Origin of the sequence: Nocardia niwae NBRC 108934 = DSM 45340 (genome assembly GCF_001613465.1) — a bacterium.
In the GTDB taxonomy this organism is placed as follows: domain Bacteria; phylum Actinomycetota; class Actinomycetes; order Mycobacteriales; family Mycobacteriaceae; genus Nocardia; species Nocardia niwae.
Genome location: NZ_BDCK01000031.1, coordinates 1 through 57,671, shown reverse-complemented (window position 1 = coordinate 57,671; position 57,671 = coordinate 1). Strand labels below are relative to the sequence as shown.

Below are 57,671 nucleotides of genomic sequence, written 5' to 3'. Positions count from 1 at the left end.
TACAGCGCCGTGCTGATAGTCCCACTCGTAGATATTGCCATCACTGTCTTGCCATCGCTGCCTGTATCGCGGTCCAACTTTCTTCACCGGCCGCGCTTTTGGAAATCCTGTCAAACCACCTTTTGGTGGGGGAACATAGCTGTGGTTACCCCCGCCTGCGTTCGTGCTGGCGTTGAACTGGGTGGGATTGGCTTCGAGAAGGGGCTGCAGTTCGGTGGCCACACCGATGACTGCCGCACCCGCCGCGACGGTCACACCGGCAGCAAGGGCCGCGGCTGCGTCGAACGCGATCAATACGGTGACGATGGCGGCACCGGCGGAACTCCCCGCTGCGGCTGTTGTTCCGACGGCTCCCGTTCCCGCAGTGAAAATGCCGACCAGAACCCCGGCGATGATTCCGACACCGAGCGCGCCCGCGAGGATGGCGAGGATCTTCTGGTGCGCGTCCTCGATCTGCTGCGCCCAATCGTCGCATGCGCTACCGAGACTCTCGTATTTCGTAGCGACGGTCTCTACGCTTGTGAACACCACATCCATCTGAGCAAGCGCCTGTGGCAGTTCATCTGAGGCGATTTCCTCCAGGTTCAGCCACGCCTGTCCGGTGCCATCGCTGGCACTGCGTAGCCCTTTGGCTGCGTCTCTCCACGCTTTTCCGAGTCGCCTCAGCTTGTCGGGGTTGCCGTTCGGCCAAGTGTGACCCTGCAGCCAGCTGCTGACCAGTTCCCATCCGAACGGCGGGTCGGTGTCACCGCCGAATGCACCTTTGAATATCGGTGCTGTCGTGGTCTCAAGGACGGCGGGCAACGGGTCCGGCGTCTCAGGAGGCGTCTTGTTGAGCTTCTCGGTATTGACATGATTTACGGCGGTAAAGGCAAGCAGGTCATGGAGCTTGCCGAGTGCGTTGACGATATCTGTTCCGGCGGCCACGGCGTTGAAGGCGGCCGGGTCGTAACTGCTGGCCCAGGTGCGGCCCGCGCTGTCGCTGCCCGCACAGCCCCAGTCTTTGTCCAGTGCCCCGGCGAGCGTTCGCATGACGCCGTCGGCGTTGTTGCGGGCCGCCTCGTACAGGGTCGCTGCGCTGTACAGGATGCTTGGGTCCATGGTGATGGGCGCCATCAGGGCCACATTCCCCGGTTGTGAGCAACGTTGGCCAGGTATCGGTCCCGAGCGGCGCGGGCAGCGTTTTCGAGTCCCGTGAGAGCCGTCTTCATGTCGTTCATCTCGCGGTGCCATGTGTCATGTTTCGACCGGTGCGCGTCCGCCGCCTTGCCTTCCCAGTCGATGTGCAGCGCGGCCACTTCGCGCTCGACATCGGCGATGCGTTGCTCGATCTGCTGGCCGATTCGTCGAGCCTTCTCGACCAGGGCCAGAATTCGGTCGGTGTCGGCAGTGTAGGCGGACATTACGGATTGCCCAGGTTGAACTGAACGTACGTAAGGTCGCCGGCGTTGCTGTTATCGGTCTTCACGTACCTGTCAGCGGCCTGATGTATCAACGCCGCGTCCTCGCTGAGAGCGGCAGCCACCTTCCGTGCCGAATCCACCCACTCGGTCCACAGCGCGGCGTGCGAATCGGCCGCCTCGCCCGTCCAATCGGCGGACATCAGAGCGTCGGCTTCCTTGCGCAACGCCTCGACGTCGTCCCAGAACTCGTTCGCCCTCGCCGATATTCGGTCGGCTGCGGCGTGCATCTGTTCGGGATTGCTATGCACCTTGCGACGCTACCACGGAGTCGAGGAGGAACAGCGAGGGGAATTCTGCGGCAGGAGTCGGACTTCCGCAGCCGATGGAGATCCTCGTGTTCTCGCACTGACAGTCTCATCGAGCTGGGGTTGGCCACCGGCAGCACGCCCGAGCAGGCTCGGCCGGATCTCTTGCGGACAGGCCGGTGAACACACCCGGCTGGGTGCGCAACGTCTGCCCACCAGCGCCCTCTAGCTGTATGAGGCCGTGACGTTGGTGACGCCGGTGTGGAGGCGGCTGGCTGGGGGCCGGTTTCCGGCGGCGGTGTGCGGGCGACGGTGGTTGAAGTGGATGTTCTAGATCTGTAGGGCTTCTCGGCGATGCCGATCGGAGGTCCGGGTTCGGGCGTAAAGAAATTGTTCGGCCAGATACGTTGGTAGCGTGTGACTTTGTGGTTGTGGCGTGGCGTCGTGGGCTCCCCAGATCACACAGGTCATCAGAGATATTCGACTGCTGGCAACGCCGTCGGCAGCCGACCGCTTCGCGACCGATCCAGCCGATGTAGCCGAGATCAAGGCAGACCCGCCGGGGCAGGACCGACGACGCTACACGAGCGTCTGCTTGGTTGTCGTCGGACCCGACGGGCAACTGAAGTACAGCAACCAGGTGCCATTCGGCGATACGGGGATTACCGACAGAGAGCCCCCGGCGCGAGGTGGTCACGACCCGGAGGTGACGCGCGGTGAGCCCAAGAACGGAACCTACTACTAAGGGAAAGTGGCTTCGCAGGGCGCTGTGGGGCGTTCTTCTCGTCGCTGTGCCGGTGTTGGCGGTGGTCGGACTTATGGCATATGTGGGCGGAGGCCCGTTCGAACCGCACTTGGGCCAGGACAAGACGCTGTCCGCACAGTTGAACGATCTGTGGCGGAAGGGCGGCTCCGCGCCGATGCGCGATCTCGCCGGCGGAAGCTGGGACCGTGTCTACGTGTACCAGCAGGAATACCTCGGCCGGAAACAGGTGGAGCGAGAAGTCGGTGCACCAGTGGAGATGGAGGACACCTTCTCCAAAAGGGGCGCGTCAGTGCTGGTCTTCGCGCGAGGGAACGGCGTTCAGCGTGCGACTTGGGTTGATGTGCCGCTGGTTTCAGGGGTCTACACCGCAGACGTCGAGCTTCGGGCGCCTGGCTACCCGCGCTATCTCGAATTCGTGGAGCCTCGGCCGACGGGTCCACACCTTATCGAGGACACCGATCTGGAGGCGAAGAAGGACGAGCTTTTCCGCACGCACGGATCAGCGATGCTCCGCGATCTCACCGGCGGCGATTGGGACCGGGTCTACGTCGTAACCGCCGACACCCGTGCGAGAGTCGAGGCGTTCGTCGGCGCTCCGGTCGAGATGGAACCCATCTTCACTGAGCGTGGCAGCATTCTCGTGTTCACAAAAGACGGTGCGGTCCAACGAGTCGCGTACATCCGTGGGTATCTTCCTCCCGATGGCGTCTACAGCCCTGCCGTACGTCTCGACGCGAACGTTGCCCCTCTGGAGGTACGGCTCGTCGATCCCACTCCGCCTACGACGACCGTGCCGCGGTAACTCGGCCGCAGCGGATTCCGGCAGCCGCCGCTCACCCGGCTCGACGAGATCGGCTGCCGCCACGGATATCGCCATCGGACTCGTCGCGCTCTCGCGCTGACAATCGCGCCCAGCTGGGGACGGCCACCGGCAGCCCGCTCGAACGACTCGGCTGGACATAATTCCAGGCGGGCCGATGCTCCCCGCTGGGAGAACACCGGCTGGACCCGTCGACTTATCTGGCAGCAGAGGAATGTCGTCTCAATGGGCCGCCGCTAGCACCAGATCCCGATAGGGCAGCTTGGTGATCGGATTATCGGCGATGCCGAGTTCCACTTCGACCTGACCAAGGTGAATGGTTGCCACGTCCGTGTCGGCCGCCGTGATTTCCGTTTCGACGAATGTTCCAGCATTGGTGACGGAATCGATGCTGACGATGATGTCGTCACGCTCCGGGTGCTGGTAGATGGTCCTGCGCTTCTCGACACGGACGAGTTCGACCATGCCGATCGCGTCCAGTAGCCGACCGGCCGACTCGGCTTGCTCCGGCCCGCTGAGGGTGACGTTGGTTTCGCGCTTGGCGATCACGTCGGTGTCGCTGTGGGTGGCAGCGTTGGACGGCGGCTTGTAGGTCATCTCGGCGAAGCCATCGCGACGCCGGATACGGAGGCATTCAACAGTCTTCATGTAGTCGACGTCGGGTCGGCTGTAGTAGATGTCGACCTCGGTGAGGTGTCCAACCTCCCGGTATCCGAGTTCGGTGAGGCGCTGCCGAAGGACATGAGGGTCGGGAAGTTCCCGTTTACGCTCGACCTCGATCAAGTGCATGTGCTGGATCATCCTCTCGCATGGATGGCGGTGTGTACGCGGGCCAGGTTCGGTTTGGAGCAGTGTCGACGGATCGTGTCGAGGGCCTGCTGCAGAGCGTCGGAGTCGGTGACAGGAACGTTCTGGAACAAGACCATCTGCTTCGCGTCGATCAAGGGGTTCGCAAGACGCTTGGGGCTGCTGCACGAACAGGTGACAGTGGTTAGGCAGCCTGTCGGGCTGCCGGGGTCATGATCGCTTCGTATTCGATCGGGGTCAACCGGCCGAGCCGGTCCTGGCGCCGACGCCGGTGGTAGGTGCGCTCGATCCAGACCACGATCGCGATCCGGAGCTGTTCGCGGGTGTCCCAGGTGCGCCGGTCCAGAACATTGCGTTGCAGCAGGCTGAAGAAGCTCTCCATCGCCGCGTTGTCACCGGCCGCACCAACCCGGCCCATCGACCCCACCATCCCGAACCTGTTGAGCGCGTGCACGAAGCGCCGAGAGCGAAACTGCGACCCCCGATCGGTGTGAACTACGCAGCCGGTCACATCACCACGGCGAGCGACTGCGTTGCGCACTGCGGTCACCGCCAGCCGCGAGGTCATGCGCGAGTCGATCGAATAGCCGACGATCCGCCCCGAGAACACGTCCTTGACCGCGCAGATGTAAAGCTTTCCCTCACCGGTCCGATGTTCGCTGATATCGCTGAGCCACAACCGATTCGGTCCATCGGCAGTGAAATCGCGGCGGACCCTGTCGTCGTGGACCGGTGGTCCGGGCCGCTTGCCCGACCCGCGGCGGGGTTTGCCGAACGCACTCCACCACCTGTTCGCCGAGCAGATCCGCCACGCGGTCCGCCCGGCCATCGGCTCACCCGCGGCGCCGGCTTCGTCGGCCAGAAACCGATACCCGAACTCCGGATCGTCACGGTGAGCATCGAACAGGGCATTCGCGCGATACGCCTCGGCGAGCTCGGCGGCGGTTACCGGGTCGGCCAGCCATCGGTAATAGGGCTGGCGGGCGAGCTCGAGGACCCGGCACGTCACCACGACAGGGATCCCGTCGCCAGCGAGCTCTTTCACGAGCGGGTAGATCCTTTTCCCGGCAGCTGGGCCTGCGACAGATACGCCGCGGCCCGGCGCAGGACCTCGTTCTCCTGCTCGAGCAGCCGGTTACGGCGCCGCAGCTCCCGCAACTCCGCCGACTCCGTCGTCGTTGCTCCCCGCTTCACGCCCTCGTCGACATCGGCCTGGCGCATCCACTTCGACAACGTCATCGGATGGATTCCGAAGTCCGCGGCGATCTGATCCAGGGTCACCCCTTCGTCGCGATTCCGAGCTACGCGGACGACGTCGTCACGGAACTCACGGGGATAGGGCTTGGGCACGATGACATCCTTCCAGGCTCACCTCTCGGCAAGCCAGATCGATGTCACCTATCCATGCAGCAGCCCCCTTGCGCAGAAATCGGTTGTAGTAGTGGCGCTCTCGGACAAGCACGTCGGTGGCTTGCACAGGAACAAGCACGGACGGACTGGATTCTGCCTCCACGGAGTTGGTGGCGAACGCAGTGAGAAGTTCATCTGCTGTGAGATAGGCGTAGGTTTCTCGGCCCTCCCGCTCGAGCCAAGTACCCCATACCTGGCTGCAGTCACCGTCGCCGCGCTCCGCCGCGGCGAGGAACAGACTGAGCGCTACGTCGGTGACAGTGTCGAAGATGTCGCTGTCGATGACGTGGTGATCGCCGTAGCGTTCGCTGACCGCCTCGATGGCGGCGCGGTCATTCTGCGATAACCATCCGTCACCGGTGAATGAGAAGTGCACACGTTTGTGTCCAGCGCGGAAGTCGATCCAGTCGCCCGACAGCTGGCCGTCGAGAGTCGGCGTGAATCCGAGGACTCCCGACCTCCAAACGTGATCGCGCAGCGTGATGTAGTGACGTTGTAGTTCGCGAAAAAGCCCGATCGGCGCATGGATGACCGCGCAGACCCGAGTGTCCAGTTCTGCTGCCGCCACGATGCGGGAGTTCTGGCGAATGACCAAGTCGTCGTCGTGGCGATGGTAGGGATGCGTGCCTTCCCGTAGATAGTGCGGCACGAACAGACGAAGAAACTGCAGCCACGACTGGGCGTTGTAGGACTGGACGACGCGCTCGTGCAGCGATACGGCATCGACTGCGTAGACGTCACGGTAGACGAAGAATCCATAAGGCTTCAGTACCGTTGGAAAGGTCCGCATCAAAGTGTGCAGGCCACTGTATGCACCACCGTAGGAGTACACCTCGTGCAGCAGTGCCGATGCGCTGATCACATCGACGGGCTCGCTGACCATTGATCCGATGTTCTGGGCCCATCCATGAAGCAGCTCGCAGGTACCGACTGCGTTGAACTGGTCGATAGCCTGCGTCAGCGACTGAGATGCGATTCCGGGCGCCTCTATCAGAGTCAATCGCACGTCGCGGGGCTGGTCACGGAGCTGAGAAGCGAGAAACTCGACCGCAGCACCGCCACCAGGGCCGATCTCGATGATGTGCGGCTCGGTGCCTGCTACGCGCGAGAGAGCGCGGTGCACGAGCATGCCTTTCTCGTGGCCGTGGTCGTTGGCTGCGATATCGAGATAGGTCCGCTCCGCTTTTCGCTCGGAAGCGAAGGGGTTAGTTGTTCCGATCATTGCGCACCAGTGATGGTCGTTACGTGGTTTCGGGCGGTCGACCCGATGTGGCTAAGGCTCGAGGTAGAGGCGTTCATTGGGGAGCCGGGGCAGGTGCCGGGGATCGTCCGAGATCACGTGGCTGGCGTTGTGATGGTTGTGGGCGTGGAAATCCTGGACGAACAGCAGCGCGGCCGTCAGGCAGGCGGCGAAGTCCAGGCGCACGTCGTTCAGATAGATCGACAGATGGACATCCCGTTCCATCGGCCGCGGGGACCCTCCCGGGCCGGTCACGAGGCGCGACTGCAGGACTGGCCGGAAGACGAACGCGGGCCGACGCACGCCCGCACCGAGAAAATCACCACGGCACCCAGCGGGCGGTAGGTATCGCGCGCCGGCTCGATCCACCGGCGGACTCCTGCGGGCATGCCTACGGGAGATGGCAGAGCGATCAGTCCGCCATTACGGATCACCTTGACCTGGTGACGGAACAACATCGCGAACAGCCGCGGATCGTCCGGAAAGTCGGGACGAATCAAGAACGTCCATGTCCAGGACCGCGGGTGAGTGAAGATCGGCCCCAACGCGTGCTGCCTGACCTGCATGTGATGCCGCACGCCAGCGCCTATATGTGCAGGCATCGTCACGGCGCCGACCGATCCGGCCACCAATTCGATCCGATCGAGGGCAGGATCGACGCGAGTCGGTAAGCCGCACACTCGCCGGTAGAAGGCGCAGCGCTGTTCGGCAGACTCCCCGACCCGCACATCGGGCGTTCGTGCTCAGCTACATCTCGGCTCCGTCCCACGCCGCGGACTGACGACGCACCCTCGCCAGCAAATCTTCCTGCACTGTTATGCGAAACCATGCTCTGCCTCCCTGAGATTTCGAATCGCGCCCGACGCCGGGGGCTCACGCCACCGTCCAGCGACATTGCGGGGCCGGTGTGCCGAGAAGAAGATCGGCATCGACCCGGCGTCGGACGCGACTTCAGTCTGTGACGGAGGCAACGGAAGCCGGTATATCTTGGATGCGGACAAGAAACTGTCCCCGTTCGAGGCTGTCCCGGTAGTGGTCGCATCCGACCACGTCACAGAGGATGTAGCGATGGCCCAACAACCGCGTGAACTGGCCGCCATGGAGTCGGCGCGACAGTTCTTCGGCGCCGAGCTGCGGCACTGGCGGCTGCTACGGAAACTGTCTCTGACCCAGCTCGGGGCAATCAGCCACGACAGCGGTTCGCTGATCGGCAAGATCGAGAAAGCTCAACGCCGTCCGACACAAGCGTTCGCCCGCCGAATGGATAGAGCGCTGGACACCGACGGCGTTCTCCAACGCATGTGGCTCGACATGAATTCCGCTGCAGCAGAGATGACTACATCTTCACCCTTGGTGGCCACAGAAACCGCTGCACCCTGGGTCGGTCTGGAAGCGTTCGACCCTGTCCGTGAATGGCTGGAGTCAGCCGTTCCTACGTTCGGCCGCGGCACAGGCCATCGGCGTGTAGGAAGCACCGATGTCGCGGTGATGTGGTCGATGTGCAGCGTATTCGCCAACGCAGATCATCACCTCGGCGGAGGCTACGCTCGCGCAACTCTGGCAAGGCTCATCGACGACGTTGTCACGCCAGCGTTGCGCGGTTCCTACGACGACCAGACAGCCTCGCAGCTGTATGCCGTCTCCGCCCGGTTATCCAACTTGAGCGGCTTCATGTGCTTCGACTCTGCGCAGCAGGGACTTGGACAGCAGTACTTTCAGCAGGCTCTCCAACTCGCCAAAGCGGCCAGAAACACCGCCTTGGGCGCACACATCCTCACCGATATGTCCATGCAGGCCCACTACCTCAGCCGTCCTACCGAGGCCGTGCGATGCGGTACCGCCGCAGTGCAGGCCGCCGAGCAATCAGGCTCCCCCAGTACCGCGGCACGCTGCAACGCGCTTCTGGCGCGCGCACATGCGCTCAATAACGATGCCAGCGCGAGCGCGAGAGCGATGCACGACGCCGAACGGCATCTCGGCCGTGCTCGGCCAGATGACGAACCGGACTGGATTCGGTTCTTCACCCACCGCCAGCTGTCGGCCGAGTTCATGTATGTCGCTCACGATGGGCGACGCCCCACCGACGTACGCGAACAAGCACCCATTGTTCTGGCGGACTCGGTAGGGATGGAGCGAAGGAAGGTCCTGGTCGCCGCAACGCTTGCAGCCTCCTTCGTGCCTGAGGATGGAGAACGCGTGTGCAACTCGGACGCCGACGTCGAGCAGGCGTGCCAGGTACTACTGGACACCCTTCCTGCGGCACGCGGACTGACCAGCTCCCGGGCGATCGAGTCGATCAACCTCGTTCGGCGCCGACTCGCACCATTCGCGAGCATGCCTGCAGTTCAACAGGTCGAACACGAGTTCCAGGCATCCGTTGCGTTAGTGGGATAAGGCTGAAACATGTCATCAACGATCGATACCGTGCTGCGCCGAGGATGCGAAGCTCGTGGGCTGGACCCAACAGACGCGGTCCTCATTCATCATTCGAGCAACGCCGTCTATGTACTGCCACGCCATGACGCAGTCGCACGGGTCAGCCGGACAGAGGCGGATCCAGACCGACAGATCCGCACGTGCGCCGTAACAAAATGGCTGACTACCGAACACGGTTTCGATGCCACAGCTCCCCTTCCTGGGGTGGAACCGATCGAGGTCGCCGGACACACCATCGGATTCTGGACCTACTACCCACAGACATACGACACCCCGGCGCCGACCTCCACAGAACTCGGGCGGCTGCTGCGAACCCTGCATGACCTCCCCACACCGTCGGCCCTGGAGTTGCCGACGTGGACGCCCCTGGAGTCGCTGCACGGGGCACTACTGGAACAGCATGCTCTCGACTCGATCACACACGAGGAACAGTCCTGGCTTCTCGAACGCATCGACGAGATCCGCAAAGAGCTGAGTGAGCTCGACTGGCCCCTCGGACTCGGTCTCATCCACGGCGATGCATGGGCAGGAAACCTACTGTGGGACAACCTAGCCGATCCCAAGACGGCAATCCTCGGCGACTGGGACTGGGTAAGCATCGGCCCGCGCGAAGTCGACCTGATCCCTACCTGGCACGCTTCGGTCCGCTACGGACGCGACCACACCTGGGTCCGCAACTTCATCGACGAATACGGCTACGACCTGTCCGACTGGTCCGGCTACAACTTTCTGCTGGACATGCGAGACCTCGTACAACTAACCGGCCCCCTTCGTCGCGCTACGAGTTCACCCGCATACGCCCAGCGACTACGCCAACGACTAGACGACATCCGCGCAGGCAACCGAGCGACACAGTGGAACCAGTACCGAACACAAGGCAGCTGACCTCGCCGACCCACCGCAACTCCGGTCCGGGCAGCCGCCACCCCGAGAGATCGGTGACGAGCAAACACGGCAGTTGGCACGGCCCGCGACAGATCGCCGCCAGCATGCAGGGAGCGATCAGTCTCGATTTTCCTCCGGTAACGTCCGCAGAAGCGCCGCAACTTCCACCGTGAATTCGTCCGCGGGTCCGTTGATGACGCAGAGATCTTCGTGCAGGGCGCCGAGCAACGTCCTGGCCTCGGCGAACTGCCCAGTGCTCGCAAGCAGTTCACCGAGGTCGAAGCGCAGGGCCAACGCCATCTGGCCGCCGTCGCTGTTGGCCGTGACGACCTCGTCCAGTACCGACCGCAGTGCGGCGATGCCACCGTCGGTGTCGCCCAATGCGATGCGGCAGCGGGCGGCGCCGGCGCGGCTGTCCCACGCGAACTCGCTGAAGCGGCCTTGGACACGGCGGTATGCCTCGGCGAGCGCCTCGAACTCTCGCTTCGCTTTGCCGTGTTCCCCGCCCAGCGACCACGCAGCCGCGACCAGGCTGCGCAATCTGAGTACCGCGAGGTTGTCCGCACCATTGACCTCGGCAGCGCTGTCCAGGACAGCGTTGAGCGCGGCCGCGGCCTGATCGAATCGGCCCTGCTCCAGCAGTTCGTTGTAGCGCCGCTCAGCCGATTCGATCGCGGTGCGCAGGTGCATCGCCGAGAGCGGGACGGTCGGCGGCGCGGCGTTGGGCCGCAGGCGGGTGGGTTCGATCTGCGATGTCTCCAACGGTGCGTTGGGCCGCCGAAAGATTCGCGTGGGATCGGGAAAACCAGGAAGGTACAGCTCGGCGGGAGCGACCGGGGTGCCAGGGACGGGAAGAAACGGCAGCAGGCGTTCGTACACCACGCAGGCGTCGGCGGGGCGATCCTGGGGTGACTTCCGCACCAGGTCCAGTACCAGTCGCTCGAAGTCGGCGGGAACCTCGGGCCGGATCTCACGCAGCGGCTGCGGTTCGGCGTCGACGTGTTGGAGTTGCAGATCGAATTCGGAGTCCGCTTCGAACAGCGGAGAGCCACTGATCATTTCGTGAATCATGCAGCCCAGTGCGTACAGATCGCTGCTCGGGTTCTGAATCCGTGCACCCTGCACTCGCTCGGGAGCCATGTAGCGGAAGGTGCCGATCTGCTGACCGGCCTTGGTCAGCCTCGGTCCCCCGTCGAGGATCGCGGCGATACCGAAATCGATCACCTTCACCGCGCCCTCGCGAGTGACCAGCACGTTGTCCGGCTTGAGGTCGCGGTGCACGACCGGGATCGCGTGAGCGTGGGAGAGCACGGTGGCGATCTGCGCCGCGACCGCCGCCACCCAGGTGAGCGGCAGCGGATTCCCGGGATTGATGTAGTCGCGCAGCGGAACCCCGTCGATGAGTTCCATTACGAGATACACCGCCTCGAACGAGGCGTCGAGCACCGCGTCGAAGACTTGGGGCACGCCGTGGTGACGGATGCGTGCGGTCACCCGCGCTTCCTGGCGGAAGCGCTGCGTGAACTCCTCGGCCTGCTCATTGGTCTGTACCTGGTCGAGGCGGATCTTCTTGACCGCGACTTCCCGGTCCAGCACGGTGTCGTAGCCCCGCCACACCGAACCCATACCGCCCGAGCTGATCTCCTCGGTCAGCTCGTATCGGTTGTCGATCCGCCGCTCCCGCATCCCGCACCCCTGCTCAATGCCGCTATCAGTTGCGACGGTATCCGAACGACGCCGTCTCAGGCCACGCTGTCGAGTCCGGCCTGGCGGCGGATGGTCCGCCAGGCAGCGCGGCTGAGCTGGCGGTTCACCGTCTCCTGGAAGGATGGATCGGCCTTGTTGAAGTACTTGTTACCGACCTCGACGATGGTGTCGATGTGGTCCATCATCTTGTCGCGCAGGACCTCCACGAATTGGTTGCGGAAATCCTCCTCGTTGCGGTTGGCGAGGGCGGCCAGCTCCACGTTCGGGTCGGCCAGGGCATCGCGATACGGCTTGAGCAGGTCATCCTCCCCCAGCTCCAGGCCGAAGCGGTCGTTGAGTTCGGCGATCAACGCCGACAACAGCGCCTGCTCCGGGTCCTTGGCGCCGGCCGAACCGTCGCCGAACGACGGCAACACAGCCGCGCCTTCCGGTACGAGACCGATATCGTGCTCGCCGGTCCGCTCGACCCGCAGGTGGCTGAGGTCGACCTGGCCGATGTCGACGCCACCGTCCTCCAGCCTGGGCAGAACGTTGAGCAGGTGTTTCCCGTACAGGTGCAACATCTCGAGCTCGATGTCCTGGTACGGCACGATCTGAGCGAGGAACCCGTATTTGCGGACGAAGTCGCGCAGGTCGGCGCGGAAGCTCTCTGCTGTTTCCACGTCATCGGCGTCGTCGCTGTGCAGCAGTACGGAGAACCGGGCGACGGCGGGCTCGAGGTGCCGATACAACTCGGCGTGCATCTTCTGCCACTTGGCCTGCGAACCACCGGCCCGCTGCTCCGCCTGCGTGTAGGCGTCGGCGAAGTCACGCATCTCCTGTTGCAGCAGGATCGGCGGGGCCAGCACACGGTCCTGTGCGCGGTAGAGGAGGTTGGGGTCGGTGGGAAGCGCTTCGGCTTCCTCGTAGTAGGGGCGGAACGACTCCTGGATGTGCTCGGCCTCGTTGTAGAAGTCCAGGACGGCGAGGTCCTCCACTGATTTCCCCTCGGCGGTCCGATTGAGACGTGACAGGGTCTGTACCGCGGCGATGCCCGAGAGCGACTTGTTCACGTACATCGTCGTCAGCAACGGCTGGTCGAAACCGGTCTGATACTTCTCGGCGACAACCAGGATCCGGTACTCGCGCTGGCCCTTGCCGCCCGAGCGGGTCGCGATATCGTCGGCTCGCGTGTACGCGAAAGCCTTCGGCAGCTGGGATTCCGGCAGGCCGCCGTTCTCCTTGGATTCGGTGATCTCCTCACCCTCGTAGTCCAGCGTTCCGGAGAAGGCCACCAGCACCCCGATATCCGGGTACTTCTCGGCGAAACCGGTGTCTTCGAGGTGGCGGCGGATGGCCCGGCACATCGCGACGGCGCTCTTGCGCGAGTCGGTCACCACCATCGCCTTGGCCCGCCCCTGGAGACGAGGACGGGTGTGGGTCACGAAATGTTCGACCACCACCTGCGCTTGCTGCGCCACCGTGGACGGATGGGTGAACGCGAACCGCGCCAGCAGCGTCTTCGCCTTCGACTCCGGCACCTCATAGTCCGTGGGATTCTCATTGACCAGCTTGTAGAAGGTCTTGTAGGTGACGTAATTGCGCAGCGGATCGAGGATGAAGCCCTCTTCGATCGCCTGACGCATCGAGTAGGTGTGAAAGGGCTGATATTTGTCGCCGACCAAGGTGCCGAAGGCTTCGAGGGTCTTGGCCTTCGGAGTCGCGGTGAACGCGAAGTAGGACATGTTGTGCGCCTTGCTGCGATCCTCGGCCTTGCGCTTCAACCGATCGGCGACCGTGAGTTCGGTGGCGCCCGCCTCGTCGTCATCGGCGTCGAGACCGAGGTCGCGCAGAGCCGCGCGCACGGCGGTGGCCGCGTCGCCGGACTGCGAGGAATGCGCCTCATCGATGATGATCGCGAACCGGCCCTGGCGCAGTTCGGCCTCTTTGCGGCGGAGATAGTCCAGCAGGGCGGGGAAGGTTTGCAGTGTGATCGGGACGATCTTGCCCGACTCTTCGTTCAGAGCTCGGGCGAGTTGCTCCGACTTCGCCCCTCGCTTCTCATCGATGTTCACCATGAGTCCCTGGACTTTTTCGAAGCTGCCCACGGTGTCGCGCAGCTGGGCGTCCAGGTTGCGCCTATCGGTGATGATGATGATCTTGTCGAAAACCGGTATACCCGTTCGCAATCCACCCGCTGCCGCTGCTGGGTCGAGCGCGGCCGGATCGGTGGGTGTATGCAGGTCGGACAAGCGATGCGCCAGCCAGGCGATGGTATTGGACTTTCCCGAACCCGCCGAAGCCATCACCAGGTAGTTGTAGCCGGCCCCGTGCGCGGCAGCGTGCGCGGCGAGCTTCTTCACCACATCCCATTGATGGAAGCGCGGGAAGACGATCGACATGCTCTTGCGCCCACCGGGCCCCTTCGACTGCTGGGTGTGGACGAAGCGTTCCAGCATGTCCAGCCAGTTGTCCGGATGCCAGATCGTCTCCCACAGGTAGGAGGTGGCGTACTGGCCCGGTCCCGGTGCGGGCGGGTTGCCCGCGCCTCCGGATCGCCCCGGACCTTCCGAACCCGTGTTGAACGGTAGGAATTGGGTTTTGGGGCCGCGCAACTGAGTGGTGACGAACACCAGCAGCGGGTCGACCGCGAAGTTGGCGATCACCCGGCGGGTGAAGATCAGCTCACTCGGGTCGCGCTCCGTCCGGTACTGCTTCTTCGCGTCCTCCACAGTCTGGCCGGTGAGCGGGTTCTTCAGTTCCGCCGTAGCGACCGGGATGCCGTTCAGCAGCAGAACCAAATCCAGCTCTTTGCCCGTGTTCGCATGTTTGGTGGCGAATCGCAGTTCCCGCACGACCGTCAGCCGGTTCGCGCGGTACTCCGCCAGATCAGCCTCGGACGTCACCAGATTCGGCCTGAAATACGCCAGCCGAATCCGCACACCCCGGTCCTTGACACCCGACCGCAAGACCTCGATCAGGCCCTTCGTCCCAATCTGCTCATCGACAGTGTTCGCCAGGCTTCGCTGGGCGGCATCCTGGTCTCCGCCGTAGGCCGAGACCAGGTCGTCCCACTCCACCTGCTGCGTCGCGCCGATGAAGGCGAGCAACTCACCCATATCGAGCCCGAGTTCGGGGCGGTACTCGTGCGGGTTGCCTTGCAGCCAACCGTCTTTCCGCATACTCGCGACGATCGCGTCGCCGAAGGCGAGTTCGTCGTGGACCGGGCTCATGGTGCTTATACCCCCTGAGTGGCGTTCCGCCCGCTGGCGGTGGTGACGTCGAATTGGCCGGTTACGGCTGCGGTGATGAGCGCCTGGCGACGTTCGGACAGTAGATGGCCACGCTTCACAAGGCACGAGGACCGCACCGCAAATTCACCTTCAAAGTCTCGAAGAGTCGCCGCTATTCTATTCTGTAGATCAATGCTCGGTGTGGGTATTTTGATCTGCCTGATCAACTCCTGACTCAAGTTCGGCTGACCAGCGCCCAGCGCAAGACCAACTATCCCTTCCTTATGGGAACGAAACCAATACATGGCCCATGGAGCTGTTATCACACCCAAAGGACTAAGAACACAGCACGCCTGATTCACGCACGCATCCATGCCGAGCAGTCCAACCCTTCCTTTAGTGGCTCCTTGCCCATACATCGCCACAACTAGAGAGCCCGCTGGATGGACCTTCAATGCAGAATAATCGTCTAAAGCCCGCTTCGAAACTTTCCTTATAGCGGAGTCCACGACCCCATCATTCAGATCTGCACTATTAATCCAAGGGTAGTCACCATCAAAATATTCTGCAGAATCCGATTTAGGAGTCGTACCACTTCCCGCCAGGAAGGCATGGCCTACTTTCGTCAAATTCCAAGATTCTGCTACGGAAGGCATCCAATCGATCCCCGTTGGAACAGCGGGTTCACCGTTTGTTGTCGTAGCGATTCGCATCTGTTCACGTCCCCGTTCTACAAGAAGCTCGCGCTGCCTAATCGTCTTCTCGATCAAAAGGTCGATGCGGGAGGTTTCGGCGTCGAGGAAGTCGGCGATGCGGCGCTGCTCCTCAAGCGGAGGAAGGGGAGTCCGCAACTGCTCGATGTCCGGCATGTAGATGGTCTTATGGGTGGAGCCCATTGAGACGCGCTTCAAATCGGGCGCCATACCTCGGAGCACATGAAGCAAGAATTTTGGATCCAGACGGTGTCCACACGTCCAAGTTGCGAAGTCCTGACTGGTAGCCATGTCCGCGCCCAGCATGGCAGAGAATCCCACTGATGCCGTCCTAGACAGGATTACTGTCCCCGGAGGATGCAACGCGGCAGAAGAATTCGCCATGCCGAGCTCACTGATCTTTTCCTTAGTTGTGGAAATAACATCCACTCCACCATTCCGAAGTTGCCAGACATCAGCGAGCGTTACCCATGGTATGGTGCAGTTTTCCCAGTACTCGTAAACCTTTCGGCTCGGCGTATGCCCAGAACCCAGCCTAGCTACGAGTCGAATAGGCGCAGTGGGCCAGCGCGAGGATGCCAACCATGGGGCGATGTTACCTTCAGTCATTGGGTCACCTCCCCCAACAGTTTTTGAATCTCCGCCTCCAGCGCCTTCAATTCAGCATCAATCTCCGCCAACGGCCGCGGAGGCGTATACACGTAGAAGTGCCGCGTGAACGGAATCTCGTACCCGATCTTGGTCTTGCTGTGGTCGATCCATGCATCGGCAACATGCGGAAGGACCTCGCGCGCGAGGTAGTCCTCGACATCCTCATCGAGGGGAACGTTCTCGTAGTCCCGAAGGTCGGGGTCGGGCTCCGACTCCCCCTTGACGAGTTGAACTTCACCCTCAGGATCGCGGACGCCGATGATGTCACGAAGTGCCTTGTTGAACGGCGCCCCGGTGGGCCATGGTTCGCCAGCACCGACGACTGCGTCCTTCAATGCGGTGACGGCGTCGGCCTTGGTTTTCCACGTAGAGCCGACGAGCGGCTGTAGCAGCCGACAGAAGTCGTCGGTGTCGGAATACTGCTTGGCAACGGCGGCGGTGCTCGCGAGCTTGTCGAGCGCTTCCTCGGTGAGTTCGAAGCGCAATCGCAGGGGGCGCTCGACGGTGATGCGCTGGTAACCGAAGTCGTTGTTGGCGAAGACCTTCACCTTGCCGTGCTGCGGATGGTCGGGGTCGGCGGCGACCTCGAGGGCGTTGCTGTAGAGGCGGGTGATCTCGGTGATCTGTTCCGGGGTGATCACCTTGCGCTTGTCGCCCAGCGATTTCCGCATCTTCTGCCAGTAGTCGCGCGCGTCGAGCAGCACCACCTTGCCGCGATGTTCGGGCGACTTGCGGTTGGTGAGAATCCAGAAGTACGTGGAGATGCCGGTGTTGTAGAACAGCTGGTCCGGGAGGGCGACCACCGCTTCGAGCCAGTCGTTTTCGATGATCGAGCGGCGGATGTTGGATTCGCCCGATTCGGCGGCGCCGGTGAACAGCGGTGAACCGTTGAAGACGATGGCGACCCGGCTGCCTCCACCCCCACCGAGGTCGACCGGCTTCATCTTGGAGAGCATGTGTTGCAAGAAGAGCAGGGAGCCGTCATTGATTCGAGGCAGGCCGGCTCCGAATCGGCCTGCGTCGCCGAGGGTCTGGTGCTCCCATTCGACCTCGGCCTTGACCTTCTTCCACTCGACGCCGAAGGGCGGGTTGGCGAGTAGGTAGTCGGCGCGCAGGTCCTTGTGTCCGTCATCGCTGAAGGAGTTGCCGAAGACGATGTTGTCGGGGTTCTGCCCCTTGATCATCAGATCGGAGCGGCAGATCGCCCAGGATTCCGGGTTGAGTTCCTGGCCGTAGGTCTCTACCCGCGCCTGGGGGTTCATGTCCTTGATGTGTTCTTCGGCGGAGCTGAGCATGCCGCCGGTTCCGCAGGCGGGATCGAGGACCTTGCGGGTGACGCCGGGGGTGCCGACGAGTTCCGGGTCGGGCGCGACGAGAAGGTTCACCATCAGTTCGATCACTTCACGCGGGGTGAAGTGCTCACCGGCGGTCTCATTGGATTGTTCCGCGAAGCGCCGGATCAGTTCCTCGAAGACGTAACCCATGTTGTGGTTGGAGACCACTTCAGGATGCAGGTCGAGGTCGGCGAACTTGCCGATCACCTGGTACAGCAGCCCGGCTCCGTCGAGGCGCTTCACCTGCTGGGCGAATTCGTACTTCTCCATCACCTCGCGGGCGTTCTCGGAGAAGGAACCCACGTAGTTGAGCAGGTTCTTCGCCACGTAACCGGGGTCGGCAAGGATCTTCTTCAAGGTCAGGTCGGAGACGTTGTAGAAGACGGTGCCCGAGGCTTTGCGCAGGAACGGGTCCACGTCCAAGTCGCGGTCCTTGATCTGTTCCAGCTTCGCCAGCACCGCGTCTCGCGTCGGCTCGAGCACGCACTCCAGCCTGCGCAGCACCGTGAACGGCAGGATCACCTTGCCGTAATCGGACTGCTTGTAGTCCCCGCGCAGCAGGTCGGCGACCGACCAGGCGTGGTTGGCGAGTTCGGTGTGCTTCCTCGTACTCACTTCCTACCTTCCGAATCCTTCGTTTCCGCGTCATCCGTGGTGTTCGTGTGCTGGGGCGCGAGCGCGCCCACGGTAAGGCCGGTGCCGATCAGGTCGGCGGTGTGCTGTGCGGCGGCGGCGGCGCGACGAGCGGCCGAGCGCAGCTGGTCCAAGCGGCGAAATGCCTGACCATAGCGCTGCTGGTCGGCGAGCTTCATCATCGGTATGCGCAGCCGGGCGGGCTCGAGGCGGATCGTCGTGGTGCCCGCCATAGTGGCGGAGTTCTCGGCGCTGCCGATGAATCCGGCCAGGAACCAGGGGTCCAGTCTGGTCGGGTCCGGACGGAACACCACCACACCCGTGCCCGCGACCGCGCCGACGTCCGCGCCGTCCGCGACGCGGGCGCCCTGGGTGGTGCGATGATCACTTCGGAAACGGGAGACGAGCACGTCCCCCGCAGCGATCACGGGTTGGTCATCCGATGACCCCGATGCGGTCCGGCCCGAAGGCGGCGCGCCTGTCACCAGATCACGGCCAGTGAGCACCGGACGGGACTCGTCGCTGACATCGCTCTCCATGTCTGCCGGCCCGCGTGCCGCGACGATAGTCCGCAACGCGCCGCCACGCATCAAGTCTCCGACGGTGACTGTGCGCCAAGATTTTTCGGCAGAGGAAGACCATGCACTGACCGTAGCCGCAGCCGTGGTGAGCATGGTCAGTTCATCGGCCAGCACTCGGATCGCATCGTTCGCCGCTCCGGAAACACCCGCAGGGTCCAGAGCCGCTCGCACGTGGCGCGCGGGTGTCAGGTCGACCTCGTCGTCCAGCACATCCATCGTTCGCACGGCGGCCGCCACGTCGGGTACCGCGGCGGGCGCGGAATCGCCTTGGTCGAAAGCCCGCCAGGAATCCAGCACGGTGCGGGCCAGCGAGTCCCACCCGCTACCGGCGTTCATCGTCGCGGTGGTATCTATGAACAGCAGTCGATCGGCGATCGGCCCACCGGACTCGGGACGGCGCAGCACCCACAGATGCAGCCCCACCTGACGCGGCGCGGAGACACCGGCGGGTAGACCCACCATCGCCCGGACGGCACCGGCGCGCACCAGTTCGGACCGGATCTTCCGCCCGGAACCGCGGGCGGCGACCGCGGGCGGAAGCAGCAGAACTGCAACACCACCCGGCCGTAGATGGGCTAGCGCATGCTGCACCCAGGCCAGCTCGGATTCACCACGCGACGGCACCGAATACTGCCACCGGGAATCGAGGGCGAGCTCGTCGGCGCCCCAGTCCCGCTGCTGATAGGGCGGGTTGACGAGGACCGCATCGGCCGCGAGGCTGGGGAACGCGTCGGCCAGCAGGCTGTCGCCCGTACGGATGTCGATCTCGAGCCCGACGCCGCGCGATCGCAGCAGTGCGGCGGTGCGTTTGGCCTGCACCGCGAGCACTTCCTGGCCGCGCACTGTGCGCGCGCCGACTCGGACAGCCTCCGCGAGCAGCGTCCCGCTGCCGCAGGCAGGGTCGAGCACCGTCTCCGGTGGCGAGGCGATGGCGGCGAGGTCGGCCATCAGCGCCGCGACGGGCTGTTCGGTGGGATAGACACCTGTGGTCGGCGTGCCGTCGAGACCGCGCTCGGCCAGTATCTCCAGGGTTGCCGGTATCCCCACCTCCGCCTCGGCCGCCCGCAGCATCTCGGGCAGCTCCGCGCCTATTACGCGGGCGGCCTTCTCGTCGTCAGGTCCGGGACGCACCGCCCGAAGCGCCTCTCGCGCAGTTTCTTCGGACAACTCCAGGAACCGATTGTCGCGCGGCGAGCAAACCAGGCGGTCCAACAGCTCGGGCACGACGGCAGGCTCCAACTGAGTGCGCAGGAACGTACGCAAGCGCTGAACCGGCGACTTCGCCGCATCGACGCCATGCTCACGTAACCATTGCCGCACTTCATTCCAATCGAACAGCGGACGCGATTCGCTACCACCGGCCGTACCGGGAAAGTCGGGGTGCCTGCGGCGCCAGTTGCTGACGGTCGCACGGGTGACGCCGGCCAGCCGGGAGATCTCCGCGGCGGTGACCAACGGGGTGGTTTCCGACATGGTCCTCCTCTCAGAGGTTCAGCCTCCCGAAGCGCGGCGTCAAAGTCAACCGCTGAAATGATGATTGACAATGTTTTCAGCCAGCGTTACGGTTCTTCCCATCCGCCCGGCGGTCCCTGGACTATCCACCAATCAGTCTGGGCCCCACTACTTCTCGAGCATCATCTGTTCGTTTCGATGCTCGCTCGGCGACGCTCCGGCGTGCCGAGCATTCGGACCCCCGCACGCGGACCGCTTTCCCTTCGACGGACCCTCCGCCCGTCCACTCCCCTGGAGGAAACCCCATGGCATCCGATCTCTCCTTCGCCGCGTTCGACGTGGAGACGGCCAATCCCAAACGCGGCAGCATCTGCGCGATAGGCGTCGCCATCGTGCGCGGCGGCGTCCGGACAGGCACCCACACCTGGCTGTGCAAGCCCCCGTCCGGGATCGGCGAATTCTCTCCGTACAACATGCGGGTACACAAGATCACGCCTCGCGACGTCGCCGGTCAGCCCGGGTTCGCGCAGCGACTGCCCGAGGTGCTGGCAGTGGTAGGCGACTTGCCGGTGGTCGCCCACAACGCCGCCTTCGACATGGACAACCTCACCCGCGCTTGCGCCTTCGGCGGCGCCGACCTGCCGGACTGGCTGTACGGATGCACGTATACCTGGTCGAAACGGCAACTGTTGCTGGAGAAATACCGGTTGCCGTACGTCGCGGGCGCTCTGGGCGTGGTCCTGAGCAACCACCATGACGCGGGCGCCGACGCGGCGGCCACGGCCGATATCGCCATCCGGCTCGCCGCCCTCGCGGGTGCCCGCAGCATCGCCGACCTGGCGCTGACCGCCGGAAGCCCGCTCGAACAGCTCGGCAGGGCGCGTCATCGCGCAGGCCGGTGAATTCGTTCGTCATCCCCACCACCGCCGAAGGAACTTCATGCGCACAACCACCGTCACCGCTGCCCTCGTCGCCATAGGGTGCGCGATCGCCATCGCCACAGCGGGTAGCGCGTCCGCTGAGGCTCACGTCCGCCACTACTCCGGTTACGGAGCCGAATTCGCCTGCAATGCCGACAAGGCCGCACTCGGCAGCGTGCCGAACGCGGTCGTTCTCTGCGACCGGCTGAACAACCGCGTCTACCGACTCTCGATCGTCCCGCACAGCGAGATTCCGCTGCACCTGCTCACGCTCATGGCGACCGGGAGCTTCGACGGCCTTTCGTGAGGGCTGCTCGAGCGCCATCGAGGGGCCGCTCGCCTCCAGCTCCGAGGTGGCGCAATCACGCCCCTCGACACGCTCAGCGCACTATCCTTCCGCACGAATTACTCTGAAACACAGGAGATTTGACTATGTACGACAACCACATCGGCCTCCAAGAGCACGACGGTCTGGATAAGGCTCTCGCGGCCGCCTCCGGCGACGCGGCAGCGGCCGGTGCCCGCGTATTTCCCTGCACCGTGTTCCGCCAGGGACGGCGGACCATGATCTCGACCTCGTTCCCGTACGCTTTCCTCGCCCGCCAGGTCGTGTCCGAGTCGGTCGAGAAGGGTGGCGACCCGGCCAATACGACGAACCGGCCGCTGATGACCGACCACGTGAAGAACATCAACAGCTACGTCCGCGAGAATCCCGAGGACTACATCCTCCCGCCGGTCACCCTGAACGCTCGCCAGCTGCCCGCCTTGCACGTCCCCCGCGGCAACTTCAAGAACCGACTCGGCTTCATGGTGATCGGCGACGACGTCCGCTTCTACGTCACCGATGGACAGCACCGCATCACCGCGATCAAAGGCCACGGCGCCGGCCGCTCCGCCATCCCCGGGCTGGTCGATCTGGAAGCCGGTTTCGAGAACGACTGCCTCGCGGTGTTGATCGTCGTCGAGGACGACCTCAAGCGCATTCACCAGGACTTCGCCGATGCCGCCCAAACCAAGCAGATCCCGGCCAGTCTCCTCGCCGTGTACAACACTCGAGAACCCGTCAATGGCGTTCTCGCCGATCTGGTCGACCGGACTCGATTCTTCCGCGGCCGCGTCGATTCCACTTCCAAGACTCTGCCCAAGGCATCGCAGTCGGTGTTCCTTCTCAACCAGGTCCGCCAGTTCGTCAAGGAACTGTTGTTCGCCGACTACGCGCTCGCGGAGGATTCCGTAGCCAGGCAGAGCGCCCAGCTCATCGGCGACAAGGCCGCCCGCGACGAGCTCGTCACCGACGCGGTAACGCTCGTCGAAACCATGTCCGATCACATGGACCCTTGGCAGGAGATCTGCGCGCTGCCCACCAGCGGCGGCCCGGCCAACCGCGTGGCCGACTTCCGGCAGAAGTACGTGAACATGACCGCGACCGGGCTGGTCATCATCGGACGCGTCGCCTACGAAATCCGCAAGAGCCCCGATCTCGACTGGCGCCTGCACCAGTACAAGCGCCTGGCGACCGAGATCGACTGGCGACGCAGCGCGACGATCTGGCAGAACAGCATCCTGTCGGTGGACGGCAAGGTCGCCACCCAGCGCGGTCCGGTCCGCGAGGCCTCGAACCGCGTCAAGAGGCAGCTGGACCTGCTGTCCGATCGGGACTGATTGTGGTTGGCCAGCGGGATCTCATCCATCGGCTGGTTCAGCTGCCGCAGAGTTCCCGCAGCACCGCCGCCTGCGGAAACGGCCGAAGCCGACCACTTCGCCGCAGGTCGGCGAAGCCAGCCGCAGAAGGCCAGGCAGGGCGAGAGCGTCAACGCCTGCTCCAGGCCGGAGGCGAATTTCCGCGATCCGGACCGCATAACTCGCGGCGAGTCGATTCCGACGGCACGATCGCCCGTTCGATGGATACGGACCGGAACGGGCAGCGAGAGAGGTAACCATGGGTCCGAGTCCGCAAGATGTGGCGCGAAGGGCCTCCGCGAAGAAGTCCTCGTATTCCGAAGATCCCTACCGGTCGTTCGCCCACTTCAAGGCCTACAGCTCTTCGCTGGAGATAATCACCCGCGAATTCGAGACCTGGCTGGCGAGCAAGAGAAAGTGGGCGGTTGATCTGACCGTCCCTGGGTTCCGAGAGGACAACGGACGCTCGTTGGCCATCGTGCGTCACTCCCTCGAGAACATCGACCTGCTTCGGTTCCGGTTGACGGAGGATGATCCCGCCACCGGAATCTGGACCACCGATTTCGCGGCCGGTGCACCGAAGGCCGGAGGCGCCGGCTGGTTCCTGCTGCAAGTCAGCAATAGTCGCAATAACTGGGTGGCCGTGCCCCGAGTCGCGCCGGGGCTGGTAGATGTGCTGCCGATCCAAACCCAGGAGTCCTTGCATCTGACCCCCCAACCGCAACGTGTCAGTGTCCATGGGGTAGAGGATTTGGCCGCTCGGGTAACCGATCCCGATCGGCACGGTCTCATTTTCATCGCCGGTTCCGATGGCGAACTGCCGTTCGACAAGTTCTACACCGGAGTGGGTGAATGGACGCAGCAGGTCGTCGGGCTGGCCGAAGTCGCAGTCCTCGATCCGCTCGCGACTACGGAATTCCGCGCAGCGATGGGCGACCAGCATGCCGTGTCGCCCTGGACCATCCGAAATTTTCTTCCGGGTGCGGACCCGGCCACTCCCGATGATCATCTCAGGCATCGCTATCTGACCGTCGGCACTCTCGTCAGCCTTACCGAACCAGCGCTCAAACGACTGCTCGGCCGAATCGCACGCAGTCATTCGATCACTCGGAAACTTCCACCTGACGTACTCAAGTATCTTCGAACGCTGGACCGAGTAGAGAACAAATATGTGATCGAGGGGTTGGCGCCGACAGCGAAGCCGCCTCAGGTCACTGAAATTCCCGTGACCTCGGAGAGGGAGCGTCCAGCCGAGCCCGCCGTGACGAAATCGGTCACGCATGCAGACCGGGTCACCCATCAGCCCGAAGACAATGCGCAGCAATCGCTACGGCTCGTAATGGATGTCCTCGGAGTCGAGGCAATTGATCGAGCGACTCTCGAATCGATCAAGGCGCGGGCCAACCCCGGTACCGATCCAGCCGCGTTACACCGGACGAATCAACTTCTCGAACAGAAGCAGGAGCAACTCGACGCACTCGAAGACCAGATCGCCGAGCTACGTGAAAAAGTTGATTATTGGCAGCTCGAGTATGGTGTGGAGTTCGAAGAACGTCAGCGTCTTTCCGATGAAACGCGCTGGCTGCGCAAGGAACTGAGAGCCGTTCAGGCATTCGATATAGCAAGCTCTCTCACTCCACTATCCGAGATAACCGCCTATCCCGACTCCTATATCGAACTGGTGGAAATGATAGGCAAGATGGCGAGCGAAGGTGTGGTTTTCACCGGCGATCCGAAGTCATGCCTCGAGCTGGAGCCATGCGACCAGCTCGGCGCATCCGCACGAGTCGGGTGGAAAGCTGTACTGGCACTACGCGACTATATCCGTGCCAGAAACGACGGCGCATGGTCTGGCAGCGTTCACGACTACCTCTCTCGGACTCCGAACGGATACCAGACGGTTTCGATCAAAAAGCATGCAGCCAGCGAATCACCGACAACCATGCAGCAGTGGGGCCATCAGCGGCGTTTTCCTGTCCCTAAGCATGTATCCCCGAGTGGTTGGATCGAAATGCAAGCCCATTTTCGACTCGGTCAGATAGGGATGGTCAGTCCTAGAATGTATTACCTGGACCGCTGGCCTAAAGATGGAAAAATATATATAGGATACATCGGTCGTCACTTGAGGAACACCAAGACGAACTGACTCGAGAAAGTCGGTACTTTGCGTCGCCTGAGGTCACGCCATATGGCCCCCGGACCACGGGCCGGGATGCGCGCGGCCCCTATCGACAGCTCTATGAATCGGAAGTCTTCATCCTGTCCAATATCCGGGGCTGCCATTGATAGAACCAACTGAACTTGTAGGACTCTCCGTCGGGCGACGAGGTGGCGGCATAGGTGAACCGACGGTCGGTCGTGCTGAACGGCACTTTGTCGGCGAGTTTTTCGAAGCGCGGGTCGATAGGAACCGGCAGCGTTGCCGGGTCCGGTGTTATCACGGGGAAACAGAGACGCTCGATCCGGGGCGAATCCCAGCTGATGGTGGCGTATATATCGAAGGCATTCTCGGTGAGCGAGAGAAAATCATCGCTCGGGTCCGGAAGTCCGGCATCCCGGTGCAGCGACACGATGGCGCGGGGTTCGAAGCACTCGGCCGGCAGTCCGGGGAAGTATACGTTCATCGTCTTGTCGTGGTAGTCGATGCCGAGCAAGCCGACTTTGTCCTCCAGACCGTGCCGTGCGAACATGCGGGCGTGGTCGGCGAGACTGGGCGGCATGGATGACAGTTCAGCAAGCTCCGACACCTTTTGCATGCCATCGGCTGGAAAGAACGGCCAGATTTTTTTGAAGCCGCCGACTACACCGATGTCTATCCCGTAACTGTGGATGGGGCACCTCTTCCGGACCTGATCCAGCAGAGCGCCGACCGGGTGATCGGTCTCGGGAAGGAGTTCGTTGGAGCGGGCGATGTCGTAAGGGTCGATGTCGTTGGGCAACGTCAAGAAGCGGTAGTCGAGGTCTCCCGAGCAACGGGCGTCGGTGACCACTCTGAGAGAGATCACCGACCGTGTGAGCATCGCGCCGTATGCGGTAAAAGTGGGCCGTACAGCTTCTCGGGTGCAGGGCACGTTCAACAGCCGCGCGGATTTCTCGATGGCCGCATAGAGATCGTCCAGCTCGGATTCGATAGTGGTGAACACGCGTCCTTCCAGAGATCGGTGCTATGAGCGACAGCACGGTTCCGCCAATTCCTCTCACCCAGAACGTATGTCGAGTTCGGGAGTCGAATGGCGAACGCAGGCAGCACTCTACGCCGCGGTGTAGGCGTTGGCTATCGGTCCAGGCGGCCGCGGGGCAGTGATCGTCCGCGGGGATGCGCAGGTCGTCGATTTGCGAAGTCTCCAGCGGCGCATTGGACCGCTGGAGAATTCGCGTGGGGTCGGGAAACCAGGAAGGTACAGCTCGGCGGGAGCAACAGGGGCGCCAGGGACGGGAAGGAACGGCAGCGGGCGTTCGTACACCACGCAGGCGCCGGCTGGACGATCCTGAGGCGACTTCTGCACCAGGCCCAGTACCAGTTCGCCCGAAGTCGGCGGCACCACCTCGAGGTTTTGGCCAGAAGCTGGTGTCCCCCTATCACTCGTGACGCGGACCATAATCGATGCCCGTTGCCCGCCGCGATCCTGGAACGGCTCTATGTGGCACTTGCCGGACCCGATGTGCGCACGGACACCACACGCCTACGCCGTAGTGTGGAGTGATCGGGGATCGGGCAGCACCCGAAACTCGATCCGCAACTATCACGCTGACGTGGCGGCCAGCGTTGATATCGCTATTGCACTCGCTGGCTCAACCAGCGCGAATAGTGGCGCCGACCCGTTGTGACCCAGCTCATCCTGCGCTGACAAATCCGACGGGACACCGACCGGCGGCCGGCACCGAACCAGCCCGCTGGCAACCACAAGAGCGGTCGAGGCCGGGGCGGCACCCGCGTCGACGAGCTATTGGCGAGGGGGAAAGGATTCGTTACTCATCCACGCCCACGGGGCGGTTGGTTCTGGCGGTGTTGGTTGTTCCTCGGCCGTGCCGGTTTGGGGAGTGCCGGTGCGTGCCGGGCCCAGCAAGACGCCCAGGTCGACAACGGCCGTGCAGTAGTTGTCGGTGTCGTCGAGAACTCGTCGTGTGGCGAGGTCACCGTTACGGACCAGCGGCGCGAGCTCTTGTGGCAGGCTGGAGCCGACCATCGGGCGGCCGTCGGCCCCGATTAGAGGCAGGTCGATTCCGTAGGTGAGTCCCGTGGCAGTTAGCCGCAAGTAAATCCGGCACACCCCGGGATTGATCAACATGAATCCGGCGAAGGTGTACAGGTCCTCGAACCACGGGACTCCGCCGCCGTGGACGAGGATGCTGAATAGGCTGAACAGGCGCTGGTCAGCGTAGACGGGCACGGCGGTATTGTCGAAGCCGGTTTCGGATGCCGTGACCACAACGTTGCCGTGGTTGTCACGCGGATGGTGTTGGTAGGTGCGTTGAAGATCGGCGACCGTCGGCGCGACGGTGAAGCGCATATGATCCACTGCTGCATCCACGTCCAACCCGGTCCCCTCCGCGGTCAGATCGAAGTCGACCGCGACCGCGCTGGACAGATCCGTGGCAGTGGACAGCGCTATTCGCGCGTGTGTGGCATCGGCGCGCACGACACCACGCACCCGCGCTCCCGTGGGAGGCAACGGACCAGGCGGAGCGAGCACGAGCGGGATCGTGCTGCACAGCAGGAAATCGAACTTCGCGTCGGCGGTGCCGGTCGTCATTAGCTTCTTCCAAGTGTCGACTCGTTAGGAGGCTAGACCTTGTTGACCCAGTCCGGACACCGATCGTAGCCCTCGCAATAGGCAGTGATGACGCCGATGTTCTTGCCGTCGCCGGTAGCGTAACGGCGGTCGTCGGTGCGTGTCGCGGCCTGCACGATGACCCGGATGGTGATGTGGATCTTGCCCCTGGGATCCACGGCGTAAGAGATGTACTCCTGGCGGGCACCCAAGTCCTTGTCGGGCTTGTGGGTTTGGAACGCGGCATGGATCGGCGTACGGGACGTCAGGTTGTGCCGACCCGCGTAGTGTTCCCATCCAAGATCTGGTTCGTTGCCGATCCGCACCGGAGTGCTCACCCCGCGCAGATCGTTTTCGTCCCAGAGTATCGTCGACCAGTCATTCTGGTTCTGCCGCGTACGCCACCCAACCGCAACGATCTCAGCGGAACGCGTCACGCTCCCTTGGGGCGTGCCCCACCTCGCAAGATACTCAGCCCTCGCCATGAACACCAGGCCCGGACCGGGCCCCTCAGCGACGGCGACGCCCGTCGACATCGGCACCGTCAGCGCCACGATCACAAAGAGCCTCCGCAGGACACGCCGCAGCGTCGACGTCATGCCCTCATCCTTGGTCTGCGACCGCCGCAATGATACTGCCATCGAATTCCCTCCCCTTTGCAGCGAATCATGCTTGTACGGACTGATTCGCTATCCAAACGATCGTGAGTCGCAGCGGAGCTGCGAACCACTCACCGCAGCCGTGCCGCGCAGCCGGTTTGCTGGTGGATGGCGCCCATCAGCAGCTGTGGCGGGACATGCTCGAGCACCGCTGCCGAGTCAGTTGATTTGGCCTGAAGCACACCAGTTCTCGTCAACGTGGCCTCGCTTCCTTTCTGTCCCGTCATTAGATTGAGACGTCGGTCGAGCGAGATCGGTTCCAATCAATTCGAGAAATCTGACAGAACTCTTTCGGAGCGGCCCTCGTCCCAGCATGGGCCAGGTTGACCACCGACATCGCAGGCCGCCGAAAGCGTCGGCAAACTGGACGCCATACCGGTGCGCTGACCTCGATCCCCACCTCGAGGTCGAGGTCTGACCCAACTGTGGTAAATGCCGGGCCATCAGTGCGGACGGTTACCGAGTGCGTCGAACACTAAGCGCCCTGCAACGTCGTACCATCCGCCATCCGAGCCCCGCGTGTAGACGACTTCGCCGTTCGCGTCGCGCCACGTGCCTGCTTCGAGGGTCCAGCCTTGTAACGGAAACCGATCGCGCCCCCGCTGGGAAGCACGCGAATCGCGGCGTGCCCCGCCGCAGAAGTCAGCACTTGGGCGTGCGCGGAGTGCACAACGGCAGCAGGTTCATGCGGCCAGGGGTTTCCGTGACGGGCGGCGGTGGAGGAACTGCCTCGGTGGTGAGCACCGGGGCTTGTGTGGGTTGCACAGCGCCGCCCGTGGGGGTCGAGCAGGAGGCGGCCAGTAGCCAGATCATGCCGATGACGAGCAGGATCAGTGCCACCGCGGCGATCTGTTGTGAGCGGTGGCTGCGTGGCTTCGATTTCTCGGAGGTGCGGCCGGGGATGCGCGCGGACAGTGCGGTTATCTGGTCGCGAACCGCGATTCGTGGACGGTCGAGCACAGCGGTCTGCGCGGGGCGGCGCAGTGGCTGCGGTTCGGGGGTGGGCGTGGCCCATGCTGTAGGCCGGCTCGGCTGAGGCGCCTGCGGCGGGCGCGGGCGCAGCGGCCGGTCGGGGGTGGGCTCGATCCACGACGACCAGCTGTCCGTGAACGACGACGGTGCGGGGGCTGACTGCACAGCCGAATCGACATCCTCCTCGGCGGGCGGGGGTTCTGGTTCAGTTCGTTCCAGTGCGTGAGGCTCAACTGCGGCGGGGCGTATCGACGCCACGTGTCCGGCGGCGAAGCGTTCCGTCGCATAGGAACGCGGCTCGGCTATTTCTTCCGGTGCGGGCCTCGCCGCGAGTCGACCTTCGAAGCGCGGCGGCTCCGGTTGGTCACCTTCTGGCACGCCGGGCGCGAACGGCCGCGCGTCCGCGATAGGCGAGGCCGACTGGCGCTCTTCGTCTCGTGCGTACGAACGAGGTGTCGTACCCGACGGCGCGGGCATCGATGAGAGCTCCGGCACGAAGAATTCCGGCGCGAACGGGTCGGCCTCTATAGGTTGCGTTTGCACCGCCGCGGCGACGGGCGCCTGCGGGGGATGCGACTCGGACGCGGGTACGTCCCGGCTGCCGTCCGAAACAGCCGTGTGCTCGAGCGGCTGCCGAGCCGTCGACGACCTGTCACCCTGCGGAGCGATTTCGGTATCGGACCGCCTCCCGTGCTCGGACTCCGAACCCTCGGGCTCCCCGATATCGGGTTCACGGGCGTCGGCCTGCTTGGGCGTAGACAGCGATGCAGTCGATTGATCTGCTTCCGAGGGATGGTCACCATCGTCTGTGACGTCACGGCTTTCGGTGGCTCGCGTCGATGCGGTGAATCGCGCCGCATCGGGAACAGCGTCCGGCGGCTCGGGCACGGCATCCATCGGCGGTGCGTCCGAACCAGGCGACTCGTCGGCGTCGTCCTCTTCGGTAGACGGCCTGTCCTCGAGTTCAGGAGCCTTTCGCGTAACACTCTCCAGCGCCGCAAACGTCCCCGCCCGCCACTTCCGCTCCCCCGGAAAACCGTCCGCGACCAGGTCGTCGACGGTGATCTGGTCGCCCAGGTTCAAGTCCGTCAGCAGGGCGTGCGTGCGTTCGGCGGTCCAGATGAGCTTGCGGCTCGCGGTGCGGTGGAACCAGGCGCGCAGGTCGGCCTGCCCGGCTCCGAGCACCACCGCGCAACCGCGCCTGCGCGACTCGATGTTCAGCGTGAGGTTCGAACCCTTGGGCGGCACCACGACGATCAGTCCGTCGACGAATGCCTCGGCATTGTGCTTGCGCACCAGCGCCTTCAAGTTGAAGACGTTGTTGGTCACCTGGTCGAACGGGCTGCTGTCGTGGTCGCGCACGTGGATCGGGTCGCCCGCGTAGCCGGACAGCCGCCAGCGGCCGTTGGCCTGCACCGACAGGACACCGCTCGTCGCCTCCGGGACGGTGCCCTTGACCTCGACGACGACCGCGGCTCTGGGGGTGATCACCACCAGATCGGCTTCCTGCGTTTCGTCCTTGCGCTCGCGGTCGGGTAGGTAACACCCCGAGATCGCGAGTCCCACAATGACGTACTGGCCGGTCCAGCTCCGCATCCAGTCGAGCACGCGCTGTTCGGATCGCGGCGCCGTCGTTCGTTCATTGATAACCAACATCGGCGGCCTCCATCGCCGTCCCACACCATCGACCACACAACGGTATGCGGCGGGATTTCCGACACCAAATCGAAAGGCACTGGAGCAGAGGGGTATTGGCAGCACAAGGGCATGCGGAGTGCGGCGCGTGGGCAGCACCACACTCGTGGCCCGCCTGTCGGCCCTCCGGCGAGGCGGGCGCCAGAGATCCGCCCGGGTCACAAAACTTGCGACTATCGACCCGGGCGGTCCGCGGCAACGCAGCACTCGGGCCACATCCGGGCGCGTCACTCTCAGCCCCTGAGGCCGACCATCCGTAGCCTCGCTGCCATCACTGGCAGATCAACGCCGACGCACTCGGCAGATCGTCGGCGGTTACTTCGCAAATCACCCCGTATGGCGCGGCAGATAGACGCCACACCCCTCGGCAGACCGACGCCCGAACCTTCGGCAGATCGACGCCCCAACCTTCGGCAGATCGACGCCCTAACCTTCGGCAGATCGACGCCAGAGTGTTCGGCAGATCGACGACGCGAACCGTAGGATAGCTTCATGCGCGAAGCCGTGGACTACCTCCCCCGTCGAGCATCCGCACTGGTAGCGGAGGCGCTCTCGGATACCCGTGTCGTCATTATCAATGGTGCGCGCCAAACCGGTAAGAGCACTCTCGCCGAACGTTGCTTGAACGAGCAGGAGAATGTTGTCAAGCGGTACCTCGACGACCCCCGCACGCGCGCCTCTGCCACCGCGGATCCCGTCGCCTTTCTCGATCATCCCGGCACGATGCTGGTCGACGAAGTGCAGCGAGTTCCCGAGTTGTGGCTGGCGATCAAGAACACCGTCGACCGCGACCCTCGACCGGGTCGATTTCTGTTGACGGGCTCAGCCCGCTTGCTCGGCTTGAGCGAACTTCCCGACGCGCTACCAGGCCGCTCGGAAACCATCGAACTATTCCCGCTGTCACAGGGCGAGATCACCAGCGCCCCCGACGGTTTCGTCGATGCCGCGTTCGCTGAGGGTAACCGCCTGCGGATACCCCCTTCGGACCTGCGTCGCCGCGACTACCTGGCTCTCGCCGCTCGTGGGGGCTACCCCGAGGCCATCCGCCGCACGATGCCGCGCCGCCGGTCACAGTTCTTCAAGTCCTATCTCGACGACATCATGAGCCGCGACGTACGACAAGTGGCCGATATCCAGCGCAGCTCCGATATGCGCAGATTGGTCGCGATGGCGGCGGCACAGAGCGGTGGATTGCTGAACTACCGGAGACTGTCCTCCGATCTCGGCGTTCCTGTCACGACCGTTCGCGAGTACATCGGCCTGCTGGAGGTCATCTATTTGATCCGGCTGATTCCAGCTTGGTCGGCGAACGCGACCGCGCGGGCGATCGCGACGCCGAAACTCGTCTTCAATGACTCGGGCCTCGCAGCGCACCTCCTGACCGGAATCACCAACGATGCGACCACCGGCGGCCTGGTGGAAACATTTGTACTCGGTGAGCTCACGCGCCAGCTGACTTGGAGTCAGACCATTGCTCGGTTGCACCACTACCGCGACCGCGACGGCTACGAGGTGGACGCGATCCTCGAGGACAATGCGGGCCGCATCGTCGCCATCGAGGTCAAAGCGGCCGAAACCATACGTACCGAGGACTTTCGAGCCCTACGACTCCTACAACGCCGCTTGGGCGACCGATTCCACGCCGGATTCGTCCTCTACTGCGGCGACCAGCAGCTTCCCTTCGGCGACGGGCTGTCCTGCCTTCCGATCAGCGCACTGTGGACCACGCCGTCGACCTGACGCATCCGGAGGCAAACCGAAACTTCGTCAACCCCGCAGCGCGGCAGCCAGCGCCGGATCCACCGAGAACGCTATGGCGATCAACGATTCGACCAGCAGGTCGAGCAACTCGTCACGGGAGATGGGTTCGGAGCGCAGCCAGGTGAGCGTCGATTCCTCGACGAACGCGATCCAGCCGCGCATCGCGAGCATGAGGCGGGGGTGGTCCGCTTCGGTGACCGGAACCGGGGTCTCGGCGAGGATGATGCCGATGATGGCGTCGCGGGTCTGGTCGACCAGCGGGGCCAATTCCGGGCTGACACTGGTCGGGCCACGCAGGAGCGTCAGGTATGAGGTGCGGTTCTCGGTGACGTACTCGATGTAGCGCTCGATGGAGTCGCGCAGCATCTCGAACAGACCGAGGCTGCGGTCCGGGGCGACGCGCTCGAGCAGTTCGGCGTTGGCGTGGCGCACGATCGCCAGCTGGAAGTCCTGCTTGGTCGGGAAGTAGTGGAACAGCAGGCCGCGGGAGATGCCGGCCTGGGCGGCGATCTCGCTGACGGAGATGTCCTCGATCGACCGCTCGCCGAGCATCTTGGCGCCCAAGGTGATCAGCTGCTCGCGGCGCTCGCCGGGGCTCAGCCGCGTGCGCTTGGGGGCGTCTCCCTGGGTTCTGGTCACGCGGCCATCCTACTGAACGGTGGTCAATACACTGTTGACTCGTGCTCAATAGCACCGTAGGCTGCGTTACATGAGTCGCAAGGTTACAGACAAAGCTGTCGCCGACCGGCCCACGCGCCACGCCAGGACGATCATCATCGGCAGCGGGTTCGCGGGTCTGGGTCTGGCCATCCGGCTGGCCCAGCAGGGTCGCAACGACTTTCTCGTACTGGAGCGCGGCAGCGACGTCGGCGGCACCTGGCGCGACAACACCTACCCCGGCGCGGCCTGCGACGTCCCCTCGCACCTGTACTCGTACTCGTTCGCGCTGAACCCGGACTGGTCGCGGTCGTTCTCCCGGCAGGGCGAGATCCAGCGGTACATCGAGGACGTGTCGAAGCGCTACGACGTGCGCGACAAGCACATCTTCGACTGCGACGTGACCAACGCCCGGTGGAACAACGAGACCGCCCGGTGGGACATCGAGTCGAGCAAGGGCAGCTTCACCGCCGACACGGTGGTCTCGGCGGTCGGCGCGCTGTGCGAGCCCGCGCTGCCGGACATCAAAGGCATCAACGAGTTCGAAGGCGAGATCTTCCACTCCGCGCGCTGGAATCACGACGCCGACCTGACCGGCAAGCGGGTCGCCATCATCGGCACCGGCGCCTCGGCCATCCAGATCGTGCCCGCCATCGCCCCGAAGGTCGGCCACCTGGACGTCTACCAGCGCACCGCGCCGTGGCTGCTGCCGCGGCTGGACCGCCCGTACACGAAGGCGGAGCGGCTCGCCTTCAAGCACGTGCCGGGTCTGCAGCGACTATCCCGCGCCGCCATCTACGCCGCCCGCGAGACCCAGGTGGTGGGGCTGGCCAAGGTTCCCGCCCTGATGCAGGTGTTCGAGGCGATCGCGAAGGCCAAGCTGCGCTACGAGATCCGCGATCCGCAGCTGCGCGCCAAAGTGACGCCGAACTTCCGCATCGGTTGCAAGCGCATGCTGATCTCCAACGACTACTACCCCGCGCTGTCGCGCCCCAACGTCGACGTGGTCACCGACGGCATCGCCGAAGTGCGCGCGAACTCGATCGTCACCGAGGACGGTACCGAGCGCGAGATCGACGCACTGATCGTGGCGACCGGCTTCCACGTCACCGACTCGCCCACCTACGACACGATCACGGGACGCGACGGCCGCACCCTGTCGGAGGTGTTCGACGAGATCGGCCAGCAGGGCTACAAGGGCTCCTCGATCGCGAACTTCCCGAACATGTTCTTCCTGCTGGGCCCGAACGTCGGGCTCGGGCACACCTCGATGGTGTACATGATCGAATCGCAGATCAACTACGTCGCCGACGCGCTGGCTACCATCGACCGCCTCGACCTGCGTACCGTGGAAGTGCGTCGCGACGTGCAGGATGCCTACAACGCCGACCTGCAGGCGAAGCTGGCCCGCAGCGTCTGGCTCACCGGCGGGTGCTCGAGCTGGTACCTGGACAAACACGGCAACAACACCACACTGTGGCCGGACTTCACCTTCGAATTCCGTCGGCTGACCAGAACGTTCGACGTGTCGGCGTACGACATCTCCATTTCCCGAGCTGATTTGAAAGCGGTAGCACAGTGAGCAGTGACGCTTACTTCCAGAACAAGGTATGTGTGATCACCGGAGCGGGCTCCGGGATCGGCCGGGCGCTGGCGGAGAACCTGGCCCGGCGCGGCGCCAAGCTGGCGCTGTCGGACATCGACGTCGACGGCCTCGCCGAGACCGTGCGCCGCTGCGAGCAGCTCGGTGCGCAGGTCAAATCCGACCGCCTGAACGTGGTCGAGCGCGAAGCCGTGATCCTCTACGCCGACGCGGTGAAGGCGCACTTCGGCATCGTGCACCAGGTGTACAACAACGCGGGCATCGCCCACCACGGTGAGGTCATCCGGTCGGAGTACAAGGACTTCGAGCGCGTGATGGATGTCGATTTCTGGGGCGTCGTCAACGGCACCAAGGCGTTCCTGCCGATGGTCATCGAGTCCGGTGACGGCCACATCGTCAACGTGTCGAGCTTGTTCGGCCTGATCGCGATCCCCGGCCAGAGCGCCTACAACGCCGCCAAGTTCGCGGTGCGCGGCTTCACCGAGTCGCTGCGCCAGGAGATGCTGGTCGCGCGGCACCCGGTCAAGGTCACCTGCGTGCATCCCGGCGGCATCAAGACCGCGGTCGCGCGCAACGCCACCTACGCCGAGGGCATCGACAGCAAGTCGGCCGCCTCGATGTTCGACAAGAAGCTCGCCATCCACACCCCCGAGATGGCGGCGCAGACCATCACCGAGGGTGTGCGCAAAGGCCACGGCCGCGTGCTGATCGGCTGGGAGGCCAAGCTGCTGGATCTGTTCGTCCGGGTGACCGCGTCGGGCTACCAGCGGATCGCGGCCAACGTCGAACGCCGCTTCCTGCCCTGAGCCGGGATCCGAGGAACGACGAATGCGTGACATCGACCTTCCGCTGCCCTTGGCCCGGGCGGTACTGAATCCGATCTTCCGGGTGACGCTGAACAAGCGGTTGCCCTTCACTGTGCAGCGCAGACTGCTCGACGTGACTTCGCGGGCGCAGCTGTTGCCCGCGGGCGCCGTGGTGCAGCCCCTGCGCCTGGGCGGCAGGCCCGCCGAGCGGATCGGCTTCGCGGACACCTCCGAGCACGGCGCGGTTCTCTATCTGCACGGAGGCGGATACGCGGTCGGCTCGCCTGCGACGCACCGCTCGCTGGCGGCCCGGCTGGCGCGGGACACCGGCTGCGCGGTCTACGTGCTGGACTACCGGCTGGCGCCGGAGCACCCCTTCCCCGCCGCACTCGAGGACGCCGAAGCGGCGTTCCTGCAGCTGGTGGCGAGTTCGGGCCTGCGGCCCGATCAGATCGCCGTCTCCGGGGACTCCGCTGGCGGCGGATTGTCGCTCGCGCTCGCGCAGCGCCTGATCGCCCGGCACGGGCAGACCCCGGCCGCGCTCGGTTTGATCGCCCCCTGGGCCGACCCGAACGAAATCCCGGAGCGGGAACGCGATCTGGTGATCAACAAGCCCTGGTCACGAGCCTGCGCGGCCGCCTACCTGGGCGATGGCGACGGGGCCGACCCCGCCTACGCCCCGCTGACCGGTGAACTGCGCGGCCTGCCGCCCACCTACGTGCAGGTGGACGTCAGCGAGTTGCTGCATCGCCAGTGCGTCGCACTGGTCGCGGCCCTGCGTGAGGCGGGCGTACACGTCCGCTTCACCGAGAGCAAGGGCTTGTGGCACGTCGCTCAGCTGCAGGCCGCGCTGGCCGGGCCCGCGGCGGCCGCACTGCGCGAACTCGCGGAGTTCCTGCGCGAAGCCATTCAACCGGCGGACCTGCGCGAACTAGGATGAAACCCGAGCGGGTCCCCAGCCTGCGGTGATGTACGGAGGCGATTCCGGTGGTCGACCTCACGGCCCTCGCGCAGGTGTCGTAGATTACTGGCGAGTAAACCCACGTGGAAGGGCACTGATGCGAGAGTTCGAAGTCCCGGCTTCCTACACCATTCCGGATGACGCGAACAATTCCGACAACGTCTTCCGCCACGCCGAGCAGTCACCGAACACGGTGCTGTTCAACGTGCCGAACGGCAGTGGCGGCTGGCGGGATGTCACCGCCGCGGAGTTCGCGAAAACCGTCACCGGGGTGGCGAAAGGCCTGATCGCTTCGGGGCTCGAACTCGGCGATCGCGTCGCCATCATGGCCCCCACTCGCTACGAGTGGGCCGTCCTCGACTTCGCGATCTGGGCCGCTGGCGGCTGCACCGTCGCGATCTACGACAGCTCCGCCGCCGAGCAGGCCAAGTGGATCCTCCAGGACTCGGCCACCAAGCTGCTGATCCTCGACAGCGACAAGCACCGCAAGGTCATCGACGAGATCGAAACCGGGTCGCTGCCCGAGCTGCGGGAGATCCTGCAGATCGACAAGGGCGCGCTGGACGAGCTGATCGGCCGCGGCGCCGACCTGGACGACCAGATCGTGCACGAGCGCCGCGCCCAGGTCGGCGCGCAATCGCCCGCCACCCTGATCTACACCTCGGGTACCACCGGACGCCCCAAGGGCGTCATGCTGACCCACGCGAACCTGTACGCGGAGTCCAAGTCCGACCGGATCGCGCTGCGAAAGTACGTCACCGACGGCAAGAAGACCCTCATGTTCCTGCCGCTGGCGCACGTCTTCGCCCGCGCCGTCGCGCTGGCCGCCTTCGACGCGAAGGTGGTCGTCGCGCACACCGCCGACTGGTCCACCCTGGTCGAGCAGTTCGGCAGCTACCAGCCGCACTTCATCCTCTCGGTGCCCCGGGTGTTCGAGAAGGTGTTCAACAGCGCCAAGCAGAAGGCGCACGACGGCGGTAAGGGCAAGATCTTCGACGCCGCCGCCGACACCGCTATCGCGTGGAGCGAGGCGATCGACAACGGCGGACCGGGCATCGGGCTGAAGCTCAAGCACGCGCTGTTCGACAAGCTGGTCTACAGCAAGTTGCGCGCCGCCCTCGGCGGTCAGTGCGAGGCGGCCGTCTCCGGCGGCGGTCCGCTCGGCGCGCGGCTGGGTCACTTCTTCCGTGGCGTCGGCGTGACGATCTATGAGGGCTACGGCCTCACCGAGACCACCGCGGCCATCGCCGTGAACACCCCGGAGCAGATCCGGGTCGGCTCGGTCGGGCGGCCGATCGAGGGCCACGCCGCCAAGATCGCCGAGGACGGCGAACTGCTGTTGCGCGGCTCGGTCGTGTTCAGCGGCTACTGGGGCAACGCGGAGGCCACCGAGGACGCCTTCGAGGACGGCTGGTTCAAGACCGGCGACCTCGGCGCCATCGACGGCGACGGCTTCATCACCATCACCGGCCGCAAGAAGGAGATCATCGTCACCGCCGGTGGCAAGAACGTCTCCCCCGCGTTGCTGGAGGACTCGCTGCGGGCGCACCCGCTGATCAGCCAGGTGATGGTGGTCGGCGACGGTCAGCCGTTCATCGGCGCGCTGATCACACTGGACCCGGAGTCGCTGCCCGGCTGGAAGGAACGCAACAACCTGCCCGCCGACACCCCGATCGAGAAGCTGATCGAGAACCCGGATCTGCTGGCCGAGGTCAACGCGGCGGTGGCCGAGACCAACAACAAGGTGTCGAAAGCCGAGCAGATCAAGAAGATCCGTCTGCTGACCATCGACTGGACCCAGGAGACCGGCGAGCTCACCCCGAAGATGTCGCTCAAGCGCGCGGTCGTGATGAAGCAGCACGCCGACGACGTGGCGAACATCTACAACTGAGCTGATCGCTGGAAGGCGCTGTCCGTTCGCGGGCAGCGCCTTTCGCGTGTCGCGGCTCGTTCGTCCCCCAGGGCATCGCCCGCTGGTCGGCGGCTGCGGCGGCCGAGCGGCAGTAGTCTCGTTCCCATGGCCGATCTGCGACTGCGCGTGGTGGCCGGGATCGTCTCGGCCGGCCTCACGCTGGGCGTGGCCGAACTGGTCGCGGCGTTTCTCGGCCCCGACAGCGCGCCGCTGCACCTTCTCGGCTCGGCCGTGGTCGACCACGCGCCCGACGGGGTCCGGGAATGGGCCATCACCGCCTTCGGCACCGCCGACAAGGCCGCGCTGTATCTGATCATGGGCGTGATCGCCGTGCTGGTCGCCGGAGTGGCCGGAGCGATCGAGCGGACCACCCGGGCGGCTGGGTCGTGGTTGTTCGTGGTGTTCGGGGTGCTCGCGGCGTGGGTCGCGGTGGTCCGAACCGGTCTGTCCGCCGCGTTGCCGACCGTCGTCGGCGTCGCCGTCGGCATCTACTCGCTGCGAGCGCTGACGCGTCGCATCGACGCGGCGGGAGCAGAGTCTGCCGCGGACACCCACGAGTACGCAGCGCGGACCGATGGGTTGGCGTTCACCCCCGGCGGCGGGAATGGAGGGCAGCGTCGGCGTGCGCCCGGCATCGGCGATACGTCCGACGCCGCCGACGGGGTCGGCGCAAGCGCCGGTACGGTTCCGGATCTGCCCGGAGCTGACGGAAGCACGAAAGCCCCAGACGCTCAGGCGAATCGAACCAGTTCGGCCGGGACGGGGGCGACCGCACCGGCGGACTCGGCGTCGAGCGCCACCGAGCCGTCCTCCGCGGTGGCCGGCACGAGTCCATCTCCGGCTCCCGAGCGCAGGCGAGTCCTACAGGGGCTACTGGCGGCAGGTGGATTGGCCGTGGTCACCGGCGTCGGCGGACGCCTGGTTGGCGCCCGCCGCAGCGACGTGTCCGGCGAGCGAGCCGCGGTGCGGTTGCCGGAGCCGTCCGCCCCTGCCGAGCCGGTCGCACCCGGCGTCGATCTCCGCGTACCCGGGCTCACGTCCTACCTGACTCCGAACGACGACTTCTACCGGATCGACACCGCGCTGATCGTGCCGCAGGTGTCCAAGGACGGCTGGTCGCTGCGCATCCACGGCATGGTCGAGCGCGAGATACGGCTCGATTGGGCGGATCTGACGTCTCGCCCGCTGGAGGAACACCTGGTCACACTGGCGTGCGTGTCGAATCCGGTCGGCGGCGACCTGATCGGCAACGCGCGCTGGCTCGGCTATCGCGTGGATCGACTACTGGCCGAGGCGGGGCCCCTGCCGGACGCGGACATGGTGCTCTCGCGCAGCGCCGACGGGTGGACCGCGGGCACTCCGCTGGCGGTGCTCACCGACGGGCGCGACGCCCTGCTCGCGATCGGCATGAACGACGAACCCCTTCCCGTACAGCACGGTTACCCGGCGCGGCTGGTCGTGCCCGGTCTCTACGGCTACGTCTCGGCCACCAAATGGGTGACCGAACTGGAGGTCACCCGCTTCGACCGCGCCACCGCCTACTGGACCCGCCGCGGCTGGTCGGCACTCGGCCCGATCAAGACCGGCACCCGTATCGACACCCCTCGCGCCCGTGGCCGCCTCCAGCCCGGCCGCATTCCCGTCGCCGGTGTGGCGTGGGCCCAGCATCGTGGCATCCGCGCCGTGGAGGTCCAGATCGACAACGGCCCCTGGCAGCAGGCCCGCCTTTCCGAAGAACAATCCGTCGACACGTGGCGCCAATGGGTCTTCGACTGGGACGCCACCTCCGGCCCGCACACCCTTCGCGCCCGCAGCACCGACGGCACCGGCGAGACCCAAACCGCCGAGCGCCGCGACGTGATCCCGGACGGCGCCACCGGCTACCCCTCGGTCACCGTTCAGGTTGCCTGAGCGACCTCACATAGTCGCCGCATCGCTTCTCTCGGAGAGCACAGTTGGTTCCGCCGACGAACATGCCCCGCAGAAGGATGTCTTCTGCGGGGCATGGGCTTTCGAGGGGCTTCAGCCGGCTACGGAGTCGACCTCGACCCGTTCTTTCTCGGGTTGCGCCGGGGCCGCCGCACCGTGGCGGATGAACAGCACCGAGGCGACGACGCCGATGAGCAGGATCGCGGCGGGGAGCACGGTGGCCTGGCTCAGCGCCGTGCTGAAGGAATCCTTGACGAACTCGGGGATCGGACCCCGGCCCGCGCCCCCTTCGGCGACCGGGCCGCCGCCCAGTCCGTTCGCCGTCATCCGGGCCGCCACCAGTGCGCTGATCGCCGCGCTACCGAGCACCGAGCCCACCTGACGGGTGGTGTTGTAGACGCCCGCACCCGCACCGGCCTGCTGGACCGGCAGATTGTGGGTGGCGGTCGCCGCCAGCGGAGCCCAGATACAGGCGTTGGCGAAGCCGGCCAGCGCCGCGGCGAGCAGGAACCAGCTCAGCGACGAGTCCGGCTGCATCAGCGCCGCGAAGCAGAACACCGACAGCGCGAACAAACCGAAGCCGATGGTGGGCACGATCCGGGGGTGCAACTTGTCGGCGAACTTGCCGACCAGCGGCGCCGAGAACCCGGTCACGATGGCCATGGGCGCCAAGACCAGCGCGGACTTGGTCGGCGACATCTCCCGCACGCCCTGCAGGTAGAAGTACGTCGGCACCATCAGGGAGGTCACCGCCGCGCCCATCGCGGCGATCGCGGCATTGGACAGCGCGAAGTTGCGGTCGCGGAACAGGCTCAGCGGAAGCAACGGCTCGCCCTTGTTCCTGGCCTGGTTGACCGCGAACACCGCCAGCACCACCACGCCCGCGGCGATCAACAGCCAGATCCGCAACGACCAGTCGTAGCTGTTGCCCTCCTGGATGCCGAACACCAGCAGGAACATGCCGATGCCGCTGAGCAGCACGCCGGGGATGTCGAACTTGTGCTCGTGCGTGGGCAGCGCGGGCACCAGCCAGACCGCCAGCGCGAAGGCGACGACGCCCACCGGCACGTTCACGATGAAGATCCACTCCCAGCCGAGACCATCCACCAGCACACCGCCGAGGATCGGGCCGACCAGCGTCGCCAACCCCGCGACGCCACCCCACAGACCCATGGCGGCGCCGCGCCGGTCGGGCGGGAAGGTCCTGGTGATCACGGCCATGGTCTGCGGCGTCATCAGCGCGGCGCCGATGCCCTGCGCGGCGCGCGCCGCGATCAGCATGCCGATGGTGCCGGACACGCCGCACCACAGCGACGCCGCGGTGAAGACCGCCAAGCCGATCAGATAGATGTTCTTGGGGCCGAATCGGTCACCCAGCCGCCCCGTGACCAGCAGCGGCACCGCATAGGTGAGCAGGTAGGCGCTGGTCACCCAGATCACCTGCGAGATGTCGGCGTCCAGGCTGGTCATGATCGCCGGATTGGCGACCGCGACGATCGTCATGTCCAGCAGGATCATGAAGAAGCCGACGACCAGCGCGAGTAGCGCCGGCCACGGATTACGTTGTGTGGACATTTATTTCGTTCCTAACTCGGATGATCCGAAAAACTCGGGAGTGGGTTCGCCGCGGCGCCGGGGCGGCACCGGCGGCGAGACCGCGGAGTCGGCGACGGGCTCGGCTCCGGAGCGTGCGCCGGTTGCGGGGTCGAAGTCCTCCCACTCGACTGCGCCGCTGGCCAGTTCGGCGGTGAACTCCTTGACCCAGGTGAGTTCGGCGATGAGGATCGCCCGCAGATAGGGCAGGGAGATCCAATAGCGGCGCGGGACCACGTGCTCTCGGGCCCACGCGCTCAGCATGTCGGTATCGGCCAATTCGGTTTCCAGGACGCCGATTCGTTCGCGCAGCAGCGTGAGCGCCTCCGGCTTGGGCAGATTGTGCAACTCGCCCAGCGCCACCGGGAAGATCGGATACTCCGGAACCGGCCGCCGCACGATCTCGGCGATCCGGTTGCGCAGTGCGTCCCTACCGCGCCCGGTGATCCGGTAGGTAGTGCGCTCGGGCCGGTTGCCTGCCCGGTCGACGCCCTCGGCGCGGACCAATTCCTGGTCGGCCAGCCGGGACACGGTGTGGTACAGCGAGCCGGGCCGCACCTTGACCAGCCTGTCCTCCCGCCGGGCGATCAGCGTTTGGAACATCTCGTACGGGTGCATGGGCCGCTCCTCGAGCAGCGCGAGCACGGCGATGGCCAACGGCGTCACCGGTGGATGCGCCTGCCCTTGCCCCATGCTTGATCACCTCCGTTGCCGAACCGTCCGGGCCGCTCGGCCCCGACGCCGGGAGCCCGCCGCCGACCGGCACGGTATTGCCCGGCGCCGACATGCTCCACGCTAAATACTCCACGTGGAATATACGGCGCGGAACAGTCGGCTGACAAGGTAAGCCGCCCCGTGACGAGCCACACAATCGCCGGTCTCCGGTATCACGTTCCCTAGGCTCGGACCGGTACGCGACGAGAGGCCACCGAGGTATGAGTTCTCGATGGCCTCTCGATGTCGGATGCGACGTCTATCCCCCGCTTCCGGCAGTGCCCGCACTGCGCGGCGCGGGTCCCGGTAGGCGACTACGACTACAAGGAGTGCTTGTCCAACCAGGCGCGCGCGAGTTCGCCCGGCACGGCGCCTTCGTCCCGGACGCTCCGGATCATGGCCGCCAAGTCGTCGGTCGTCAGCTCACCCGCGACGTAGTTCAGCTTCTTGATCTGCCGCTGATCGAGCAGACCCTTGCGAAACAGCGGAAGCACGTTCTCGGCGCGCACGGCGTAGTCGTCGTCGGTCAGCACGGCCAATCCGTCGGTCGCGCCGGGCGCGAGCTCGGGAGGACCTTCGAGAAGACCGGCCTGCACCCGGCCCTCCAGCAGCGCTGCGCGCAGCGCGGCCGGATCGGGGAAGGTGACGACGCCCGCGAAGTCGCATCCGTCGACGCGATCGCGGCCGGCCGAGGGCAGCAGACCGGACGGAGAGGCCACGCCTGCGGTCAGCCCGCGGCACCGCGGCGCGAGATCACGCACCGAGCGCACCTTGTCCTGCGCCGCCACCTGCTCGCTGAGCAGCACCCGTGGCCGCAGATCGGCGCCGTCGGCGAGATCGGAGACCACCAGCCCTTCCGGCAGCACGGCGCTCACCGCGTTTGCCACGAACTTCGGCAGCCGATCCGTCGCGTGTTCGTCGAAGTGGGTCAGCAACGCGCCGGTGTGCTCGCCGACCACCTGCACCCGGTCCGCGTCGAGGGCGGCGAGGTAGTCCGTGCGGCTGCCCAGCCCAGGGGCGACTGCGGTCCGCGCGCCGGTGCGCGCCAGTGCTCCCGCATAGATTTCGGCCAGCACCGAGGACTCGATCGAGTCGCCCGCGCCGACGGTGATCGGCGGCCCCGGCTCAGCGTTCCCGCAGGAAGCGACCAGGGCGACGGAAGCGACGACCAGCAACCGAGCCAGCACCCGCTGTGACGCGGCCAACACCATGCGGCGACACCAACTCTCCGACGAATCGACACGGCCAACGGAAAAACCCGGAAGCGGGCAGTATGGACACCCAGAATGTACCGGCGGCCGCTCGGTGCCGAGACCGCGCCCGCCGTCCTGTCGGAAGGACTCTCGTGAAATCCACCCGCACCCCCCGTGCCGCCGTGCCGCGGCCCGCCGTGCGCGTCGCGCTGCGCGCGGCCCGCATTCTGGCCGCCGCGACGGCACTCGCCGTCGCGATGGCCCTGTCCGCTTGTGGCGATTCCGATCCACTCGCCACCGGCGGCAGCTGCTCGGGGGACGGGTTGATCGTGGGTTCGGCGAACTTCCCCGAGTCCGAGACCGTCGCCGACGTGTACGCGGAAGTGTTGCGCGCCAACGGCTTCAGTGTCGAGACCAAGCTGAACATCGGCAGTCGCGAAGCCTACGTTCCCGCCTTGCGGCAGTGCGCCATCTCGGTGATCCCCGACTACACCGGCAACCTGCTGCAATACCTGGACAAGACCGCCACCGCCACCAGCGCCGCGGACGTGCAGAGCGCGCTCGACAAGGCACTCGGCTCCGATCTCGCGATCGGCACGCCGGCGCCCGGTGCGGATTCGGACGCCGTCGTGGTCACCCGCGCCACCGCGCAGCGCTGGAACCTGCGCACGATCGCGGACCTGGCCGCCCACTCGGCCGAGGTGAAATTCGGTGCCCCCGCCGAATTCCAGGAGCGGGCAGGCGGCCTGCCCGGCCTGAAGAAGAACTACGGCCTGGACATCGCCGCGAACAGCTTCGTGCCGATCGCCGACGGCGGCGGTCCCGCCACGGTGCGCGCGCTGGTCGAGGGCCAGGTGACCGCGGCCAACGTCTTCACCACCTCGCCGGCCATCCCGCAGCACGACCTGGTGGTGCTCGAGGACCCGAAGCACAACTTCCCCGCGCAGAACGTGGTGCCGCTGCTCAACGCGAGCAAGAAGTCGGACAAGGCCCTCGCGGCGCTGAACGCGGTGTCGGCGCAGCTGACCACCGCCGAGCTGCTCGAGCTGAACGAGGCCGTCTCCGGCGCCGGAAAGATCGAGCCCAAGGCCGCCGCCGCGGCCTGGGTGGCCGCCAAGGGGCTGAACAAGCCGGTGGGCTAGAGGAGAGATTCGTTGTCCGATATCGAATTCTCCGGTATCAGCAAAACCTATCCGGACGGCACCCATGCCGTCACCGACCTGGATCTGCGGATCGAATCGGGGTCGTTCACCGTATTCGTCGGTCCATCCGGCTGCGGGAAGACGACCTCGATGCGGATGATCAACCGCATGATCGTCCCGAGTTCGGGGACGATCACCGTTGGCGGGCAGGATATCTCGACCGTCGATCCGGTCCGGCTGCGCCTCGGGATGGGATACGTCATCCAGAGCGGGGGCCTGCTTCCGCACCGGACGGTCGTCGACAACGTCGCGACCGTTCCGGTGCTGCGCGGTGATTCGCGCCGCGCCGCCCGTGCCGCCGCGCTCGAGGTGCTCGACCGGGTCGGCCTGGATCGCTCGCTGGCCCGGCGGTACCCGGCACAGCTGTCGGGTGGCCAGCAGCAACGCGTCGGCGTGGCCCGCGCGCTGGCCGCGGACCCGCCGATCCTGCTGATGGACGAGCCTTTCAGCGCCGTCGACCCGGTGGTGCGCGCCGAATTGCAGATCGAAATGCAGAGACTGCAAGCGGAATTGCGCAAGACCATCGTGTTCGTGACGCACGACATCGATGAGGCGATCACCCTCGGCGATCGGGTGGCGGTGTTCGGTCGCGGTGGGGTGCTCCAGCAGTACGCCCCGCCGCAGCGCGTGCTCGCTCAGCCCGCCACCGATTTCGTCGCCGACTTCGTCGGGCGGGACCGCGGTTACCGCGGGTTGTCCTTCCGGACCGCGAACCACGTTCCCCTGCACGAGATCCGAACGGCCGTGGCGGCGGAGGTGAAGGGGCTGCGGCTGGACGCGGGCGAGTGGGTGCTGGTGGTGGACGATTCGAACAAGCCGGCCGGCTGGATGGACGTCACCGGGGTCGAAGGCGTCCGCGCGGGCCGCGCGCTGGCCGACAGCATGGCTGCGGGCGGCTCCCTGTTCACCCCCGCCGGTGACCTGCGCCAGGCACTGGACGCCGCGATCTCCTCGCCCGCCGGAGTCGGCGTGGCCGTGGACGACGCGGGCGCCGTGCGTGGCGGCGTGCTGGCCACCGAGGTGCTCGAGCAGTTGGCCGGGCAGCGCGCGCGGGAGGACGCTGAACGCAACCGGCACTTCTTCGACGAACAGGTGCGCTGAACACCCATGCGCTATCTCGTCGACAACTTCCCGGAGATCATGGGATTCACCGCCACCCATCTCTACCTCGCGCTGGTGCCGCTGCTGCTGGCTTCGGTGATCGCGATTCCGGTCGGCGCGCTGGTACGGCGGGTGTCGTGGCTGCGCCGGGTCACCGTGATCGCCGCGAGCCTGGCCTACACCGTCCCGTCGCTGGCGCTGTTCGTGATCATCCCTCCGCTGGTGGGGATCTCGGCCATCGATCCGCTGAACGTGATCATCGCGCTCACCGTCTATTCCACGGCGCTGCTGGTGATCGCGGTCCCGGCGGCCCTCGATTCGGTGCCCGCCACGGTGCTCGACGCGGCCGACGCCGTCGGCTACGGCCCACTGCGTCGCACGCTCACCGTGGATATGCCGCTGGCCGTGCCGGTCTTCGTGTCCAGCCTGCGGGTGGTCGTGGTCACCAACATCGCGATGGTGTCGGTGGGCGCGCTGATCGGCGTCGGCGGGCTCGGCAAGCTGTTCACCCAGGGCTATCAGCGTGACTACCCGGACGAGATCATCGCGGGCGTCCTCGTGACGCTCGCGCTCGCGCTGGTCGCCGACCGGGTGGTGTACGCGCTCGGCCGCTGGTCGACGCCGTGGGTGCGCGCGGACGCCCGGACCGCGAAGGCGAAGGGAACCGCATCGTGAATCTGTTCCTCGACGCCTGGCACTACTTCGCCGACGGCGCCAACTGGAGCGGTCCGTCCGGCATCGGGACCCGCATCGTCCAGCACCTCTGGTACAGCTTTCTGACCGTCGCCGTCTCGGCGGTGATCGCGGTGCCGCTCGGCCTGATCATCGGCCACACCCGGCGCGGGGCGGCGGTGCTGGTCGGCTTCGCCAACGCCATGCGCGCGCTGCCGACCCTCGGCCTGCTGACCTTCCTGGTGCTGCTGCTCGGCCTCGGCCTGATCCCGCCGCTGCTCGCGCTGGTCACCGTCGGCATCCCACCGCTGCTCGCGGGCGCGTACGCCGGAATAGCCAACGTGCCCGCCGACGTCGTCGACGCCTCCCGGGCCATGGGCATGACCGAGCGGCAGATCCTGTTCCGGGTGGAGGTGCCCAACGCGCTGCCCATCCTGCTCACCGGTCTGCGCGGCGCGACATTGCAGGTGGTGGCCACCGCGACGATCGCGGCCTACGTCAACCTCGGCGGGTTGGGCCGCTACATCTTCGACGGCATCAGTCTCTACCGCTACGACCGGGTGCTGGTTGGCGCACTGCTGGTGGCGCTGCTGGCGATGCTGCTGGACGGATTGCTGGCATTCGCGGCGTGGGCGGGCACGCCGGGCACCGGCCGGTTACGCCGTTTACCCCCCGCGGTAGGCGCCGAGTTGCCGACCACCGACTGAGCCCGCTCCCACGAAAAGGGCGCCCCGTTCGCGATGAACGGAGCGCCCTTGCGATGCGGCGGATTGTTGCTACGCGACGCCCTCGGCGCGGGCGGCGGCCGCGACCGCTTCGGCGACGGCCGGGGCGACCCGCGGGTCCAGCGGGCTGGGAACGATCTTGTCCGGACCCAGCTCGTCGGCGACGACGCTGAGGATGGCGTCGGCGGCGGCGATCTTCATGCCCTCGGTGATCCGCCGGGCGCCCGCGTCCAGCGCTCCCTTGAAGACGCCGGGGAACGCCAGCACATTGTTGATCTGGTTCGGGAAGTCGCTGCGGCCGGTGGCCACGATCGCGGCGTACTTGCGCGCCACCTCCGGGTGGATCTCCGGGTCCGGGTTGGACATGGCGAACACGATCGACTCCGGCGCCATCGACGCGATGAGCTCTTCCGCGATCAGACCGGCGGACAGGCCGAGGAAAACGTCGGCGCCCGCCAGCGCCTCGGCCGCACCGCCGGTGAGGCCGCGCGGGTTGGTGCGGGTGGCCAGTTCGGCCTTCACCTCGTTGAGGTCGCCGCGCTCGGCGTTGACGATGCCCTTCGAATCGAGCACGGTCACGTCACGGACGCCGGCCGCGAGCAGAATGTTCGTGCACGCCACACCGGCGGCGCCCGCACCGGACACCACGACCTTCAGGCCCTCGATGCCGCGGCCCTGCACCTTGGCGGCGCCGTTGAGCGCCGCGAGCACCACGATGGCGGTGCCGTGCTGGTCGTCGTGCATCACCGGGCAGTCGAGCGCCTCGATGACGCGCTTCTCGATCTCGAAGCAGCGCGGCGCGGAGATGTCCTCCAGGTTCACCGCGCCGAAGCTGGGCCGCAGGCGGATCAGCGTCTCGACGATCGCGTCGACATCCTTGGTGTCCAACACGATCGGAATAGAATCCAGTCCGGCGAACTTCTTGAACAGCGCCGCCTTGCCCTCCATGACCGGCAGCGAGGCGCGCGGGCCGATGTCGCCGAGGCCGAGCACGGCGGTGCCGTCGCTGACCACGACCACCAGCCGATCGGTCCAGGTGTAGCGCTTGGCCAGCGCCTCGTCCTCGGCGATCGCGCGGCTGACCTGGGCGACGCCGGGGGTATAGGCGATCGAGAGGTCGCGCTGGGTCTCCAGGGGCGCACTGAGTTCGACCGAGAGCTTGCCGCCGAGATGTCCCGCGAAGATTTCGTCGTTTGTGATTTCGGACAGGCTTGCGGTGGAATTCGGTGCGTCAGTCACAGGTGACACGATTTCACTCCTGCTCGGGTCGGGCTAAACCGGGGGACGGTTACCACCGGGTAATGGGTATAAGTCGTTTCACTAGGCTCATCGAGCACGCTGACCGGTATGTTTCGAGGCGGCCGGGAGCGAGCGAACACGACTTGCCGGGATCTCGAAGGCGGGCGCGGCACTGATCCGCGAAACAGAAACCGGACGGGTGGGCCCGGACAGAACATGCGGTGCGATCTCGCGGGTCGCGACGGTACGTCGGCGAGGCGGAGACCTCCGTGATTCCCTCACCCGGCGGTGGCGGAGGCAAGGAATCCGACACATTCTGCCAGTCCGATGGGCCAGTTGCCAAACTGGTCACCCCCTGGGCCGTGTCGCGCTCCATCACCCAACGGTATGGGCCGGGAATTACCTTCAGGTAAGGGGAAACTCCCCGTTCACGAGCCCGGCCCGGTGAGTGATCGCACCGCTCGGGGCGCCGCCGGTGTGAGTGCGTCGCGGCTGCCGCAGCGCGTGCGCACGACGCCGTGGCCGCGGCTCATGCGACGATATCGCGAGCCTCGTCCGGCATTGTGCGGGGCGCGTCCGGACGCACCCACACGCTGCGCACGCCACCCGTCGTCAACCGCACCCGCCAAGTGTCGGACGCGCCGGGATGATCGGTCCTGCGGTGCATGCCGCGGCTCTCCGCGCGCAGCAACGCACTGTATTTCGTCCAGCGCGCCACGGCGAGCAGCGCCGCGGCCTGCCGGGCGCGCAGCAGTTCGGCACCGCTGCCGCCGAGGTCGAACTCCGCGCCCGGCCACATCCCGTCGAGCTCGCCGATGCTGTCGCGCAGGCTGCCCGCGCTGCGCCAATAGCTGCGCCGCAACGGCAAGGTGTGCTCCTGAACGAGGCCGACGACCGCCCGCGGATCGATCCGCGCCACGGCGTTGAGCCCGGCCCCAGGGACCTCGCGCACCGGAGCCCGATGATCCATCGTCCGGGCGAACTTCGCCGCGCCCGTGCCCGCCCAGAAGCCCGAGGCGATCGCCCACGCGCCGCCCAGCCCTCCGGATGCGCTCACCGCGCCGGTGATCGCCTCGCGGCTGACGACGTCGCCCGCGGCGAACAGGCCGGGAACAGTCGTGGCGCACTCCGGCCCGCTGACGCGCAGTCCCCCCGTGCCGCGCACGGTGCCCTCCAGTACGGCGCGCAGCGGCACCCGCTCGGCGCGGCCGACCAGGCCCTGGCGCGCGAGCCGGGCGCGGAGGGCGACCGGCACGTGGTCCAGCGCGGCGAAGACCCGCTGACCATCGGCGATGGCCGCGAGCGCGGCCGAGCGGTGCCCGGGCAGCTCAGCGCCGGATTCGTCGTAGAGCGGGGCGAACCGCAAGGCGAGACTCCGGAGCGCGGCCGGCTGCGCCGCCCCCGGCGGAATCAGGCTATAGGCGCAGGAGAACTCCATGCCGGACAGTTCGGCGCCCGCCTCCGCGGCGAGCAACAGACCGTCGCCGGTGTCCACGCCGGTGCCCGCGGCGCCGGACAGGAACGCGCAGCCCCCGGTGGCCACCACGACCGCGCCCGCACGCACGGTCCAGCGCGGGAAGCCGCCGCCGTCGCGTAGTCCGGTCGCGCCCGCCACCACGCCGTCGCGGTCGGTCAGCAACTGCAACGCCGGATGGTGATCGAGGACGCGCACCCCTGCCTCGCGCACCGCGCGGCGCATCCGCCGCAGGTAGCGCGCACCGTCGAGATAGATCCGCCGCCGGGCCGGACCCGCCGGATCACCGGCGAGGCGGTGGCCCCACCGCGCCAGTTGCTCGACCCGCTGCTCGGTCTCCTCGAGCACGCGGTGCATCCGATCCGGATCGCTCAGTCCGCCGCCGTGCGCGTGCCCGCGCCGCACCGCCTCGTCCCGGGCGGGCCCGGGCGGAAGGTGCCACAGCGAGATCGCGCCGTACGCGGTCGGCCCGCTCGACCCGCAGCGGGCCTTGTCGACGAGCACGACGGTGGCGCCCACCGCGGCGGCCGAGACGGCCGCCCAGGCACCGGCGGGACCACCGCCGATTACCAGTACATCCGTCTCGAATTCAGTCACAAAGAAAAATGTTCGGGCACAATTCATTCGCCCGCAACCAAAACAGCGGGGTCAGCTCCACCACTGAGTCCACAGCAATAATCCAGCAGCGAGGAAAACTGTCATGGATCCGGCGAAAGCGGCCACCCCGCGATGCCGATCCGCGTAGATCTGCGCCGCTGCGGCGACCATCGCGGCCGCCACGTGCCAGGCAACCGATTCGGCGCCGGGACCGGGGAACCCGCGCCGGTCGGCGAGGACGGCGGCGCCGACCACGATCAGCATGCCCACCACAGTCCCACCGGCGACCACGCCGCTGAGGCCACGCACGAATCTCACGAGGCGATCACCGGCACGCCGGAAGCCTTGCCGACCAACTTCTCGAATTGCGCGGGATCGGTCGTGAATTCGCCGAGCCGGATGGTCTTGTTGGTGCCGTGGTAGTCCGAGGAACCGGTGGTGAGCAGGCCGAGTTCGGCGGCGAGATCGGTGAGCAGCGCGCGGTCGGCCGCGGAGTGGTCGGGATGGTCGATCTCCAGGCCGCCGAGCCCGAGGACGGCCAGGTCACGGATGTCGTCGACGGCGAGCAGCCTGCCCCGCTTGCGGGCCCTGGTGTGGGCCAGGACGCTGACCCCGCCCGCGGTGGCGATCATCTGCACCGCGCGACGCAGCGGGGTGTCCGCCTTCTCCGCGTAGTAGCGGCCGTGCGGGGCGAGCAATTCGTCGAACGCGGCGTCCACGCTCGCCACCACACCGGCGGCGACCAGCGCGCGGGCCAGATGGGGGCGTCCGGCCGAAGGGCCCGCCGAAGCCAGCACCGCATCCGGGTCGATCGGCAGTCCGTCGGCCGCCATCCGCTCGGCCATGGCGCGCAGCCGTTCCACCCGTTCGGCGCGCAGTCGCTCGCGTTCCTCGGCGAACCCGCGATGGGTGGGGTCGAACAGGTACGCCAGCAAATGCACGGGTACCGGCCAGCCGTCCTCACCGAGGCCCACACACGACATCTCCATGCCGCGGACCAGCGTCATCCCCTTCGGCAGCGCGTCGGCCGCTTCCGCCCATCCGGCCGTGGTGTCGTGATCGGTGATCGCGACGACGTCCAGGCCCGCCGCGGCCGCGTTCCGCACGAGTTCGGCCGGTGTGTCGGTGCCGTCGGACGCGGTGGAGTGGGTATGCAGGTCGATGAGCACGCCTTCAAGTCTTACAGTGCGGCGGCATCCTCCCGCACGCGCAGGCGATCATCCGGCAGCCTGCGGCGACGTAGCATCGTCACCGTGCCGTCCTTTTCCCCGCTTTCGTCACTCCGTGGATCCGGCCGATCACCAGCACAGCCCGAGCAGCGGTTCATCCCGGTGCCGACGGCGCAGGCGATCGTCGACTGCGCGGTGTACGTGGACGGCGAACGCCTGCCCGGCCGGTTCACCCACAAGGCGGCACTCGCGCGCGCCCGCGAGGAGGAGAACGGATTCGTCTGGGTCGGCCTGCACGATCCGGACGCCACGCAGATGGCCGACATCGCCGAGACGTTCGGGTTGCACCAGCTGGCCACCGAACACGCCTTGCAACGCCATCAGCGGCCGAAGCTGGAACGCTACGACGATTCGCTGCTGCTGGTACTGCGCACGGTCAGCTACGTCCCGCACGAAATCGACAGCGTGAGCGAGATCGTGGAGACCGGCGAGATCATCGTGTTCACCGGTCCGGATTTCGTGGTCGCCGTCCGGCACGGGGAACATTCGGGGCTGGCGGAGGTCCGCAAGGCCCTGGAGGAGGACCCCGCGCAGCTGGCATTGGGTCCCGGCGCGGTCCTGCACGCGATCGCCGACCGGGTGGTGGACTCCTACATCGAAGTGGCCCAGTCCGTCGAGAACGACATCGACGAGATGGAAGAGGAGATCTTCACCCCGCGCAGCAAGGTCACCGTGGAGTCGATCTATCAGCTCAAGCGCGAGGTGGTCGAGCTGCGGCGCGCGGTGAATCCGCTGGCCGCCCCGCTGGAGCTGCTCAGCCACAAACCGGATCTGCCGGTGCCCAAGGAGGTCCGGCGCTATCTGCGCGACGTCGCCGAGCATCACGCCGCCGTGGCGGAACGGATCAATGACTTCGACGAGGCGCTCAGCGCCCTGATCAGCGCCGCGCTGGCCCGGATCGGCGTGCAGCAGAACACCGACATGCGCAAGATCTCGGCGTGGGTGGCGATCGCGGCCGTGCCGACGATGATCGCGGGCATCTACGGGATGAACTTCGATCACATGCCCGAGCTGCACCAGGTCTGGGGTTATCCCGTGGTCTGGGCGCTCATCCTCGGCATCTGCACCGGCCTGTTCTTCACCTTCCGCCGCAACAAGTGGCTCTAGCCGGGCGGATCACAAGCTGGCGGCGCCGCGCCTCGGGTCGCGCACGTCGATCCCGGCCTCCTGCCACGCGTCCCGCAACGCCTGCGCACCCCGGACCCGCACCCATGCCGCCTCGGTCGCGGTCACCGGCGTCACCGCGAAATACCGCACCGGCTCGGCCGGGTCGGGCAGCGGCACCGCCGGAATGTCGCTGTCGCCGAGCAGCGCCGCGGTGAACGGCGCGTCGCGCCACATCGGCTCACCCAGATCCAGCAACGCGTCCGCCTGCAGCACAACGCCTTCCACGACCGGCGCGGCGGCGAGCACACCGAGCGACTTGGCCAGGCCCGAGCTCGCGCCGACCCCCGACCGCAACGTCAGCGCCAGTTCCGCGCGCGGCCCGCGCACCGGATCGGCGTGCACCGCCGCGGGATCGCCCATCGGATGCCTGCTGCCGCCCAACGTCACGTAGTGCACCAGATCGCCCTCGACGATGCGCAGGATCTCGATCGGCTCCAAACCGAGGAAAGTGACCGACGCGGCGTCGACCTGCGCGGCGTCCACGCCGAAATGGCCCAGCACCTCGGTGCGGACCGTCTCCAGCACTTCCATGCGTCAGATCGCCAGCCGCGCGAGCATGTCCCGCGCCTGCTCGGCCGACTTCGGATCGCACAGCACGTCGTAGCGGCCCGCCACCAGTTGCATGGTGGAGGCGAAATCGCGCTGGCCCCGGGTCGCCGCGTACGGAATCGAGGTCGAGATGACACCGAAGATGACGCCGCCGACCAAGCCGACCAGCAGCGGACCCAGCGCGCCGCTGGTGGTGAACAGGCTGAGCAGCAGACCGAGGAACAGGCCGAGCCAGGCGCCCGACACCACGCCGCCGCCGATCACCTTGCCCCAGGTCAGCCGATAGAGGACCCGCTCTACCTGCATCAAGTCGACGCCGACGATGGTCACGTCCTGCACTGGGAACTGATTGTCGGCCAGATAGTCGACCGCCTTCTGCGCCTCGACATAGGTCGGATACGAGCCGACCGGCCAGCCCGACGGCGGCGTCGGGAGGCCCTGCCGCGCGCGGCTCGAGTTCCCCAAGGGATTCGTCATAGTTCCATTCTGCTATTCCGGCGCATCCTGCGGTGGTGTGAAACGCGTGGTGCGCGTCATTCCGGCGGCGCGGCCCTTTTCCGCGATCACCTGAGCCATTTTGGCGCTGGCCTCGTCGATCATCTCGTCGCCGAGCATCACCGCGCCGCGGGCGCCGCCCGCCGCCGAGGTGTGAAAGGCGTAGGCGTCGAGGATCTCCTCGGCGCGGTCGTAGTCCGCTTGGCGCGGGCTGAAGATCTCGTTCGCCGCCTCGATCTGGCCGGGGTGCAGCACCCACTTGCCGTCGAATCCCAGCGCGGCCGTGCGCGCGGCGGCCCGCCGGAAGCCATCGACATCCCGGATCTGCAGGTACGGGCCGTCGATCGCCTGCAGGCCGTGGGCGCGGGCGGCGAGCAGGATGGTCATCAGGATGTGGTGGTAGGCGTCGCCGGTGTCGTAGCCCTCGGGCTGTTCGCCGACCACCAGGGTCCGCATGTTGATGCTGGCCATGAAGTCCGCCGGTCCGAAGACCAGGGTCTGCACCCGCGGGCTCGCGGTGGCGATGGCGTCGATGTTGCGCAACCCCAGCGCGTTCTCGATCTGCGGCTCGATACCGATCCGGCCGACGTCAAGGCCACAGGTCTTCTCCAGCTGGGTCAGCAGCAGATCCAGCGCGCGCACCTGGCCCGCGTCGGTCACCTTGGGCAGCAGGATCGCGTCCAGCGCCGCGCCCGCGCCCTCGACGACGGAAATGACGTCGGCATAGGTCCATTCGGTGGTCCAGTCGTTGACCCGGACCACACGCAGTTGCGTTCCCCACCCGGAGTCGTTCAGCGCCGCGACGATGTTCGCCCGCGCCTCGGCCTTCGCGACGGGGGCGACCGCGTCCTCCAGATCGAGAAACACCTCGTCGACGGGCAAGGTCTTGGCTTTCTCGATCATCTTCGTATTGCTGCCCGGGCAGGCGAGCACCGAACGGCGCGGCTTCATGATCACTCCCGTCGATCGTGGCGGGGTGCGAACACCCGCCCGCGAACATCTAGCCTGGCAGCATGGCAGCTACCAGGGTGTACGTCGCCAGGCTGGCCGGTTTGGCGGTGCTGGGACCGGACGGCGAGTCTATCGGCCGCATTCGTGACGTCGTCGTGGCCGTCCGCTCCGACCGCCAGCAGCCCCGCGTACACGGATTGGTCGTCGAATTGCCCACCCGGCGGCGTATTTTCGTGCCGATCCTGCGGATCACGGCGATCGAACCCGGCGTGGTCACGCTGAACACCGGAACGGTCAGCCTGCGACGGTTCACCCAGCGACCGGGCGAGATGCTCGCGCTGGCGCAGATCGTCGATTCGGTGGTGCGGGTCGAGGACCCGGATCTGCCGGATCTGGCGGGCGTGGACGTCCACGTGGCCGATCTCGGCATCGAGCAGACCCGTTCCAGGGACTGGCTGGTCAGCCGGGTCGCGGTGCGCGGGCATCGGCGGCTCGGCCGCAGGCGCACGGTGCACGTGGTGGACTGGACCAGAGTGTCCGGCCTGACGCCCTACGAGATCGGCAGGCCCGGACAGGACGTGACGCAACTGCTCGAAGGGTTCGAGGGCATGCGCGCGGCGGACGTGGCGCAGCAGCTGCGGGAGTTGCCGGAGAAACGGCGGATCGAGGTGGCCGTCGCACTGGACGACGAACGTCTGGCCGACGTGGTGCAGGAGCTGCCCGACGACGAGCAGGTCGACCTGCTCGGTCATCTCGAGGTGCGCAGGGCCGCCGACGTGCTGGAGGCGATGGACCCCGACGACGCCGCCGACCTGCTGGGCGAGCTGCCCGAGGGCGAGGCCGAATCGTTGCTCGCCCTGATGGACCCACAGGAGTCCGAGCCGGTGCGCAGGCTGCTCGAGCACTCCCCCTACAGCGCGGGCGGTCTGATGACGCCGAAACCGATCATCCTGACGCCGTCCACGACGGTGGCCGAAGCGCTGGCGCGGGTGCGTAACCCGGACCTGACCCCCGCGCTGGCCTCGATGGTGTTCGTGGTCCGTCCGCCCACCGCGACGCCCACCGGCCGCTACCTGGGTTCGGTGCACATCCAGCAGTTGCTGCGCGAACCTCCCGCCCACCTCGTGGGCGGCATCCTCGACACCGACCTCGCGCCGTTGCGCCCCGACCTCCCGTTGGCCGCCGTGACGCGGTATTTCGCGACCTACAACCTGGTCTGCGGACCGGTGGTGGACGAGGAGAACCACTTGCTGGGCGCGGTCAGTGTCGACGACGTCCTGGACCATCTGCTGCCCGAGGACTGGCGCGACCAGGAAGAGACCGATGAGCGGGGTGGAGCGTGACCGCGCGGAGCTTCACACCCGCCCGAAAGGACAGACCGTGAGCGAGAACGACCCGGGCGTGCGGCTCGGTCACAGCAGGGCCCGCCAGCGGCTGGAGACGCCGGTGGAGAGCCGGTTCCGGCTGGAGTGGGACGCCGAGGCCCTGGCCCGCAGCAGCGAGCGGGTGGCGCGATTTTTGGGGACCGGTCGGTATCTCGCGGTGCAGACGATCGTGGTGCTCGTTTGGATCGCGTTGAACGTCTTCGTGGTTGCGTTGCGCTGGGATCCGTACCCGTTCATCCTGCTGAATCTGGCGTTCTCCACCCAGGCCGCCTACGCGGCGCCGCTGATCCTGCTGGCGCAGAACCGGCAGGACAACCGCGACCGGGTCGCCTTGGAGGAGGACCGGGTGCGGGCCGCGCAGACCAAGGCGGACACCGAGTTTCTGGCCCGCGAACTCGCAGCCCTGCGCATCGCGGTCGGCGAAGTGGCCACCCGTGATTATCTGCGCCGGGAATTGGATGAGCTGAAAGGGATTCTGGACCGGATGGAGCCCGGGGAATCCCCTGATCACGAGATCCGCTCGGAAAGCGCGGGAAAGGGCGGGCGCAAGAAAAGCTCCGGCCGAAAGCCCGCTCCGGCATCGGTTTCACCGTCGGTAACCGATGATCAACCAGAAATGCCGAATAAGGACCTGACCGGTGGGTAACCTGGACAACGTTGTCCAGAGCGGCCAGGGCAGGGGATGTCCCGGACAGCCGCTCCC

Annotated in this window: 48 protein-coding genes and 1 pseudogene (1 of these 49 running past the window's edge); 20 read left to right on the top strand and 29 right to left on the bottom strand. The window is 66.1% G+C overall.

The window, feature by feature from the left end:
• The 4 genes and pseudogenes from NNI01S_RS34685 to NNI01S_RS33745 form a co-directional block, all read right to left on the bottom strand.
• Positions 1-1,116, bottom strand: partial view of a colicin E3/pyocin S6 family cytotoxin gene (locus tag NNI01S_RS34685; RefSeq protein WP_218019245.1) — the 5' portion only. 99 nt of this gene lie to the left of the window's left edge; only the first 1,116 of its 1,215 coding nucleotides appear in the window; it begins with the start codon at positions 1,114-1,116; its stop codon lies off the left edge, out of view.
• Positions 1,116-1,403 (bottom strand): WXG100 family type VII secretion target, encoded by a 288-nt coding sequence (locus NNI01S_RS22095; protein WP_063022043.1) that lies wholly within the window; start codon positions 1,401-1,403, stop codon positions 1,116-1,118. The genes NNI01S_RS34685 and NNI01S_RS22095 overlap by 1 nt, the downstream gene beginning before the upstream one ends.
• Positions 1,403-1,711 carry a WXG100 family type VII secretion target gene (locus tag NNI01S_RS22090; protein WP_063022042.1) on the bottom strand — a complete coding sequence of 103 codons (309 nt, stop codon included), beginning with the start codon at positions 1,709-1,711 and terminating at the stop codon, positions 1,403-1,405. The genes NNI01S_RS22095 and NNI01S_RS22090 overlap by 1 nt, the downstream gene beginning before the upstream one ends.
• 222 nt (positions 1,712-1,933) lie before the next feature.
• A pseudogene (locus NNI01S_RS33745) lies at positions 1,934-2,157 on the bottom strand (integrase core domain-containing protein); the annotation flags it as partial.
• A gap of 267 nt (positions 2,158-2,424) precedes the next feature.
• Here NNI01S_RS33745 and NNI01S_RS22085 point away from each other — a divergent pair.
• Entirely contained in the window at positions 2,425-3,276 is an 852-nt protein-coding gene (locus NNI01S_RS22085) for a hypothetical protein (RefSeq protein WP_157114915.1), read from the top strand.
• A 240-nt stretch (positions 3,277-3,516) separates the two neighbouring features.
• On the opposite strand, the gene cyaB is transcribed toward NNI01S_RS22085, so the two are convergent.
• The 5 genes from cyaB to NNI01S_RS22055 form a co-directional block, all read right to left on the bottom strand.
• The gene (gene cyaB, locus NNI01S_RS22080; RefSeq protein WP_063022155.1) at positions 3,517-4,083 is read right to left on the bottom strand and encodes a class IV adenylate cyclase; all 567 of its coding nucleotides are present in this window, start codon (positions 4,081-4,083) and stop codon (positions 3,517-3,519) included.
• A gap of 202 nt (positions 4,084-4,285) precedes the next feature.
• A protein-coding gene (locus NNI01S_RS22075) for an IS3 family transposase (RefSeq protein WP_157114914.1) occupies positions 4,286-5,451 on the bottom strand; the annotation gives its coding sequence in 2 pieces (ribosomal slippage) (positions 4,286-5,164 and positions 5,167-5,451; 1,164 coding nt in all).
• A complete protein-coding gene (locus tag NNI01S_RS22065) occupies positions 5,429-6,733 on the bottom strand; it encodes a hypothetical protein (RefSeq protein WP_063022038.1) in 1,305 nt (434 codons plus the stop codon). The genes NNI01S_RS22075 and NNI01S_RS22065 overlap by 23 nt, the downstream gene beginning before the upstream one ends.
• 51 nt (positions 6,734-6,784) lie before the next feature.
• Positions 6,785-6,976 (bottom strand): hypothetical protein, encoded by a 192-nt coding sequence (locus tag NNI01S_RS22060; RefSeq protein WP_063022037.1) that lies wholly within the window; start codon positions 6,974-6,976, stop codon positions 6,785-6,787.
• 26 nt (positions 6,977-7,002) lie between these two features.
• A complete protein-coding gene (locus tag NNI01S_RS22055) occupies positions 7,003-7,380 on the bottom strand; it encodes a DNA-directed RNA polymerase subunit beta (RefSeq protein ID WP_245676323.1) in 378 nt (125 codons plus the stop codon).
• A gap of 439 nt (positions 7,381-7,819) precedes the next feature.
• On the opposite strand from NNI01S_RS22055, the gene NNI01S_RS22050 reads away from it, so the two are divergent.
• The gene (locus tag NNI01S_RS22050; RefSeq protein ID WP_157114913.1) at positions 7,820-9,145 is read left to right on the top strand and encodes a helix-turn-helix domain-containing protein; all 1,326 of its coding nucleotides are present in this window, start codon (positions 7,820-7,822) and stop codon (positions 9,143-9,145) included.
• A 9-nt stretch (positions 9,146-9,154) separates the two neighbouring features.
• A complete protein-coding gene (locus tag NNI01S_RS22045) occupies positions 9,155-10,072 on the top strand; it encodes a phosphotransferase (RefSeq protein ID WP_084489162.1) in 918 nt (305 codons plus the stop codon).
• A gap of 117 nt (positions 10,073-10,189) precedes the next feature.
• Here the strand turns inward: NNI01S_RS22045 and NNI01S_RS22040 are convergent, their stop codons facing one another.
• From NNI01S_RS22040 to NNI01S_RS22025, 5 genes are all read right to left on the bottom strand, one after another.
• On the bottom strand, positions 10,190-11,758 hold the full coding sequence (locus tag NNI01S_RS22040) for a serine/threonine-protein kinase (RefSeq protein ID WP_063022033.1): 1,569 nt from the start codon (positions 11,756-11,758) through the stop codon (positions 10,190-10,192).
• 56 nt (positions 11,759-11,814) lie between these two features.
• Positions 11,815-14,877: a type I restriction endonuclease subunit R gene (locus NNI01S_RS22035; protein ID WP_245676330.1), complete on the bottom strand. Its 3,063-nt coding sequence runs from the start codon at positions 14,875-14,877 to the stop codon at positions 11,815-11,817.
• Positions 14,878-14,996: 119 nt separating this feature from the next.
• Positions 14,997-16,313, bottom strand: a complete 1,317-nt coding sequence (locus tag NNI01S_RS34680) for a restriction endonuclease subunit S (RefSeq protein WP_157114912.1) — start codon at positions 16,311-16,313, stop codon at positions 14,997-14,999.
• Positions 16,310-18,304: a type I restriction-modification system subunit M gene (locus NNI01S_RS22030; protein WP_063022031.1), complete on the bottom strand. Its 1,995-nt coding sequence runs from the start codon at positions 18,302-18,304 to the stop codon at positions 16,310-16,312. The genes NNI01S_RS34680 and NNI01S_RS22030 overlap by 4 nt, the downstream gene beginning before the upstream one ends.
• Positions 18,301-20,376: an N-6 DNA methylase gene (locus NNI01S_RS22025; RefSeq protein ID WP_063022030.1), complete on the bottom strand. Its 2,076-nt coding sequence runs from the start codon at positions 20,374-20,376 to the stop codon at positions 18,301-18,303. The genes NNI01S_RS22030 and NNI01S_RS22025 overlap by 4 nt, the downstream gene beginning before the upstream one ends.
• Positions 20,377-20,660: 284 nt before the next feature.
• On the opposite strand from NNI01S_RS22025, the gene NNI01S_RS22020 reads away from it, so the two are divergent.
• The 4 genes from NNI01S_RS22020 to NNI01S_RS22005 all read left to right on the top strand — a co-directional run bounded on the left by NNI01S_RS22020 (position 20,661) and on the right by NNI01S_RS22005 (position 25,101).
• Positions 20,661-21,257 carry an exonuclease domain-containing protein gene (locus NNI01S_RS22020; RefSeq protein WP_063022029.1) on the top strand — a complete coding sequence of 199 codons (597 nt, stop codon included), beginning with the start codon at positions 20,661-20,663 and terminating at the stop codon, positions 21,255-21,257.
• Between the two features lie 37 nt (positions 21,258-21,294).
• Entirely contained in the window at positions 21,295-21,582 is a 288-nt protein-coding gene (locus NNI01S_RS22015) for a hypothetical protein (RefSeq protein ID WP_063022028.1), read from the top strand.
• 125 nt (positions 21,583-21,707) lie between these two features.
• Positions 21,708-22,937, top strand: a complete 1,230-nt coding sequence (locus tag NNI01S_RS22010; protein ID WP_063022027.1) for a DNA sulfur modification protein DndB — start codon at positions 21,708-21,710, stop codon at positions 22,935-22,937.
• 277 nt (positions 22,938-23,214) lie between these two features.
• On the top strand, positions 23,215-25,101 hold the full coding sequence (locus tag NNI01S_RS22005; RefSeq protein ID WP_063022026.1) for a cell division protein ZapB: 1,887 nt from the start codon (positions 23,215-23,217) through the stop codon (positions 25,099-25,101).
• A 91-nt stretch (positions 25,102-25,192) separates the two neighbouring features.
• Here NNI01S_RS22005 and NNI01S_RS22000 read toward each other — a convergent pair whose 3' ends face one another.
• From NNI01S_RS22000 to NNI01S_RS21985, 4 genes are all read right to left on the bottom strand, one after another.
• Positions 25,193-26,098 carry an aromatic prenyltransferase gene (locus tag NNI01S_RS22000; RefSeq protein WP_218019244.1) on the bottom strand — a complete coding sequence of 302 codons (906 nt, stop codon included), beginning with the start codon at positions 26,096-26,098 and terminating at the stop codon, positions 25,193-25,195.
• Positions 26,099-26,899: 801 nt separating this feature from the next.
• On the bottom strand, positions 26,900-27,709 hold the full coding sequence (locus NNI01S_RS21995) for a hypothetical protein (protein WP_063022025.1): 810 nt from the start codon (positions 27,707-27,709) through the stop codon (positions 26,900-26,902).
• Positions 27,710-27,741: 32 nt separating this feature from the next.
• Positions 27,742-28,326, bottom strand: coding sequence for a hypothetical protein (locus NNI01S_RS21990; RefSeq protein WP_157114911.1), 585 nt, complete (start codon positions 28,324-28,326; stop codon positions 27,742-27,744).
• 702 nt (positions 28,327-29,028) lie between these two features.
• The gene (locus tag NNI01S_RS21985; RefSeq protein WP_063022023.1) at positions 29,029-31,014 is read right to left on the bottom strand and encodes a nuclease-related domain-containing protein; all 1,986 of its coding nucleotides are present in this window, start codon (positions 31,012-31,014) and stop codon (positions 29,029-29,031) included.
• Between the two features lie 531 nt (positions 31,015-31,545).
• On the opposite strand from NNI01S_RS21985, the gene NNI01S_RS21980 reads away from it, so the two are divergent.
• The gene (locus NNI01S_RS21980) at positions 31,546-32,793 is read left to right on the top strand and encodes an ATP-binding protein (protein WP_063022022.1); all 1,248 of its coding nucleotides are present in this window, start codon (positions 31,546-31,548) and stop codon (positions 32,791-32,793) included.
• A gap of 27 nt (positions 32,794-32,820) precedes the next feature.
• Here NNI01S_RS21980 and NNI01S_RS21975 read toward each other — a convergent pair whose 3' ends face one another.
• Positions 32,821-33,453, bottom strand: coding sequence for a TetR/AcrR family transcriptional regulator (locus NNI01S_RS21975; protein ID WP_063022021.1), 633 nt, complete (start codon positions 33,451-33,453; stop codon positions 32,821-32,823).
• 70 nt (positions 33,454-33,523) lie between these two features.
• Here NNI01S_RS21975 and NNI01S_RS21970 point away from each other — a divergent pair, with 70 nt between their 5' ends.
• The 5 genes from NNI01S_RS21970 to NNI01S_RS21950 all read left to right on the top strand — a co-directional run bounded on the left by NNI01S_RS21970 (position 33,524) and on the right by NNI01S_RS21950 (position 40,664).
• A complete protein-coding gene (locus tag NNI01S_RS21970) occupies positions 33,524-35,053 on the top strand; it encodes a flavin-containing monooxygenase (protein WP_063022020.1) in 1,530 nt (509 codons plus the stop codon).
• The gene (locus NNI01S_RS21965; RefSeq protein WP_063022019.1) at positions 35,050-35,880 is read left to right on the top strand and encodes an SDR family NAD(P)-dependent oxidoreductase; all 831 of its coding nucleotides are present in this window, start codon (positions 35,050-35,052) and stop codon (positions 35,878-35,880) included. The genes NNI01S_RS21970 and NNI01S_RS21965 overlap by 4 nt, the downstream gene beginning before the upstream one ends.
• Before the next feature lie 22 nt (positions 35,881-35,902).
• Positions 35,903-36,820: an alpha/beta hydrolase gene (locus tag NNI01S_RS21960; protein ID WP_063022018.1), complete on the top strand. Its 918-nt coding sequence runs from the start codon at positions 35,903-35,905 to the stop codon at positions 36,818-36,820.
• Positions 36,821-36,938: 118 nt separating this feature from the next.
• Complete coding sequence (locus NNI01S_RS21955) at positions 36,939-38,732, top strand: AMP-dependent synthetase/ligase (protein WP_063022017.1); 1,794 nt, start codon at positions 36,939-36,941, stop codon at positions 38,730-38,732.
• A 126-nt stretch (positions 38,733-38,858) separates the two neighbouring features.
• Positions 38,859-40,664 carry a molybdopterin-dependent oxidoreductase gene (locus tag NNI01S_RS21950; protein WP_063022016.1) on the top strand — a complete coding sequence of 602 codons (1,806 nt, stop codon included), beginning with the start codon at positions 38,859-38,861 and terminating at the stop codon, positions 40,662-40,664.
• A gap of 111 nt (positions 40,665-40,775) precedes the next feature.
• Here the strand turns inward: NNI01S_RS21950 and NNI01S_RS21945 are convergent, their stop codons facing one another.
• The 3 genes from NNI01S_RS21945 to NNI01S_RS21935 form a co-directional block, all read right to left on the bottom strand.
• Entirely contained in the window at positions 40,776-42,257 is a 1,482-nt protein-coding gene (locus NNI01S_RS21945; RefSeq protein WP_063022015.1) for a DHA2 family efflux MFS transporter permease subunit, read from the bottom strand.
• A complete protein-coding gene (locus NNI01S_RS21940) occupies positions 42,258-42,968 on the bottom strand; it encodes a PadR family transcriptional regulator (protein ID WP_084489160.1) in 711 nt (236 codons plus the stop codon). It lies immediately after the preceding gene.
• Positions 42,969-43,309: 341 nt separating this feature from the next.
• On the bottom strand, positions 43,310-44,200 hold the full coding sequence (locus NNI01S_RS21935; protein WP_063022014.1) for a glycine betaine ABC transporter substrate-binding protein: 891 nt from the start codon (positions 44,198-44,200) through the stop codon (positions 43,310-43,312).
• A gap of 239 nt (positions 44,201-44,439) precedes the next feature.
• Between NNI01S_RS21935 and NNI01S_RS21930 the strand changes: the two genes are divergently transcribed.
• The 4 genes from NNI01S_RS21930 to NNI01S_RS21915 are packed head-to-tail and all read left to right on the top strand — an operon-like array spanning position 44,440 to position 47,864.
• A complete protein-coding gene (locus NNI01S_RS21930) occupies positions 44,440-45,324 on the top strand; it encodes an ABC transporter substrate-binding protein (protein WP_157114924.1) in 885 nt (294 codons plus the stop codon).
• Between the two features lie 12 nt (positions 45,325-45,336).
• Positions 45,337-46,485, top strand: coding sequence for an ABC transporter ATP-binding protein (locus NNI01S_RS21925; protein ID WP_063022013.1), 1,149 nt, complete (start codon positions 45,337-45,339; stop codon positions 46,483-46,485).
• A 6-nt stretch (positions 46,486-46,491) separates the two neighbouring features.
• Entirely contained in the window at positions 46,492-47,160 is a 669-nt protein-coding gene (locus NNI01S_RS21920; protein WP_063022012.1) for an ABC transporter permease, read from the top strand.
• The gene (locus tag NNI01S_RS21915) at positions 47,157-47,864 is read left to right on the top strand and encodes an ABC transporter permease (RefSeq protein ID WP_063022152.1); all 708 of its coding nucleotides are present in this window, start codon (positions 47,157-47,159) and stop codon (positions 47,862-47,864) included. Before NNI01S_RS21920 ends, NNI01S_RS21915 begins: the two co-directional genes overlap by 4 nt.
• Positions 47,865-47,933: 69 nt before the next feature.
• Here the strand turns inward: NNI01S_RS21915 and NNI01S_RS21910 are convergent, their stop codons facing one another.
• The 4 genes from NNI01S_RS21910 to NNI01S_RS21895 form a co-directional block, all read right to left on the bottom strand.
• Positions 47,934-49,130 (bottom strand): NAD(P)-dependent malic enzyme, encoded by a 1,197-nt coding sequence (locus NNI01S_RS21910; RefSeq protein WP_063022011.1) that lies wholly within the window; start codon positions 49,128-49,130, stop codon positions 47,934-47,936.
• Positions 49,131-49,650: 520 nt separating this feature from the next.
• Complete coding sequence (locus NNI01S_RS21905) at positions 49,651-51,192, bottom strand: FAD-dependent oxidoreductase (RefSeq protein WP_245676322.1); 1,542 nt, start codon at positions 51,190-51,192, stop codon at positions 49,651-49,653.
• Between the two features lie 51 nt (positions 51,193-51,243).
• Complete coding sequence (locus tag NNI01S_RS21900; RefSeq protein WP_084489158.1) at positions 51,244-51,510, bottom strand: hypothetical protein; 267 nt, start codon at positions 51,508-51,510, stop codon at positions 51,244-51,246.
• Complete coding sequence (locus tag NNI01S_RS21895) at positions 51,507-52,361, bottom strand: PHP domain-containing protein (protein ID WP_063022008.1); 855 nt, start codon at positions 52,359-52,361, stop codon at positions 51,507-51,509. Before NNI01S_RS21895 ends, NNI01S_RS21900 begins: the two co-directional genes overlap by 4 nt.
• 84 nt (positions 52,362-52,445) lie before the next feature.
• Here NNI01S_RS21895 and NNI01S_RS21890 point away from each other — a divergent pair, with 84 nt between their 5' ends.
• The gene (locus NNI01S_RS21890; RefSeq protein WP_063022007.1) at positions 52,446-53,528 is read left to right on the top strand and encodes a magnesium and cobalt transport protein CorA; all 1,083 of its coding nucleotides are present in this window, start codon (positions 52,446-52,448) and stop codon (positions 53,526-53,528) included.
• Between the two features lie 9 nt (positions 53,529-53,537).
• Here NNI01S_RS21890 and NNI01S_RS21885 read toward each other — a convergent pair whose 3' ends face one another.
• Genes NNI01S_RS21885 through NNI01S_RS21875 form a run of 3 tightly spaced genes read right to left on the bottom strand, consistent with a single transcriptional unit; the run spans position 53,538 to position 55,583 of the window.
• Complete coding sequence (locus tag NNI01S_RS21885; protein ID WP_084489157.1) at positions 53,538-54,119, bottom strand: suppressor of fused domain protein; 582 nt, start codon at positions 54,117-54,119, stop codon at positions 53,538-53,540.
• Positions 54,120-54,122: 3 nt separating this feature from the next.
• On the bottom strand, positions 54,123-54,614 hold the full coding sequence (locus tag NNI01S_RS21880) for a YflT domain-containing protein (protein ID WP_063022006.1): 492 nt from the start codon (positions 54,612-54,614) through the stop codon (positions 54,123-54,125).
• 12 nt (positions 54,615-54,626) lie between these two features.
• The gene (locus NNI01S_RS21875; protein ID WP_063022150.1) at positions 54,627-55,583 is read right to left on the bottom strand and encodes an HpcH/HpaI aldolase/citrate lyase family protein; all 957 of its coding nucleotides are present in this window, start codon (positions 55,581-55,583) and stop codon (positions 54,627-54,629) included.
• Positions 55,584-55,645: 62 nt separating this feature from the next.
• Here NNI01S_RS21875 and NNI01S_RS21870 point away from each other — a divergent pair, with 62 nt between their 5' ends.
• Together NNI01S_RS21870 and NNI01S_RS21865 are read left to right on the top strand one after the other, a co-directional pair.
• Positions 55,646-56,926 (top strand): magnesium transporter MgtE N-terminal domain-containing protein, encoded by a 1,281-nt coding sequence (locus tag NNI01S_RS21870; RefSeq protein ID WP_063022005.1) that lies wholly within the window; start codon positions 55,646-55,648, stop codon positions 56,924-56,926.
• Between the two features lie 37 nt (positions 56,927-56,963).
• Positions 56,964-57,614 (top strand): DUF1003 domain-containing protein, encoded by a 651-nt coding sequence (locus NNI01S_RS21865; RefSeq protein ID WP_435825514.1) that lies wholly within the window; start codon positions 56,964-56,966, stop codon positions 57,612-57,614.
• Positions 57,615-57,671: the final 57 nt, after the last annotated feature.

What these genes read in the sequence shown, in the direction of transcription:
- NNI01S_RS22095 (WP_063022043.1), bottom strand. Translation starts at nt 1,403, where the DNA reads ATGTCCGCCTACACTGCCGACACCGACCGAATTCTGGCCCTGGTCGAG.
- cyaB (WP_063022155.1), bottom strand. Translation starts at nt 4,083, where the DNA reads ATGCACTTGATCGAGGTCGAGCGTAAACGGGAACTTCCCGACCCTCAT.
- NNI01S_RS22065 (WP_063022038.1), bottom strand. Translation starts at nt 6,733, where the DNA reads ATGATCGGAACAACTAACCCCTTCGCTTCCGAGCGAAAAGCGGAGCGG.
- NNI01S_RS22060 (WP_063022037.1), bottom strand. Translation starts at nt 6,976, where the DNA reads ATGGAACGGGATGTCCATCTGTCGATCTATCTGAACGACGTGCGCCTG.
- NNI01S_RS22050 (WP_157114913.1), top strand. Translation starts at nt 7,820, where the DNA reads ATGGCCCAACAACCGCGTGAACTGGCCGCCATGGAGTCGGCGCGACAG.
- NNI01S_RS22045 (WP_084489162.1), top strand. Translation starts at nt 9,155, where the DNA reads ATGTCATCAACGATCGATACCGTGCTGCGCCGAGGATGCGAAGCTCGT.
- NNI01S_RS22040 (WP_063022033.1), bottom strand. Translation starts at nt 11,758, where the DNA reads ATGCGGGAGCGGCGGATCGACAACCGATACGAGCTGACCGAGGAGATC.
- NNI01S_RS22035 (WP_245676330.1), bottom strand. Translation starts at nt 14,877, where the DNA reads ATGGGTGAGTTGCTCGCCTTCATCGGCGCGACGCAGCAGGTGGAGTGG.
- NNI01S_RS34680 (WP_157114912.1), bottom strand. Translation starts at nt 16,313, where the DNA reads ATGACTGAAGGTAACATCGCCCCATGGTTGGCATCCTCGCGCTGGCCC.
- NNI01S_RS22025 (WP_063022030.1), bottom strand. Translation starts at nt 20,376, where the DNA reads ATGTCGGAAACCACCCCGTTGGTCACCGCCGCGGAGATCTCCCGGCTG.
- NNI01S_RS22020 (WP_063022029.1), top strand. Translation starts at nt 20,661, where the DNA reads ATGGCATCCGATCTCTCCTTCGCCGCGTTCGACGTGGAGACGGCCAAT.
- NNI01S_RS22015 (WP_063022028.1), top strand. Translation starts at nt 21,295, where the DNA reads ATGCGCACAACCACCGTCACCGCTGCCCTCGTCGCCATAGGGTGCGCG.
- NNI01S_RS22010 (WP_063022027.1), top strand. Translation starts at nt 21,708, where the DNA reads ATGTACGACAACCACATCGGCCTCCAAGAGCACGACGGTCTGGATAAG.
- NNI01S_RS22005 (WP_063022026.1), top strand. Translation starts at nt 23,215, where the DNA reads ATGGGTCCGAGTCCGCAAGATGTGGCGCGAAGGGCCTCCGCGAAGAAG.
- NNI01S_RS21995 (WP_063022025.1), bottom strand. Translation starts at nt 27,709, where the DNA reads ATGACGACCGGCACCGCCGACGCGAAGTTCGATTTCCTGCTGTGCAGC.
- NNI01S_RS21990 (WP_157114911.1), bottom strand. Translation starts at nt 28,326, where the DNA reads ATGACGTCGACGCTGCGGCGTGTCCTGCGGAGGCTCTTTGTGATCGTG.
- NNI01S_RS21985 (WP_063022023.1), bottom strand. Translation starts at nt 31,014, where the DNA reads ATGTTGGTTATCAATGAACGAACGACGGCGCCGCGATCCGAACAGCGC.
- NNI01S_RS21980 (WP_063022022.1), top strand. Translation starts at nt 31,546, where the DNA reads ATGCGCGAAGCCGTGGACTACCTCCCCCGTCGAGCATCCGCACTGGTA.
- NNI01S_RS21970 (WP_063022020.1), top strand. Translation starts at nt 33,524, where the DNA reads ATGAGTCGCAAGGTTACAGACAAAGCTGTCGCCGACCGGCCCACGCGC.
- NNI01S_RS21960 (WP_063022018.1), top strand. Translation starts at nt 35,903, where the DNA reads ATGCGTGACATCGACCTTCCGCTGCCCTTGGCCCGGGCGGTACTGAAT.
- NNI01S_RS21955 (WP_063022017.1), top strand. Translation starts at nt 36,939, where the DNA reads ATGCGAGAGTTCGAAGTCCCGGCTTCCTACACCATTCCGGATGACGCG.
- NNI01S_RS21950 (WP_063022016.1), top strand. Translation starts at nt 38,859, where the DNA reads ATGGCCGATCTGCGACTGCGCGTGGTGGCCGGGATCGTCTCGGCCGGC.
- NNI01S_RS21945 (WP_063022015.1), bottom strand. Translation starts at nt 42,257, where the DNA reads ATGTCCACACAACGTAATCCGTGGCCGGCGCTACTCGCGCTGGTCGTC.
- NNI01S_RS21940 (WP_084489160.1), bottom strand. Translation starts at nt 42,968, where the DNA reads ATGGGGCAAGGGCAGGCGCATCCACCGGTGACGCCGTTGGCCATCGCC.
- NNI01S_RS21935 (WP_063022014.1), bottom strand. Translation starts at nt 44,200, where the DNA reads ATGGTGTTGGCCGCGTCACAGCGGGTGCTGGCTCGGTTGCTGGTCGTC.
- NNI01S_RS21930 (WP_157114924.1), top strand. Translation starts at nt 44,440, where the DNA reads ATGGCCCTGTCCGCTTGTGGCGATTCCGATCCACTCGCCACCGGCGGC.
- NNI01S_RS21920 (WP_063022012.1), top strand. Translation starts at nt 46,492, where the DNA reads ATGCGCTATCTCGTCGACAACTTCCCGGAGATCATGGGATTCACCGCC.
- NNI01S_RS21885 (WP_084489157.1), bottom strand. Translation starts at nt 54,119, where the DNA reads ATGGAAGTGCTGGAGACGGTCCGCACCGAGGTGCTGGGCCATTTCGGC.
- NNI01S_RS21880 (WP_063022006.1), bottom strand. Translation starts at nt 54,614, where the DNA reads ATGACGAATCCCTTGGGGAACTCGAGCCGCGCGCGGCAGGGCCTCCCG.
- NNI01S_RS21875 (WP_063022150.1), bottom strand. Translation starts at nt 55,583, where the DNA reads ATGAAGCCGCGCCGTTCGGTGCTCGCCTGCCCGGGCAGCAATACGAAG.
- NNI01S_RS21870 (WP_063022005.1), top strand. Translation starts at nt 55,646, where the DNA reads ATGGCAGCTACCAGGGTGTACGTCGCCAGGCTGGCCGGTTTGGCGGTG.